The 48,725-nt window shown below is 67.1% G+C and carries 43 protein-coding genes, 1 tRNA gene and 1 pseudogene; 23 read left to right on the top strand and 22 right to left on the bottom strand.

The features are described 5' to 3' along the window. The 4 genes and pseudogenes from RM531_RS14765 to msrB form a co-directional block, all read right to left on the bottom strand. A partial coding sequence (locus tag RM531_RS14765; RefSeq protein WP_311660364.1) for an AAA family ATPase occupies positions 1-795 on the bottom strand: 795 nt, incomplete at its 3' end. Positions 796-1,289: 494 nt separating this feature from the next. Beyond that, positions 1,290-1,864, bottom strand: a pseudogene (locus RM531_RS14760) (cytochrome P450). Positions 1,865-1,933: 69 nt separating this feature from the next. Next, positions 1,934-2,482: an NADPH-dependent FMN reductase gene (locus RM531_RS14755; protein WP_311660362.1), complete on the bottom strand. Its 549-nt coding sequence runs from the start codon at positions 2,480-2,482 to the stop codon at positions 1,934-1,936. Positions 2,483-2,559: 77 nt separating this feature from the next. Continuing rightward, on the bottom strand, positions 2,560-3,072 hold the full coding sequence (gene msrB / locus RM531_RS14750; protein WP_311660360.1) for a peptide-methionine (R)-S-oxide reductase MsrB: 513 nt from the start codon (positions 3,070-3,072) through the stop codon (positions 2,560-2,562). Positions 3,073-3,216: 144 nt separating this feature from the next. Here msrB and RM531_RS14745 point away from each other — a divergent pair, with 144 nt between their 5' ends. The 5 genes from RM531_RS14745 (at position 3,217) to RM531_RS14725 (ending at position 6,626) form a co-directional block, all read left to right on the top strand. Further along, on the top strand, positions 3,217-3,825 hold the full coding sequence (locus tag RM531_RS14745; protein WP_311660358.1) for a TetR/AcrR family transcriptional regulator: 609 nt from the start codon (positions 3,217-3,219) through the stop codon (positions 3,823-3,825). 25 nt (positions 3,826-3,850) lie between these two features. Further along, positions 3,851-4,645, top strand: coding sequence for a phytanoyl-CoA dioxygenase family protein (locus RM531_RS14740; protein WP_311660357.1), 795 nt, complete (start codon positions 3,851-3,853; stop codon positions 4,643-4,645). Further along, positions 4,638-5,006 (top strand): DUF2237 family protein, encoded by a 369-nt coding sequence (locus RM531_RS14735; protein ID WP_311660356.1) that lies wholly within the window; start codon positions 4,638-4,640, stop codon positions 5,004-5,006. The genes RM531_RS14740 and RM531_RS14735 overlap by 8 nt, the downstream gene beginning before the upstream one ends. 4 nt (positions 5,007-5,010) lie before the next feature. Further along, positions 5,011-6,153: a 2-methylaconitate cis-trans isomerase PrpF family protein gene (locus RM531_RS14730; RefSeq protein WP_311660354.1), complete on the top strand. Its 1,143-nt coding sequence runs from the start codon at positions 5,011-5,013 to the stop codon at positions 6,151-6,153. 68 nt (positions 6,154-6,221) lie between these two features. Next, the gene (locus tag RM531_RS14725) at positions 6,222-6,626 is read left to right on the top strand and encodes a DUF5362 family protein (RefSeq protein WP_311660352.1); all 405 of its coding nucleotides are present in this window, start codon (positions 6,222-6,224) and stop codon (positions 6,624-6,626) included. Between the two features lie 55 nt (positions 6,627-6,681). On the opposite strand, the gene RM531_RS14720 is transcribed toward RM531_RS14725, so the two are convergent. Beyond that, complete coding sequence (locus tag RM531_RS14720) at positions 6,682-7,902, bottom strand: serine hydrolase domain-containing protein (protein WP_311660350.1); 1,221 nt, start codon at positions 7,900-7,902, stop codon at positions 6,682-6,684. A 120-nt stretch (positions 7,903-8,022) separates the two neighbouring features. On the opposite strand from RM531_RS14720, the gene RM531_RS14715 reads away from it, so the two are divergent. Both RM531_RS14715 and RM531_RS14710 read left to right on the top strand, forming a co-directional pair. Then, positions 8,023-9,897: an ATP-binding cassette domain-containing protein gene (locus tag RM531_RS14715; RefSeq protein ID WP_311660349.1), complete on the top strand. Its 1,875-nt coding sequence runs from the start codon at positions 8,023-8,025 to the stop codon at positions 9,895-9,897. 82 nt (positions 9,898-9,979) lie between these two features. Further along, entirely contained in the window at positions 9,980-10,561 is a 582-nt protein-coding gene (locus RM531_RS14710) for an exopolysaccharide biosynthesis protein (RefSeq protein ID WP_311660347.1), read from the top strand. Positions 10,562-10,618: 57 nt separating this feature from the next. Here the strand turns inward: RM531_RS14710 and RM531_RS14705 are convergent, their stop codons facing one another. From RM531_RS14705 to RM531_RS14690, 4 genes are read right to left on the bottom strand one after another with little or no spacing between them, the layout of a single operon-like run. Further along, positions 10,619-11,797, bottom strand: a complete 1,179-nt coding sequence (locus RM531_RS14705; RefSeq protein ID WP_311660346.1) for an MFS transporter — start codon at positions 11,795-11,797, stop codon at positions 10,619-10,621. An 18-nt stretch (positions 11,798-11,815) separates the two neighbouring features. Next, on the bottom strand, positions 11,816-12,997 hold the full coding sequence (locus RM531_RS14700) for a BaiN/RdsA family NAD(P)/FAD-dependent oxidoreductase (protein ID WP_311660344.1): 1,182 nt from the start codon (positions 12,995-12,997) through the stop codon (positions 11,816-11,818). Between the two features lie 8 nt (positions 12,998-13,005). Then, positions 13,006-14,283, bottom strand: coding sequence for a lytic murein transglycosylase (locus RM531_RS14695; RefSeq protein ID WP_311660343.1), 1,278 nt, complete (start codon positions 14,281-14,283; stop codon positions 13,006-13,008). 60 nt (positions 14,284-14,343) lie between these two features. Continuing rightward, positions 14,344-15,861: an OmpP1/FadL family transporter gene (locus RM531_RS14690; RefSeq protein ID WP_311660340.1), complete on the bottom strand. Its 1,518-nt coding sequence runs from the start codon at positions 15,859-15,861 to the stop codon at positions 14,344-14,346. A gap of 173 nt (positions 15,862-16,034) precedes the next feature. On the opposite strand from RM531_RS14690, the gene RM531_RS14685 reads away from it, so the two are divergent. The 4 genes from RM531_RS14685 to RM531_RS14670 all read left to right on the top strand — a co-directional run bounded on the left by RM531_RS14685 (position 16,035) and on the right by RM531_RS14670 (position 20,093). Further along, positions 16,035-16,607 (top strand): Tll0287-like domain-containing protein, encoded by a 573-nt coding sequence (locus RM531_RS14685; RefSeq protein ID WP_311660338.1) that lies wholly within the window; start codon positions 16,035-16,037, stop codon positions 16,605-16,607. 145 nt (positions 16,608-16,752) lie between these two features. Next, positions 16,753-18,531: a DEAD/DEAH box helicase gene (locus tag RM531_RS14680; protein WP_311660336.1), complete on the top strand. Its 1,779-nt coding sequence runs from the start codon at positions 16,753-16,755 to the stop codon at positions 18,529-18,531. A gap of 130 nt (positions 18,532-18,661) precedes the next feature. Then, complete coding sequence (locus RM531_RS14675) at positions 18,662-18,943, top strand: DUF1330 domain-containing protein (RefSeq protein WP_311660334.1); 282 nt, start codon at positions 18,662-18,664, stop codon at positions 18,941-18,943. 241 nt (positions 18,944-19,184) lie between these two features. Then, entirely contained in the window at positions 19,185-20,093 is a 909-nt protein-coding gene (locus RM531_RS14670; RefSeq protein WP_311660332.1) for a hypothetical protein, read from the top strand. 663 nt (positions 20,094-20,756) lie between these two features. Here the strand turns inward: RM531_RS14670 and RM531_RS14665 are convergent. The 4 genes from RM531_RS14665 to RM531_RS14650 form a co-directional block, all read right to left on the bottom strand. Next, positions 20,757-20,832: transfer RNA gene (locus RM531_RS14665), tRNA-Phe, on the bottom strand. A gap of 80 nt (positions 20,833-20,912) precedes the next feature. Further along, the gene (locus RM531_RS14660; RefSeq protein WP_311660331.1) at positions 20,913-21,203 is read right to left on the bottom strand and encodes an oxidative damage protection protein; all 291 of its coding nucleotides are present in this window, start codon (positions 21,201-21,203) and stop codon (positions 20,913-20,915) included. Further along, positions 21,200-22,303 carry an A/G-specific adenine glycosylase gene (mutY, locus tag RM531_RS14655; protein ID WP_311660330.1) on the bottom strand — a complete coding sequence of 368 codons (1,104 nt, stop codon included), beginning with the start codon at positions 22,301-22,303 and terminating at the stop codon, positions 21,200-21,202. The genes RM531_RS14660 and mutY overlap by 4 nt, the downstream gene beginning before the upstream one ends. Beyond that, positions 22,300-24,564: an AsmA family protein gene (locus RM531_RS14650; protein WP_311660328.1), complete on the bottom strand. Its 2,265-nt coding sequence runs from the start codon at positions 24,562-24,564 to the stop codon at positions 22,300-22,302. The genes mutY and RM531_RS14650 overlap by 4 nt, the downstream gene beginning before the upstream one ends. Positions 24,565-24,726: 162 nt before the next feature. Here RM531_RS14650 and thiS point away from each other — a divergent pair, with 162 nt between their 5' ends. The 9 genes from thiS (at position 24,727) to idi (ending at position 33,078) form a co-directional block, all read left to right on the top strand. Next, positions 24,727-24,927, top strand: coding sequence for a sulfur carrier protein ThiS (thiS, locus tag RM531_RS14645; RefSeq protein ID WP_311660327.1), 201 nt, complete (start codon positions 24,727-24,729; stop codon positions 24,925-24,927). 103 nt (positions 24,928-25,030) lie between these two features. Beyond that, positions 25,031-25,798, top strand: coding sequence for a thiazole synthase (locus RM531_RS14640; RefSeq protein WP_432280516.1), 768 nt, complete (start codon positions 25,031-25,033; stop codon positions 25,796-25,798). Positions 25,799-25,827: 29 nt separating this feature from the next. After that, entirely contained in the window at positions 25,828-26,532 is a 705-nt protein-coding gene (gene trmB, locus RM531_RS14635) for a tRNA (guanosine(46)-N7)-methyltransferase TrmB (protein WP_311660325.1), read from the top strand. A gap of 44 nt (positions 26,533-26,576) precedes the next feature. Then, positions 26,577-27,617, top strand: a complete 1,041-nt coding sequence (locus RM531_RS14630) for an NADP(H)-dependent aldo-keto reductase (RefSeq protein ID WP_311660323.1) — start codon at positions 26,577-26,579, stop codon at positions 27,615-27,617. 131 nt (positions 27,618-27,748) lie between these two features. Continuing rightward, the gene (locus RM531_RS14625) at positions 27,749-28,048 is read left to right on the top strand and encodes a DUF6763 family protein (RefSeq protein ID WP_311660321.1); all 300 of its coding nucleotides are present in this window, start codon (positions 27,749-27,751) and stop codon (positions 28,046-28,048) included. Positions 28,049-28,086: 38 nt separating this feature from the next. Next, positions 28,087-29,067 (top strand): diphosphomevalonate decarboxylase, encoded by a 981-nt coding sequence (gene mvaD / locus RM531_RS14620; RefSeq protein WP_311660320.1) that lies wholly within the window; start codon positions 28,087-28,089, stop codon positions 29,065-29,067. Further along, complete coding sequence (locus RM531_RS14615; RefSeq protein WP_311660318.1) at positions 29,058-30,080, top strand: mevalonate kinase family protein; 1,023 nt, start codon at positions 29,058-29,060, stop codon at positions 30,078-30,080. Before mvaD ends, RM531_RS14615 begins: the two co-directional genes overlap by 10 nt. A 67-nt stretch (positions 30,081-30,147) precedes the next feature. After that, a complete protein-coding gene (locus RM531_RS14610) occupies positions 30,148-32,421 on the top strand; it encodes a hydroxymethylglutaryl-CoA reductase, degradative (RefSeq protein ID WP_311660316.1) in 2,274 nt (757 codons plus the stop codon). A gap of 72 nt (positions 32,422-32,493) precedes the next feature. After that, complete coding sequence (idi, locus tag RM531_RS14605) at positions 32,494-33,078, top strand: isopentenyl-diphosphate Delta-isomerase (protein WP_311660314.1); 585 nt, start codon at positions 32,494-32,496, stop codon at positions 33,076-33,078. A 116-nt stretch (positions 33,079-33,194) separates the two neighbouring features. On the opposite strand, the gene RM531_RS14600 is transcribed toward idi, so the two are convergent. The 7 genes from RM531_RS14600 to RM531_RS14570 form a co-directional block, all read right to left on the bottom strand. Beyond that, on the bottom strand, positions 33,195-33,977 hold the full coding sequence (locus RM531_RS14600) for an inositol monophosphatase family protein (RefSeq protein ID WP_311660312.1): 783 nt from the start codon (positions 33,975-33,977) through the stop codon (positions 33,195-33,197). Between the two features lie 26 nt (positions 33,978-34,003). Then, positions 34,004-34,882: a regulatory signaling modulator protein AmpE gene (gene ampE, locus RM531_RS14595; protein WP_311660310.1), complete on the bottom strand. Its 879-nt coding sequence runs from the start codon at positions 34,880-34,882 to the stop codon at positions 34,004-34,006. Positions 34,883-34,894: 12 nt separating this feature from the next. After that, positions 34,895-35,461, bottom strand: a complete 567-nt coding sequence (ampD, locus tag RM531_RS14590) for a 1,6-anhydro-N-acetylmuramyl-L-alanine amidase AmpD (protein ID WP_311660308.1) — start codon at positions 35,459-35,461, stop codon at positions 34,895-34,897. A gap of 269 nt (positions 35,462-35,730) precedes the next feature. Beyond that, positions 35,731-37,611: an Lnb N-terminal periplasmic domain-containing protein gene (locus RM531_RS14585; RefSeq protein WP_311660306.1), complete on the bottom strand. Its 1,881-nt coding sequence runs from the start codon at positions 37,609-37,611 to the stop codon at positions 35,731-35,733. Positions 37,612-37,618: 7 nt separating this feature from the next. Continuing rightward, complete coding sequence (locus tag RM531_RS14580) at positions 37,619-39,475, bottom strand: Lnb N-terminal periplasmic domain-containing protein (protein WP_311660304.1); 1,857 nt, start codon at positions 39,473-39,475, stop codon at positions 37,619-37,621. Positions 39,476-39,583: 108 nt separating this feature from the next. Next, positions 39,584-40,066, bottom strand: coding sequence for a DUF3015 domain-containing protein (locus tag RM531_RS14575; protein WP_311660302.1), 483 nt, complete (start codon positions 40,064-40,066; stop codon positions 39,584-39,586). 97 nt (positions 40,067-40,163) lie between these two features. Further along, positions 40,164-41,999, bottom strand: coding sequence for an OPT family oligopeptide transporter (locus RM531_RS14570; RefSeq protein ID WP_311660300.1), 1,836 nt, complete (start codon positions 41,997-41,999; stop codon positions 40,164-40,166). 137 nt (positions 42,000-42,136) lie between these two features. Here RM531_RS14570 and RM531_RS14565 point away from each other — a divergent pair, with 137 nt between their 5' ends. Together RM531_RS14565 and RM531_RS14560 are read left to right on the top strand one after the other, a co-directional pair. After that, a complete protein-coding gene (locus RM531_RS14565; RefSeq protein ID WP_311660299.1) occupies positions 42,137-44,974 on the top strand; it encodes a M16 family metallopeptidase in 2,838 nt (945 codons plus the stop codon). Continuing rightward, positions 44,955-46,001, top strand: a complete 1,047-nt coding sequence (locus tag RM531_RS14560) for an OmpA family protein (RefSeq protein ID WP_311660297.1) — start codon at positions 44,955-44,957, stop codon at positions 45,999-46,001. The genes RM531_RS14565 and RM531_RS14560 overlap by 20 nt, the downstream gene beginning before the upstream one ends. 22 nt (positions 46,002-46,023) lie before the next feature. On the opposite strand, the gene RM531_RS14555 is transcribed toward RM531_RS14560, so the two are convergent. Together RM531_RS14555 and RM531_RS14550 are read right to left on the bottom strand one after the other, a co-directional pair. Beyond that, on the bottom strand, positions 46,024-47,646 hold the full coding sequence (locus RM531_RS14555) for a BCCT family transporter (protein WP_311660295.1): 1,623 nt from the start codon (positions 47,644-47,646) through the stop codon (positions 46,024-46,026). A 146-nt stretch (positions 47,647-47,792) separates the two neighbouring features. Continuing rightward, complete coding sequence (locus tag RM531_RS14550; protein ID WP_311660293.1) at positions 47,793-48,122, bottom strand: hypothetical protein; 330 nt, start codon at positions 48,120-48,122, stop codon at positions 47,793-47,795. 87 nt (positions 48,123-48,209) lie between these two features. Here RM531_RS14550 and RM531_RS14545 point away from each other — a divergent pair, with 87 nt between their 5' ends. Beyond that, positions 48,210-48,530 (top strand): putative signal transducing protein, encoded by a 321-nt coding sequence (locus tag RM531_RS14545; RefSeq protein WP_311660291.1) that lies wholly within the window; start codon positions 48,210-48,212, stop codon positions 48,528-48,530. Positions 48,531-48,725 lie beyond the last annotated feature (195 nt).

Genomic DNA, 48,725 nt, shown 5'->3' with positions numbered 1-48,725 from the left:
TAATATTTTATTGGCAAAATCCCATGGAGGTTCACCATGTTGAGCAATAAACTCGGTTTCGCTCAAATGCCTAGGACCTCCTTCTCTAGGCGGGTACTTTTCAAGCCTATCATTCTGATGAATTAGCTCTCTGTATGTGGAGAATAAACGCCCAAAAGCCTGTTGAAAGACATCGACTTTGCCCCACAAAAATCTTTCTTCATCAAAGAATTGCGATTCAGTCGGCTGGAGAAATAACTCGGGTTTCTCACTAGCAACAACTGGAGCAACTCTCTTCCAATCGTCATCTCCAATATGACGCTGCACCTGATTATAAACGGTTTTTCCGTGTGTTTTAATGGCTTTCTGAAGTTTCTCGGCCGCCCTCTCTCTATCCTGTTTGCTCTCGATGTATTGGCACAACACAGACTCATCAATTGCTAGTATTTTTCGAAAGCTTGAGTAATGCTCAGGTGGTAGCCCGATCCCAGAAACCGATTGGCGCAAGGCTGGCAGAACCTTGTCTTGCTCAGATCGAATCTTATTGAACCAATTTGACTTCTTAGTCTGATGCGCCCCCGGATTAAAAACGCCCGTATCATTTGGAACAATATTATTCCAGTCGAAAAGCAAAACATCAGTGTTCGTGTTATTGACAAGTGATGAACAAACAAACCCAGAATTTATTGCCTCTAAAAGATGTGTTTTTCCGGAACCATTTCGACCCGTTAAAACAACTAGCTCAGGCAACTTTGTATCAGGAAGTTTTGTGATTGACTTATATATCGATTTAAATTTGAGACTGCTTGCTGCCATAGTTTAGCTAGATAGTCTTCATGTTTCCGTAGATGCTACCCTAGTTATAAATAAAATGGGATGTCGCGCTTAGGTATAGCACATGCAGGCTCGATAACAACGCGATTCCCACCCGGTGCCGGAAAGACTTTTTCTTTCAATATAGAGCGTCGAGAACGACACGGTTGCCCGTTCATAATATCGTGATTCCCTCTTTTTTCTCAGCGCATTACTACCGCGTGTGGCTATCATCGATTCTGATGGCATTTGGGCTATTGGATTTGATGGAATCAAATTGCGCGGGGCACGGCAGCCGACACGGCAACCAAGAAAAACAGGATTGGTTTTCCACATGCCTTGTCCCCGTCCGGCAGTTGGCCCGTCGCCTCCCATAGTGCCGTTGTTAGCAGGCCGGAGCCTACCGGCTCAAATTCGCGAATAACGCGAGACAGCTTGCCCCCTGGCGATCAGCCACGGAACCGCATCTGCATCCGCAGCTTTTCCGGGCGCATGGTTTAGGCGAAGCGTTCCTCGACCGGGCGGGCGTCGGGCGGTGGCTGGAAGTCGAAGTGGCGTACGAGCATGGCGATCACCGAGCGGATTTCTAGCAGCGCGAGGTTCATGCCGGGGCAGGTTCGCTTGCCGCCGCCGAAGGGGTGCGGGGGCTTCTGGGTAAAGTGGGCGTCGCGGTCTCCCAGCCAGCGTTCGGGGCGGAATGCCTGCGCCTCGGGGTAAATCTCTTCGTTCAGGGACAGCGCCCGCATCGCCATCATGAAGTTGTTCTGGCCGGGAAGTGCCGGCCGCCGAGTTCCACGTCATGGTTCGCGGTCATGCCCTGGCTGGGGGCCACTGGGCGCAGGCGCAGGGTTTCCTGCATGACGGCGTCCAGGTACGGGAAGGCATCGCGCTGGTCCGGGTCGGTCCAGAGCGGATCGTCGCCAAGTGCGGGGTCGACTTCGGCGCGTAGCCGTTCGAGGTGCTCGGGTCTTCCGGCCAGTTCGTGGATCATCCGGCCCGCGCTGAGCGCGGCGGTGTCCTCGCCGGCCAGCAGCGCCGTCAGGGTATTGCCGAGGATGTCGCGAAGTGCCACAGGCGGCGGGGCCGCCGGCAAAGCGGACTATTGCTCCGCCGGGCGCGGCCGGCGGAGCGGGTCACCGGATCAGCCGCGCACGAAATCCACGAAGCCGGCCATGAACTCGGCAAGCTGCTTGGCGGTGGCGTCGTCGGTGAGCGCGCCGTCGTCGAACAGATTGCCGGCGCCGCCGACCTGCACGCGGCCGCCGAACCAGGGGCGCATCTGCAGCCCCCGCAGTACCGGCAGCCAGGCCGCCTGGGCCAGGCCAGTGCCGCTGCCGCCCGGGGTGGCGCCCATCAGGGCCACCGGGCGGCCGTGGAACACGCGGGGCTGATCCTCGGGCGGGCGGGACAGCCAGTCGATGGCGTTCTTGAACACGCCGGGCATGGCGCTGTTGTACTCGGGGGTGGCCAGCAGTAGCGCGTCGGCGGCCGCGATGCGGTCCTTCAGCGCGGCCACCGCATCCGGAATGCCGTGGGCGGCTTCCTCGTCGCCGTGGTAAAGCGGAATGCCCTCCAGCGTGGCCACATCCAGGGTGGCGTGCGAGGGCATGCACTCGGCGGCGGCGTAGAGCAGCGCCGTATTGAAGGAATCACGACGAAGGCTGCCGGACAGCCCGACGATGGTCAGCATGGGTTCGACCGAATGGATTGGATGACCGGCTCATGCTCGCCCATCTGCTGCGCCGCCGCAATCGCGGACTGGCCGGGTCAGGCGGGTTCGAACTTCAGGGCCACGCCGTTGTTGCAATAGCGCTTGCCGGTGGGCTCCGGGCCGTCGTCGAACACGTGACCCTGATGCCCGCCGCAGCGCGCGCAGTGGTACTCGGTGCGCGGCAGAATCATCTTGAAATCGCGCTTGAAGTCGAGATGACCGTCGATGTAGGACCAGAAGCTCGGCCAGCCGGTGCCGGATTCATACTTCCATTTCGACTCGAACAGCGGGAACTCGCAGCCGGCGCAGACGAACGTGCCCTCGCGCTTCTCCGCGTTCAGCGGGCTGCTGCCGGGGGATTCCGTGCCTTCCTTGCGCAGCACGTAGAACTGTTCCTCGGTGAGGATTTCCTTCCACTCCGCGCTGCTCTTTTCGATGGTGTCGATGTCGGTCATGGACTCGCTCTTGTCGTCGGCACTGCCCGTCCCGGTTTCCGCGATCGCCAGCCGCACAGCGGCCGCCGATGCGCCCAGACCGAGCAGCCCCAGAACCAGATGTCGTCGCCGCATGATTGTACTCCGTGGATACGTACCGATAGTGCCAATACGGACCGGGCATGTCCGGAGATGCTTGCAAAAAACATGACATGGGTGTCAACTATTGCGATTATTCGCCGCCCTCACACACCCGGCCAGCCACCGGCAACCCCCCTCATGACCGGAAAACGCGAGCAGAACAAGCAGGCCAACCGCGCCACCATCCTGGCCGCGGCGCGGGACTGCTTCATCGAACAATCCTTCGATGCCATCAGCGTGCGCGACATCATCCGCCGCACGCCGCTGGCCGCCGGCACCTTCTACAACTACTTCCCGGACAAGGACAGCGTCTACCGCGCCCTGCTCGACGACCGCATGCGCAGCCTCACCGAGCGCCTCACCGGCATCCGTCGCAACGCCCGCACCCTGCGGGAATTCGTGCACGGCGCCTACAGTGCCGCCTTCGAGACCATTGCCACCGACCCGCTGTTCTACGAAGGCATTCTGCGCAACATCGCGATGGTCCGCGACACCTTCGAGCAGAGCGTGCTGGGACTCTCAGTGCGGGCGCTGGAGAATGACATCCGTGACGCCATCGACCGCGGCCTGATTCCCGACACCGATGTGGAATACCTGGCCGCCGCCTTCTTCGGCGTGGGCTTCGAGATGGGCCGCAGCCTCGCCCGCCGCAAGGACCGCGACCCGGCCCGGGCCGCCGACATGGCCACCGCGATGTTCCTGGACGGTTTCAGCGCGCCGGCCCGGCCGCAGCATGCGGTGGCCTGACGCCGGTCTGCGTTAAAATACGCGCATGAGCGCACTGATCGCCGACACCCGATCGATCGACCACCACCGGGCCGAGTTCGCCCGCGACGGCTACACCATCGTCCGCGGCATGGCTGATCCGGAACGCGTGGCGGCAATGCGCGAGCTGGTGCTCGATCACCTGGCCCGCGCCGTTGACCCGGTCGAATACGAGGCCGACGTGGCCTACCCCGGCGCGCCGGCCAACCGGGACGCGCCCGGCGGGCAGACGGTGCGCCGCCTGTTGCAGGCCTACGACCGTCATCCGCGGCTTGCCGACTGGGCGCTCGATCCGTCGGTCACCGCCATGGTCGGTGCCCTGCTGGACAGCCGCGATCTGGCAATGACGCGCTGTCATCACAACTGCGTGATGACCAAGCAGCCGGCCTACTCCAGCGCCACCGGCTGGCATCAGGACCTGCGTTACTGGTCGTTCGAGCAGCCGGAACTGGTCAACGCCTGGCTGGCGCTGGGCCACGAGCATCCGGCCAACGGCGGCATGCAATTGCTGCCCGGCACGCACCGGATGGTGTTTTCCGCCGATCAGGTCGACGACGCCCGCTTCCTGCGCGAGGACCGGGCCGACAATCTGGCGCTGCTGGCCTCCGCCCGCACCGCCGAACTGGCGCCGGGCGACGTGCTGTTCTTCCACGCGGGGGTGTTCCACGCCGCCGGACGCAACACCACCGACGAACGCAAGCTCTCCGCGGTGTTCACCTATCACGACGCCGCCAACCAGCCGCTGCCGGGCTCGCGTTCGGCCCGGCTGCCGGGCATTAGCATCCGCGCCGACCGTGCCTGACGGCAGCCGCAACGTCCTGGGCGAGCCGCTGGAAGGCTGCTGCCTGCGGCTGGTTACCGGTTTCTACCGCAATGGTTACTGCGAGACCGGCCCGGAAGACATCGGCCGCCACGTGGTGTGCGCGGAAATGACCCGCAAATTCCTCGACTACACCGCCGGCCGCGGCAACGACCTGGCCAGCCCCGGCCCCGGCTTTCCGGGATTGAAGCCCGGCGACCGCTGGTGCCTGTGCGCCGCCCGCTGGGAAGAGGCCCGGGCCGCGGGCGCGGCGCCGCCGGTGGTGCTGGCCGCCACCCACGAGGCCGCGCTTGAGATCGTCGACCTGGACGCCCTCAAGGCCGTGGCGCTGGACCTGCAGTAGCCGCGTGAGCCAGCGCGCCATCCCCGCCGTCTGGATGCGCGGCGGCACCAGCAAGGGCCTGTTCTTCCACGCCCGGAACCTGCCGTCCGACCCCGCCGAACGCGACGCCCTGCTGCTGCGCGCCATCGGCAGCCCCGACCCCTTCGGCACCCAGATCGACGGCCTCGGCGGGGCGACCTCGTCCACCAGCAAGGTGGTTCTCGTCGACCGTAGCGCGCGTGACGACTGCGACGTGGACTACCGCTTCGGCCACGTCGCCATCGGCGAAGCGGTGATCGACTGGTCCGGCAACTGCGGCAACCTCACCGCCGCGGTCGGGCCATTTGCCATCGATAGCGGGCTGGTCCCGGCCACCGAACCGATGAGCCGCGTGGCCATCTGGCAGGCCAACCTGGGCAAGCGCATCGAGGCCGACGTGCCGGTGGCCGACGGGCTTGCCCGCGTGGACGGCGACTTCACCATGGACGGCGTCGCCTTTCCCGGCGCGGCCATCAATCTGCGCTTTGCCGACGCCGGGGGCGAGGACGGCGGCGGCGTGCTGCCCACAGGCCGGCCGGTGGACGTGCTGGAGGTCCCCGGCCTCGGCGAGATCGAGGTCACGCTGATTCACGCCGGCAATATCGCCGTGTTCGTGCGCGCGGCGGACCTCGGCCTGACCGCCACCGAAACCCCGGCCGAACTGGCCGCTGACGCCGACCGTCTGGCGCGCCTGAATCAACTGCGCGATCACGCCACCGTGGCCCTGGGCCTGGCTGACTCGCCCGAGGACGCCGCCCGCCGCCGGCCCGCCACGCCCAAGCTGCACCTGATCGGCCCGCCGGCCGGCCACCGGCTGCACACCGGCCGCGAACTGGCCGCCGGCGACATCGACCTGTGCGCCCGCGCGCTGTCCATGGGCCGGCCGCATCACGCCTATCCCGGCACCAGCGCGGTGGCCACGGCGGTGGCCGCGGCCCTGCCCGGCAGCGTGGTCCACGATCTGGCCACGGGCTCGCCGGCGGACCGACACATCGGCCATGCTGCCGGAATGCTGCGGGTGGGTGCCGAAGTCGTCTGCCGCAACGGCGTCTGGACCGCACCCGGGGTCAGCCTGCAGCGCAGTGCCCGATGCCTGATGGCAGGCGAGGTGTTCATTCCGGCCGGCTGAACCGCGCCGACTTGTGCTTGTTGCAGCCGGCGGGCAGGCTCGGCAAACGATCGAGCAAGGGGGACAACATGGATACCAACCCGACCATCGCCACACTCAGCCAGCCGCTGGCCCGCGGCCGGGGCTGGCTGACATTCCTGGGCATTCTGTCGCTGCTCTACGGCCTGCTGATGGCGCTGAGCATCATCGGCCTGCTGGTGGCCTGGATTCCGATCTGGCTGGGCATCCTGCTGATCCAGGCGGCCGGCGCCATCGGCCAGGCCGAAACCGGCTCGGACCCGGTGGCCCTGCAGCGATCGCTGGCCAAGCTCAAGACCTATTTCACCATCTGGGGCGTGCTGGCCATCATCATGATGGTGCTCACGCTGCTGCCGCTGATCCTGATGATTGCCACCGGCGGCGGCATGCTCGGTGGCGAGATGTTCCGCGAATTCCAGGAGATGTTCGGGGAGATGCAGCGGCGGGCGATTTAGGTTCCCCCTCTCCCCGGCCCCTCTCCCGGTGGGAGAGGAGTTTTCAGCGACCCGGCTACAGCAGTGCCTGATAGGCCGCCACCCGGAAATCCGGCGCCAGCAGGTGAATGCCGGGCGGCTGGAACTGGGCCATCTGGATGCCGATGAAATCCTCGGCCGGGTCGATCCAGAAATAGGTGCTGGCCGCGCCGCTCCAGCCGTACTCGCCGGGGCTGCCCGGCAGCATGGCCGCAGCCGGGTCCATCATCACCCGGAAACCCAGGCCGTAGCCGTAACCGGGCGTGACGATGCCGCCGATCTCGTAAGGCAGCAGTTCGCCGGGGATGTGGTTGGAGGTCATCAGGGCCAGCGTCTTGCGGCCCAGGTAGCGCCGGCCATCCAGGCTGCCGCCACCCGCGAGCATGCGGCAGAACTGCAGGTAATCGCGCACCGTGGACACCAGCCCATGACCGCCGCGGCCGGGCGGATCGGCCGCCAGTTCCCGGCTGTCATCGGACCCGGCCAGGCGGCGAATCTTCCCGGCCAGCGCATCGCCGAACCAGGCGGAGACGCTGACCTCCGGTTCCAGCACGTCGTGCGAGCCGTACATCGCGGCGAAGCGCTCGCGCTTGTCCGTCGGCACCCCGAAGCCGGTGTCGACCATGCCCAGCGGCTGGAAAAGCTCATCGCGCAGAAAATCACCGAAGGCCTGCCCGCTCATCACCTCCACCAGCCGCGCGACCACATCGTGGGAAAAACCGTAGCGCCAGCTTGTACCCGGATGAAAGGCCAGCGGCTGGCGGGCGATGTCGTCGACGAATTCCGCCAGCGGCTTGTCGCTGGCCACGCGCTGTTCGCGGTAGAGCGCCTCCACCGGGCCGTTTTCCAGGAAGTGATACGTGATGCCCGAGGTGTGCGTCAGCAGATCACGGATGGTCACCGGACGGGCCGGCGGGACGGGTCCCTCGTCGCTGTGCACCAGGACGTCGGCGAAGGCCGGCAGGAACTTCGCCAACGGTTCGGCCAGCTGAAAATGCCCGCGCTCGTAGAGCATCATCAGTGCCACGCAGGCCACGGGCTTGGTCATGGAATAGATGCGGAACAGCGCATCCTCGCGCATCGGCAGACCGGCCTCGCGATCCAGATAACCGACGCACTGGGTGTCCACCACGTCGCCATGCCGGGCCAGCAGCGTCACCGCGCCCGCCATGCCCTGCTCGTGCACGTGCTTTTCCAGCGCGGGGCGGATACGGGCCAGACGCTGCGGGCAGAGGCCGGCGCTGTGCGGATCGGTCATGTCAGGGCTCCTCGTGCGGATCAGCCGCGATTGTATGCCCCGGGGCCCGGCACTGGCGTATCCTGCGCGCCGGACTCACCCTTGCGGCCGCGCACCGGCCGGCCACGCCATGCCCCGCTCATGCTGATCAACCTTCGCGACATCCAGTTGCGCTACGGCACCAATGCCCTGCTCGACGGGGTGGAATTCCAGATCGCCGCCGGTGAACGGGTGGCCTTCGTGGGCCGCAACGGCTCCGGCAAGTCCACCCTGATGCGCATCATCGACGGCGAGATCCAGGCCGACGACGGCCAGATCGAGGCCCGCAGCGACCTGCGCATCGCGCGGCTGGAACAGGAAGTGCCCGCCGGTGTCGGCGGCAGCGTGTTCGAGGTGGTGGCCGGCGGGCTGGGCGATGTCGGCCGCCTGCTCGGCCGGTATCACGAACTGATCCACCGCATGGGTCAGGGCGAGGACGTGGGCGACGCGCTCGGCGAGGCCCAGTCGAAGCTCGACGCCGCCGATGCCTGGACCATGGACCAGCGGGTCGAGGCTACCCTCACGCGCCTGCGACTAACCGGGGAGGTGGATTTCGCCACCCTGTCCGGCGGCGCCAAGCGCCGGGTGCTGCTGGCCCGGGCACTGGTGCGCGATCCCGAACTGCTGCTGCTCGACGAGCCCACCAACCATCTGGATATCGAGGCCATCGACCAGCTCGAGCAGATGCTGCTGGACTGGCCCGGCGCGCTGCTGTTCATCACCCATGACCGCGCCTTCCTGCGGCGGCTGGCCACCCGCATCGTGGAGCTCGACCGTGGCCGGCTGACCTCCTGGCCGGGCGACTATGACAAGTATCTGGCGGGCAAGGCCAAGGCCCTGGAAGACGAGGCCAAGGCCAATGCGCTGTTCGACAAGCGCCTCGCGCAGGAAGAGGTCTGGATTCGCCAGGGCATCAAGGCGCGGCGCACCCGCAACGAAGGCCGCGTGCGCGCACTCAAGGCGATGCGCGAGGAACGCAAGGAGCGCCGCGAACGCACCGGCAGCGCGAAGATCGCCATGCAGGACCCCAGCCGTGCCGGCAAGCGGGTGCTGCTGGCGGAGAATCTGGCGTTCGCCCACGAGGGCAAGCCGATCATCCGCGACTTCTCCACCCTGATCCAGCGTGGCGACAAGGTCGGCATCGTCGGCCCCAACGGCAGCGGCAAGACCACCCTGATACGCCTTTTGCTCGGCGAGCTCGCCCCGCAGACCGGTACGGTGACGCCCGGCACCAATCTCGAGATCGCCCATTTCGACCAGCACCGGGCCGCGCTGGACGACAACGCCACGGTGGCCGAGAACATCGGCCAGGGCCGCAACGAAATCACCGTCAACGGCCAGCGCAAGCACGTGATGAGCTATCTGCAGGATTTCCTGTTCGCGCCGGATCGCGCCCGCTCGCCGGTACGGGTGCTGTCCGGCGGCGAACGCAATCGCGCGCTGCTGGCCAAGCTGTTCACACGCTCGGCCAACCTGCTGGTGATGGACGAGCCCACCAACGATCTGGATATCGAAACCCTGGAACTGCTCGAGGAACTGCTGGTGCAGTTCACCGGCACGCTGCTGCTGGTCTCGCATGACCGGGCGTTTCTCGACAACGTCGTCACCAGCACCCTGGTATTCGAGGGAGACGGCCACGTCGGCGAGTACGTCGGCGGCTACAGCGACTGGCTGCGTCAGCGCCCGGCGCCGGCAACCACGCGAGCTCCGGCGCGCAAGCCGGCGGCGCCGGCCCGGCCCGCGGCGCCGAAACCGGCGCTGTCCAGTCCGGAACGCAAGGAACTGCGCGACCTGCCCGCCCGCATCGAGAAACTCGAACAGCGCATCGACGAGCTGCAGACCCTGTTCGCCCGCCCCGACTACTACGACGGCGACCCGGCGGAAATCCGCGCCGCCGGCGAAAAGCTGGCCGCCGCCGAGCGCGACCTGGAGGCTGCCCTGGCCCGCTGGGAGGAACTGGAGCAACGCGCCGGCTGAGGTGACTAGTACCAGCAACGTAATCGTTGCACCATGGTCGCGGGGGACGACCGCGCCGGACCAGGATCACAGGGGCACAGGCATGAGCCACCGCGACGATCTCACCGGGCTGCTCTCCCGCATGCGGGACAACTTCGATGGTGACCACTTCACCATCCAGGAAATGATCGAGGCGATCGAGGATCGCGGCTTCGGCCCGCTGCTGCTGGCCCCCGCCCTGTTCGTGATGCCGCCCATCGGCGTGATTCCCGGCGTGCCCACCCTGATGGCGCTGGTCATCGTCCTGCTGGCCGGGCAACTGGCCCTGGGACAGCGTCATCCCTGGCTGCCGCGGCGGCTGCGCGAGATCACCATCGAGCGCAAGAAGTTCGACCTGGCCTACGACAGGATCGTGCCGGTCACCCGGCGCATCGACCGCTTCCTGCATCCCCGTCTGTCGCGGCTGACACAGCCACCGGCGCCGCGCCTGATTGCAGTGGCCTGCCTGCTGCTGGCGCTGTGCATGATTCCGCTGGAACTGGTGCCCTTCGCCGCCGTCGTTCCGGCCGCAGCCATCGCCTTGCTGGCCCTGGCCCTGTCGGTACGCGACGGCTGGCTGATCCTGCTGGCCGCGGCCATCGTCGCCGCCGGTGTTATCGCCGGCTTCGCCGTCAACGGCAGCTGACATGTTCCCCCTCTCCCGCCGGCGGGAGAGGGCCGGGGAGAGGGTGGATGCAAATATCTACAACAACCGCCGCATCGCCAGCAGCCCGATCACCGGTCCCGGCACCAGCACCCACAACATGTAGTCCGGCTGCACCACGTGGCGCAGCAGTTCCACCAGCTGCAGGCTGACGATGGTGATCGCGAAACCCATCGAATTGACGAAGGTCAGCGCGGTACCCACCGAGCGCCGCGGCGCACTGCCGGCCACCAGGGTGGAGAACTGCGGCGAATCCCCGGAAACCGTCATCCCCCAGAACAGCAGGAACGCCAGAAACACCGGCGTGGGTGCCTGCAGCAACCAGGGCGAGGCTACGCAGGCCGCGCCCGAACAGGCCAGTTGCACGAAGGCCACGCGGGCGCTGCCCAGCCGCCGCGAGAGCATCCCCCCGCCGATGCAGCCCACCGTCCCGGCGGCAATGGCGAAGAACGACCACAGCGATACACCGACGTCCGGTGCTCCGACCAGATCGATGTGCAGCGCCAGCAGTACCGGGAAGAAGGCCAGCACCGGGTATAGCTCCCACATGTGGCCGAAATAACCGAAGGCCGCGGCGCGCAGGTTGCGGTCGGCGAATGCGTCGGGGATGGCGCGCGGATCGAATGGCGACGGCCCCGGCAGATGGGGCCCGGCCGGCACGAACAGATAAACCGCTAGCCCGCCGGCAACTGCCAGCCCCGACACCGCCGCCATCACCCCGCGCCAGGGCAGATCACCACCCAGCGCCTCGATAAGATGGGGAAACGCCGTCCCGAGTACCAGCGCGCCGACCAGATAGCCGAGCGCCCCGCCCAGCCCCTCGGCGTACCAGGAGGCCGCGATCTTCATCCCCACCGGATAGATGCCGGCCAGGAAGAAACCGGTGGCAAAGCGCAGCACCAGCAGTGGCCACAACCCCTCCGGCACCACGAACACCCCGGCGTTGCAGGCGGCCCCGAGCAGCGCGCAGACCAGGAACACCGTGGACGGCGGAAAGCGGTCGGACAACGTCAGGAGCGCGAATATCAGCGTGCCGGCGACGAAGCCGAACTGCACCGCGGAGGTCACCAGCCCCACCGCGTTGGCCGGCAGGTCGAACACGGTCTGCAGATCGGGCAGCACCGCGTTGGCGGCAAACCACAACGAGGTAGCCGCGAACTGCGACAGGACGATCACCGGCAGAATCCAGGCCGGGCGCTGGCAGGCGGTCGCATTCATGACGCGACTCTAGCAGGCCTACACGACCTGCCCCGCCGCATGGCCGGAGGCCCAGGCCCACTGGAAGTTGTAACCGCCCAGGTGGCCGGTCACGTCCAGCACTTCGCCGATGAAGAACAGCCCCGGTACGCGCTTCGACTCGAAGCGGCTGGACGACACCTCGTCAACATTCACCCCGCCGAGCGTGACCTCAGCGGTGCGATAACCCTCGGTGCCCGCCGGCGAGAACGACCATGCGTGCAGACGTTCGGCCGTTGCCCGGATATCCGCCGGCTGCAACTGCCGCAATGGCCGGTCGGGCAAGCCCAGGTCGATTAGCTGCTGGGCAAGCCGCCGCGGCAGCGCCTCTGCCAGCACACCGCGCAGCCCGGCATCCGGGCGCGCGGCACGGCGTTCGGTCAGCCAGGCCTCGGCGTCGCGGTCGGGCAGCAGGTCCACCGTGGCCGTATCGCCCGGCTGCCAGTAGGACGACAACTGCAGAATCGCCGGCCCGCTGATGCCGCGGTGGGTAAACAGCAGGCCGGCGTCGAAGCGATGGCCGCCGGCCTCGGTGGCGGCGGGTAACGCCACGCCGGCGAGATCGGCGTAGCGGTCGCGTTCCGGCGGTTCGAAGGTCAGCGGCACCAGCCCGGCCCGCGTGGGCTGCAGGCGATGCCCGAATTGGCGGGCCAGCTCGTAGCCGAAACCGCTGGCGCCCATCTTCGGAATCGACAGACCGCCGGTGGCAACCACCAGGGATTCCGCCGTGAACGGCCCCAACGCCGTCGGCACGCGGAATCCCTCGTCTTCCAGGCGCGTAACCGAACCCACATCGGCACGCACTTCGATGCGCACCCCGGCCGCCTCGCACTCGGCCAGCAGCATCGCGACAATCTGCTTTGACGACTCGTCGCAGAAAAGCTGGCCGAGTTCCTTTTCGTGCCAGGCGATGCCGTGGCGCTCGACCAGCGCAATGAAATCCCACTGGGTGTAGCGGGCCAGCGCCGACTTGCAGAAGTGCGGGTTGGCGGAGAGGAAGTTCTCCGGCGTGACATCGAGATTGGTGAAGTTGCAGCGGCCGCCACCGGACATCAGGATCTTCTTGCCCGCCCGGTTGCTGCCTTCCAGCACCAGCACCCGGCGTCCGCGCCTGCCGGCCTCGATGGCACACATCAGCCCGGCGGCCCCGCCGCCGAGCACGATCACGTCCGGGTCCGTCACTGGCCGGGCTAGGACTCCGCGACGGTCTGGCGCAGCCGTTCCAGCAGAGCGAAGGTGGGAAAGCCGTCCGGGATCAGACCGATCGACGACTGGAACTGTCGCAGCGCGCCGCGCGTGTTCGGGCCCATGACCCCGTCGGGGGTGCCGGCATCGAAGCCGGCATCGTTGAGCAATCCCTGCATTTCCTCGATCTGATCGCGTGACATCGCCGCCAGCCCGCGCGGCCATTCGGCGACCAGCGGGCCGGCGCCGGCAATGCGATCGGCCAGCCGGCCCACGGCCAGCGCGTAGCTGGTGGCGTTGTTGTAACGCAGGATGCTGCGGAAGTTCGGCCCCACCAGAAATGCGGGACCACGGGCACCAGCCGGGGTGATGATGGCGGCGTCATCCAGTTGCGGCAACGACCCGCCGGACGCCGGACGCACGCCATCGGCGGCCCAGCCCGACGCCGACTGCCGGGTGCGCCCGTCGGCGCTGGCGTAGTCGAAGCCTTCCGGCAGCTGCACTTCCAGCCCCCAGGGGTCGCCGGTATCCCAGCCGGCCTCGGCCAGATAGTGGGCGGTGGAGGCCATCACGTCGGGGATGCTGCCCCATATATCGCGCTTGCCGTCGCCGTCGCCGTCCATAGCGTAGGCCTGGAAGCTGGTGGGGATGAACTGGGTATGGCCCATGGCCCCCGCCCAGGACCCGCGCATCCGGTCGGCGCTGATGTCGCCACTGTCCAGAATCTCCAGTGCCGCGAATAGCTGCTTGCGGGCGAAGTCGCGGCGGCGGCCCTCGTAGGCCAGCGTGGCCAGGCTATCCACCGTGCGGGTGTCGCCGAAGTTGCTGCCGTAGTTGCTTTCCAGCCCCCAGATCGCCACCAGAATCTCCGGCTGCAGACCGTACTGCTCGGCCGCGGCCTCGATGTCGTCACGGTGCTCGGCCAGCCTGTCGCGCCCGGTCTCCACCCGGGTATCCGACGCCGCGGTATCCAGGTAATCCCAGATCTGCCGGGTGAATTCCGGTTGCGACTGGTCCAGCTCGATTACCCGCGGCAGAAACTCGGCCTCGTCCAGCGCCGTGGCCAGGGTTGCATCCCCAATGCCGCGGTCGCGCGCCTCGCCGCGGAAGCCGTCTAGCCAGTCCCGGAACGACTCGCGCGCCGGCTCCGTCGCTTGCGCATCCGATGCGGCGGCCTCGGCGGACTTACCCGGGTTTGCCGCCTGCGCGGGCGCATTTGATGAAGGTGTGGCTGCGCATCCGGCAACCAGCAGGGCAGCGAGGACTGTGCCGGGGTATTTCATGGGATGTGACTCGGGCTTTCGGTGATCCCGAATCCTACAACGAAACGGCCGACCGGCCGATTACCGGAAATGCCAGTTCAGGCCGATGGTGGCTTCCAGGAAATAGAACTCGCCCTGGATATCCTGATCCCGCGGATCGATCCCGAAATTGTCGCCGCCGGCGACAATCGACGCCACGCCGCCCTCGATATGACTGAGCGGGTTCTTGCCCACCAGCCGGTTGACCGGGGAATAGGCCAGCGCCACGTCCAGGCCCCAGGACCGGCTGAAGCGCCAGCTCAGGCCGGCGGTGTAGTGATACTCGTTGACCGCGAACGCCAGCGTGCTGAGCAGAATGTCGGAACTGCGTACCGGCTGGGTGTTGTTGCTGAAGCCCAGGCGCCAGGTGGTGCTACCGCGCCGGTACTCGTAGCCGAACTTGTAGACGGTCACGTCGCGCCAGCCGAAGCCGGGGGCGTTGTCGCCGCCCAGACAGGTGTCGAAATCCACCGGCCCGCCCAGCAGCACCGGCCGCACGCAACCGTTGGCGAACCGGTTCGGCCGCAGCCGGTTGCCCAGCGCGGCGACGTTGCTGAAGTTGATGCGCTGGTAGTCGATCAGCAGGCGGTGGCGCGGTGCCGGGGTCAGCGCGATGCCGACGTTGAAACTGGAGGGCACGTCGAACGCGCCATCGCGGGCGAACAGGCCGCGGTACTTGTCGAATTCGGTGGCATGCGTGCGCGTCTGGTACGACGCCCCGAGCCGCAGCCAGGCCGTGGGCTCGTAGGCCATGCCCACCCGCACGCCGAGGCCGAACGAATAGTCCTTGCCGTTCTCGGTAACGCGGTCGGGATTCTGGGAAAACCGCGCGAAGGCCCCCAGCCCGGAGGCGTCGAACCGCTGCACCATGAACAGCGGCGCGACGCCGACCCGCAGCCGACCGAACCGTCGGGCGTAGGTGGTGGCCACGAATAGCTGGGTCAGGTTGACCAGCGTGGTGGAGGAACCGTTGCCGCACAGCCCCAGCACGCCGGGCTGGCCGATGTTGCCGCCGCCACCGAAGATGCCCTCGCAGCGTTCGGCCACCGGCAGCAGATTGGTGGCATCGCCCTGGGCGAAGCCGCCGCTGCCGCGGGTGAACTTCGGATTCAGGCCACCGTTGCCGTAGATGGCCACGCCCCAGGTGGAGCGCTCGTCGATGCGGCGGGCAAAGGCGACGCCGGGGATCGGGAAATACTTGTTCGCGCCCTCGTTGCCGCCGAACCGGCGCCCCGCCTCGTCCGTCGGATTCATCTGGAACAACCCGGCACCGGTGACCGGCTCCAGGTCCGGCTCGTTGACGACGTTGAGCGTGCCGATGGGCACTAACAGGCTCAGGTCCAGATCCAGCCGGTCGTCGATGTCCGCGAGCAGCGCGGGATTGATGGACCCGGCGAACGCATCGTCCGCGCCCGCGGTCCCGGCACCGGCCAGCGCCCGCTGCTGCGCGCTGTAGCCGTGCAGGAAATAGCCGTTGGCGGCATGCGCCGCGCCCCCGGCCAGCGCCAGCAATACCAGCAGCCCCGCGACAAGACAGCGGCCCGGCGTCTGCCTGTCCATGATTCCCCCTTGGCGCCGCGCAGCAGGCCGTACCGGCTGCCGATCTCATGATCCCTCGGCCTTCCCGGCTACCCTACCGGTGGAAAACACCGGGCGCGACCCGGATGCGCTGGCCGACCCGGCCTCCGCACCCGCATACTCGTACCCCTGTCCGTAAGCGAGGCCGGCCCGCCATGCGAATCCTGCTGTCCGCCGTGCTGATGATCATCTGCACCATCGCCAGTGCCGACGATAACGACGCGCTCGAACGCGAAGTCGAGCAGGTCGTCGCCACGATGCTCAAGGAGTTCAAGACGGCGCTGACTACCGCGATGAAGGAAGACGGCCCGGCCGCCGCCGTGGGCGTGTGCCGCGACGTGGCGCCGGGCATTTACCGCGATCTCGCGCTGGACCGGGGCTGGCGCGTCACCCGCGTGGGTACCCGGGTGCGCAACCCGCTGTTCGGCACCCCGGACGCCTGGGAGCAGGCGGGGCTGGCCGAATTCCGCCAGCGTCAGGCCGACGGCGAAACGCTGGAAAGCATGACGCGCAACGAGACGGCGCGCGAACCCGGTGGCCGCTACTACCGCCATCTGCGCGCACTGGGCACCCAACCCGTGTGCACGACCTGCCACGGCCCGCGCGACGAAATCGCCCCGGACATCCGCGCCATGCTGGACGAGCAGTATCCCCACGACCGCGCTGTTGGTTATGCGGCCGGCGATCTGCGGGGCGCAGTCAGCGTGAAGGTGCCACTGGCGGATTGAGGCCGATTCATCGTCGGCGCAGAACCCTCAGCCATTCTTCCGCCCCGCCGATACCGGCTTCGTATTAAACTATGCACCGCAGGCCGCCTTTCGTCGCGGCCATTCTCCGGGCGCCGATCGCGCGCCCCGCCGCTACAGGCCCGTCATGACTTCGCCCCCGAACAACCCCGATACCCCGGTCGCCTTCCGGGACCTTGGCCTGTCCGACGCCGTGATGCGCGCGCTGGATTCGGTCGGCTACGAAACCCCGACGCCGATCCAGGCCGCCACGATCCCGCCGCTGCTGGCCGGCCAGGACATCCTCGGCCAGGCCCAGACCGGCACTGGCAAGACTGCCGCCTTCGCGCTGCCCATCCTGTCGCGCCTGCCGGCCGGCGGCCGGGCACCGGGCGCGCTGGTACTGGCGCCGACCCGCGAGCTGGCCATCCAGGTAGCCGAGGCCTTCCAGCGCTATGCCGCCGCCATTCCCGGTTTCCACGTGCTGCCGATCTACGGCGGCCAGAGCTACCAGCCGCAGCTGGCGGCCCTGAAACGCGGCGTGGACGTGGTGGTGGGCACCCCGGGCCGGGTGGTGGACCACATCAAGCGCGGCACCCTCAAGCTGAACAACCTGAGCTGGGCGGTGCTGGACGAAGCCGACGAAATGCTGCGCATGGGCTTCATCGACGACGTGGAATGGATTCTGGGCAAGACCCCGCCGCAGCGCCAGGTGGCCCTGTTCTCCGCCACCATGCCGCCGGCCATCCGGCGCATCGCCCGCACCCATCTCAAGGACGCGCAGGAAGTCACCATCGCGTCGAAAACCAGTACCGCCACCAATATCCGGCAGCGCTACTGGATCGCGGTGGGCGCCAGCAAGCTGGAAGCCCTGACCCGTCTGCTGGACGCCGAACCCTTCGACGCCATGCTGGTGTTCGCCCGCACCAAGAAGGCCACCGACGACCTGGCCGAACGCCTGGCCGCCCGCGGCCATGCCTGTGCGGCCCTGAACGGCGACATCGCCCAGGCCCAGCGCGAGCGCACTGTCGCCCGACTCAAGAACAAGCAGCTGGACATCATCGTGGCCACCGACGTGGCCGCCCGCGGTCTGGACGTGGACCGCATCAGCCACGTGATCAACTTCGACATCCCGCACGACACCGAAGCCTACGTCCACCGGATCGGCCGCACCGGCCGGGCCGGACGCATGGGTGACGCCATCCTGTTCGTCACCCCACGCGAGAAGCACCTGTTCAAGGCCATCGAACGCGCCACGCGCCAGCCGATCGAGCCGATGGACCTGCCCGGGGTGGAGGAAGTCAACGAACAGCGCAAGCAACGGTTCGCCACTCGCATCACCGACTCCCTGGCCGGCGGCGGGCTGGACAACTACCGCGCCCTGATCGAGGACTACCTCGCCAGCGAGAACGCCGACCCGATCGACGTGGCCGCTGCCCTGGCCCGCATGGCCCAGGGCAGCGAGCCGTTGTTCATCAAACCCGGCAAGGTCGACCGGCCGCGCGACGAGCGCGCCCCCTCACCGGCCGCCGGCCCCAAACCGAAACCTCGCAAGGACGGCAAGCCCCGCCCGGTGGCCGAGGGCGTGGAGGTCTTCCGCATTGAAGTGGGCCGCGAGCACGGCGTGGAACCCCGCAACATCGTCGGCGCCATCGCCAGCGAAGCCGGCGTCGAGGCCCAGCACATCGGCCGCATCGACATCCGCGAGGATCACAGCCTGGTGGAACTGCCCCCCGGCATGCCGCGCGAGATATTCCGTCATCTCAAGACCGTGTGGGTAGCCAACCGGCAGCTGGCCATCTCCCGCGCCGACAGCCCCGCCCTGCAGCCGTCCGACAAGCCTCGGCGCAAACCCAAGCCCGCGGCCGGCAAACCCAAGAAGGCGAAAAAGGCGAAGAAGCCCAAGCCGCGCGGCCCGGCTGAATAGCGCGAACGAGACCGTGATCACCAGGGCATGACGTCCGGCCCGGCCGGGTAGGGTCAATCGCCCGTCGCTGTGTCAGCATCCCGGATCACATGTACCGCCGCCACCCAGGCGGCCCGACTCCGGAGCTCTCATGGTCTACGCCCTGCTGCAACTCAACGTCACCGACGCCGACGCCCTGGCTGCCTACCGCGAAAAGGCGGCGGAAGCCCTCGCCCGCCACGGCGGCAAGGTGGAAGCCGCCGCCCCGCAACCCACCATACTGGAGGGCGAGCGGGCCGCACCCGACATCGCCGGTGTCCTGAGCTTCCCGGACCGCGAATCCGCCCTCGCCTGGATCGACGACCCGGACCTGCAGGAGCTGCATGCGCTGCGACGGAAAGGGGCGGAGAGCAATATCGTCCTGGTCGGCTAATCTGCCGCGATCTGATCGAAGATCCGCATAAAATCTGGCGGCGGATACACCCGACAGCTACTTGCCACTCGTAACCGTTGCCCGACAGTCCGCGTTACCGGCGACTGCAGGGAGCAGTACGCCGGCAAGTTCCGGACCCAGCTGGTGCGCTGCCAATTCCGCCGCCTGATCACCCGAGTGTCTTGCAACAGGTTCTGATGTCGCGCAGCGCCGCTAATAGTGGCTATCCGGCGACGGCTTTATGCGCGAAAAGACGCGTGCAGCCTGCACGTTCATCGGCAAACGGCAACGTCTGATATTCCTCGCGAGGTATCCGCACGCCAGGCGCATGATCGAATGCCGGCACTATCAGTGCTCGATTATCGAAATTTCCTTCAGTTCCTGTAGCCTCCACCAAGTTGGATCAGATAAAGGAGCGAAGATGCCACATCGGTGCCTGAATTACATGAACAACGTGATTTTTGTCGTGATGACCCTCGCGCTTGGCGGTTTTGTAGTCGGTTGCGGTGGTGGCGGCGGCGGTGGCGGAAACAATACGGCGCCGCCGCCAGAAGGGCCGATCAACGTCTCCGGCCTCACCCGCCCCGCGACCGGCAGTTCACTCGAAGCCGAACTGACCGGCACGTTCTCGAGTGGCGGTCAGGCAGTGGACGCAAACGCAACCCTCGCCCTGTCGGTTGGCGACGAAACGACGTTCGAGAGCCAGACGGTTCTGCCAATCGATTCGATGATCACCATCCGCATTCCGTCAACCGGCGATAATGTCACCGGCGGCAGCACGGTCTTCACGACCGCCGGCGGATCACGGATCGGGGAGAACAAGGACGACGGCGTCACCTGCTCCGCCACATCATCGACGCCGCTCCCGCAGGAGGTCGAGGTCGGCGATTCCGGCGCGGTTGCCACCCTGAGTTGCTCGGACGGCTCAACCCAGAGCCAGACTTACCGGGTCGAAGCCGGGAACGGCACGCTCAACTTCGTATTCGTTACGGAAATTGACGATGGCACCTCGTCGCTGAGCGAACTGGTGACCTACCGCTTCACCGACGACAATGAAATCGCCTCAATTCGGGATGAGGGCTCCAGTCGTGATAATGGACAGGTTGTGTCATTCGACCTGGATGGCGAGGTGGTTGCTTCCAGCCTGTGATTTTTCCCGAGCTTAATGAACTGGTTGTGCCCGCTCGCATGACCAGCTCTGCTGCCAGATCACCGCCCAACGTAGATATCGGCCGCCAAGCCATACGCTGCGAACTGGAAGTGGCGACGGCCAAAGCCGCACACGAATTTTTCTGGAACAAATTCGGACGCGTTACAGGCGCGGCTCTTAGGGCGGCCTGCAGGAAAGCAGGCCGCTACCTCCAACACGTAGTGCCGGTGGTGAGAGGTCTCGGCTTGTCACCGAAGATCTCTAACAGTCGCAAAACCTGCAGGGGATACGTGGTGGCCGGGGGCGGAATCGACCGATTCGTCGGGAACGAATCGGGACCGCCGAAGGCGGGTCCTCGCTCAGCGAGGATGCGGCCCATGGAGGGGCCGCACAGCCTCCGACACATAGTGTAGGTGGTGAGAGGCCACGTTAGCACCGAGCGGCGATTAAGCCACTAGGGGCGAGAAGCGGGTAAACTGGTGGCCGGGGGCGGAATCGACCGATTTGTCGGGAACAAATCGGGACCGCCGAAGGCGGGTCCTCGCGTAGCGAGGATGCGGCCCATGGACGGGCCGCACAACCTCCGACACATGGTGTCGGTGGTGAGAGGTCCTGGCTCGACGCCGAAAGCCTCTAGCGGTCGTGACATGTGCAGGGGATATATGGTGGCCGGGGGCGGAATCGAACCACCGACACTGCGATTTTCAGTCGCATGCTCTACCAACTGAGCTACCCGGCCAGGGTATCCGGCGATGACCATCGCCGTTCAGAGCGCGGTATTAAACCGATCGGGCTCTGCCCCGTCAAGCAGACGGGCCGCTATTCGCTGTTGCCGCTCCCTTCTTCCGGCGGCACCCAGTGGGTCTCGGCGGTTTCGCCGCTGCCGAAGAAATACTCTTCCATCTGCTCGGTGAGGAATTCGCGCGCCTTCGGGTCGGCCAGGTGCAGGCCGTATTCGTTGATCAGACGGGTCTGCTCCGTCAGCCACTGCTGCCAGGCCTGGGCGGAGACGTTGTCGTAGATGCGCTGACCGATGTCGCCGGGCAGCGGCGGGCGGGGCAGGCCCTCGGCTTCCTGGCCGAGCTTGACGCATTGCACGGTGCGGCTCATGTCGATTCGTCTCCCGGGAGTTGGCGGATGAGTCTGGCCAGGGGCGCCGGCAGCGCCGGGGGGCGCGTGCGCGGATGCCAGGCCAGTTGCTGGTCATCATCCATGATACCGGCGCCGTCGCGCACTCGCAGGGCCAGCGGCCGGATATGTAGCTGGAAATGCGTGAAACCGTGTTGCACTTCCGTCAGCTCCTCGCCGGCGGACAGGGGTTCGACCCCCAGTTGCCGGCGACAGTAGTCGACGGGTTCGGCATCGTCGGGCAACTCCGGCAACGCCCACAGACCGCCCCAGATGCCGGCGGGCGGACGCCGATGCAGCAGCAACTGATCATCCGCGCGGCGCAGAACCAGCATGCGGGTGCAGCGGATCGGCCGCTGACGGCGCTTGCGCGGCGCCGGGATCTCGGCCTCGATCCCGGCGCGCCGGGCGGCGCACAGATCGGTTACCGGACAGCGGTCGCAGGCGGGCTGACCACGCCCGCAGACGGTGGCGCCGAGGTCCATGATGGCCTGGGTATAGTCTGCCAGGCGTTGGTATGGCGTGTGGTGCTCGGCGTGGGCCCACAGCCGCTTTTCCCAGGCGGATTCGCCCGGGGCGCCGCGTTCGGCGTGCAGCCGCGCCAGCACCCGCTTGGCGTTGCCGTCGAGCATGGCGGCGCGGCGGCCGAAGGCCTGTGCGGCGATAGCCCCCGCCGTGGAGCGCCCGATGCCGGGCAGCGCCTGCAGGGCGGCCGGATCGGCGGGCAGTTCGCCGCCGTGTTCGGCCACGATCTGCCGGGCGGCGGCGTGCAGATTGCGCGCCCGGGCGTAGTAGCCCAGTCCGGCCCAGTGCTGCATCACGGCATCGCTGTCGGCCGCGGCAAAGTCCGCCACGGTGGGGAAGCGCGCCATGAAGGCCTGGAAATAGGGAATGACCGTGGCGACCTGGGTCTGCTGCAGCATGACCTCGGAAACCCACACGCGGTAACCGCTGCGCGGATTCTGCCAAGGCAGGTCATGACGGCCGTGGTGGTCGAACCAGGCCAGCAGCCGGCGGGCGAACTCGGTGGGCGGGGACGATTGCCGGTCCCCGCCCGCGCCGGCAGGTCGCACCCGCGTCACTGCGCGGTTTCGCCCTCGGGCTGCGCGGCTTCCGCGTCCTCGGCCGGCTGCTCCTCAGCCTTCTGCTCTTCGGCCTTCTTCTTGCCGCCGCCGAACAGGCCGCCGAGCCCTTCCTGAAGCTCCTTCTGCAGCTTGTCGCCGAGCTTCTTCTTCTCTTCCTCGACTTCCTTGTTCACCTTCTCGCGCAGTTCGGCCTTCTCCTCGTCGACCTTCTGCTTGAGCTCGGCCTTTTCCTGATCCAGCTTCTGACGCGCCACGCCCTTGAGCGCGTTCTTCACGTCGATGGAGTAGCTGGGCGAGAACAGGTTGCCGGTGAGCTTGATGGGAATGTCGAAGCCGGCGATCTCCTTGAGCACCTTGTTGTCGGTCTCCTCGGAAACGTGGGCGTTGACGGTGTAGTCCAAATCGTTGGTGACCAGGTTGAAGCTGCCGTCGCCGCCGAGCTTGGCTACCGGGGTGTTCAGGTTGAGATCACCGCCCTTGAGCAGGCCGTCGGTCACCGAGAACGAGGCCGCGAAGCGCGAGAAGGCGGTAGTGCCGTCGGCGGCCGTCGCGCCGGCATCGCCGCCGAGGATCTTGTTCCGGGCCAGGGTCAGGATGCGGGACAGGTCGAACCCCGCGAACTGCCCGTCACGGAATTCGAACGCGATGGACCCGTCCAGCGAGCGCTTGATCTGCTCGACGGTGTTGCCGGTGGTGGTGAGATCAATATCCAGATTGGCCAGCGCGGCGATCTTTTCGTTGCCGATCAGGTCCTTGACCAGCGGCCCCAGTTGCAGACCGTTGAGCTTGCCCTTGATGGCGTAGCTGGGCTGCTCGCTCGCCGCGTTGACGGTGCTCTGCATGCGCAGGGTGCCGTTGTAGAGGTTGGCCCCCAGCGGCTGCACTTCAAGTACGCCGTCGCGGGCGGTAACCGCCAGCTCGGCGTCCTGGATTTTGAGTTTGGAGACGGTCAGGTCGCCGGCCGTGATCTTGCCGTCCAGCCGCAGATTCTTGATCGGATCGAGCTCGATCCGGGTACTGACCGCCTCGGCCGGTTCTTCCGGCTCGGCCGACTCCTCCGCTTCGCCCTCGGCCGCCGGCGGCAGATAGCGGTCCACATTCATCTTGTCCAGCGCCAGCTGGAAGCCGATATCGGGGTTGGCGAAGTCGGCCACGTTGGCGCCACCCTTGAGGCTGCTGTCGTCGATCTCGATCAGCAACTGGTCGAGCGTAGCGCTGTTCAGCCCGGCTTCGAAATGCGTATCCAGCCCGGCGCTGGTCAGCACGCTGTCGTCGCTGGTGGCGGGCGGGTCCATGCCCAGATTCTTCATCACGGTGCGCGGGTTGAATGACTGAACCGTCAACTGCCCGGTGAAGGCGGGCTTGCCCATGATGTCGCTGCCATCCACATTGGCGGCCACGCTCAGGCCGGCGCCCTCCAGGGCCACATCGCTGATCTTGAGGCGCCCGGTCGACAGATCGGCTTCGCCGTTGCCGGTCAGGGACAGCGCCTGCTTGCCGGCCGGCACCGCGTTGCCCTCGGCCTCGACATCCACCGCCAGGCCACTCAACCGATAGAACTGGTTTTCCACGTCCGGCAGCACGTCCGCGGACAGGCTGGTGCGGCTGTCGATGCCCAGTTCGTCGGAGGTAAAGCGAAAGCCGAGGTCGACCGGGAACGACTCACCCAGCACGACAGTGCCGGTGGACAGGCTTACATCCGCCAGCTGGTAGGTCTTGTCCCCGTCGCGGAAGGTCACCGCGGCGTCGGATACTTCCACCGCGCCGACTTCGAGCGACTCGATGGCGAATCCGCCATCTTCCTCTGGTTCCGCTTCCGGCTCGGGTTCCTCGTCGGTTTCCTCGCTGGCGAAGGCCTCGACCAGATCATCCCAGTTGGTGGTGCCGTCGGCGTTGCGGGCCAGCCGCAGACGCAGGCCGTTGAGCCCCACGGTGCCGACTTCGATGCGCTTGCTCAGCAGCGGCAGCAGCCGCACGCTGACTTCCGCCGTACCGATTTCCGCAAAGGGTTCCTCGCCGAAGCCTTCGGCGTTGGCCAGCCGCGATTCGCCGATCTCCACACCCAGCCACGGGAACACCGACAGCGAGATATCGCCCGCCATGGTGAATTCGCGGCCGGTCTTTTCCTCGACTGCCGCGCCGATCTGATCGCGGTAGTCGTTGGGATCGATCAGCAGAGGCAGCGCAATGGCCGCCGCCACAATCAGCGCGACCAGCACACCGATCACGATAAGCACAATCTTGATCACACGCTTCATGAGAGTCCGTTTCCCTGGAACAAGCGACTGAACCGGTGCGAGCCACACCTCCGAGAAAGCCTGCCGCGTGGCCGGGCTATCCGCAAGCCGGGGCGTGTTCACGCCGGCGCTGTTGAAGCGTTATTCTACGCCGCTCACTCGCTGCCGATGCCGGGCAACCCGATGCAGATTCAGCTCAATGGTGAACCCAGGACCGTGGAAGACGACGCGGATCTGGATCGGCTGATCGCCGATCTGGGGCTGGACGGCCGTCGACTGGCAGTGGAGGTCAACGGCGATATCGTCACCCGGGCCGCCCGCGCCGGTCATGCGCTGCAAGATGGTGACCGGATCGAGATCGTTCACGCTATTGGTGGTGGCTAGCCAGCCGGTCGAGCGATCCGCGCCGCAGCCACGGCAGCCAACGATTCAGGTAACCGACATGTCCGAACCCGCCCCGCAACACAATACCGGCAACGATCCGCTGATGATCGCCGGCCGCGCGTATCAATCGCGGCTGCTGGTGGGCACCGGCAAGTATCGCGATCTGACCCAGACCGGCGAGGCCATCGCCGCCTCGGGCGCGGAGATCGTCACGGTGGCAATCCGGCGCACCAACATCGGCCAGAACCCGGACGAGCCCAACCTGCTGGACGTGATCTCGCCGGACCGCTACACCCTGCTGCCCAACACCGCCGGCTGTTTCACCGCGGATGACGCGGTGCGCACCTGTCGCCTGGCGCGCGAACTGCTCGACGGCCACAAGCTGGTGAAACTGGAAGTGCTGGGCGACCCCACCACGCTGTACCCGGACATGGCCGCCACCTTCGACGCCGCCGAAACCCTGATCGCTGACGGCTTCGACGTGATGGTCTACTGCATCGACGATCCGATCGCCTGCCGCCGCCTGGAGGAAATGGGCTGCGTGGCGGTGATGCCGCTGGCCGCGCCCATCGGCTCCGGGCTGGGCATCCAGAACCGCTACAACATCCTGACCATCGTGGAAAACGCCAGCGTGCCGATTCTGGTGGACGCAGGCGTCGGCACCGCCTCCGACGCGGCCATCGCCATGGAGCTGGGCTGCGACGGCGTGCTCATGAACACCGCGATCGCCGAGGCGAAGGATCCGGTACTCATGGCCAGCGCCATGCGTCACGCCATCATCGGCGGCCGCCAGGCGCTCAAGGCCGGGCGCATGCCGCGGCGGCGCAACGCCTCTGCATCATCGCCTTCGGACGGGCTGCTGGATGCCTGACTCACCGGCGCGCATCTGATACACGAAACTTGAAACCCGAAACCCGCAACGACGATCCGGCCACGCCGGATCGCCGCATCCGCAGCTTCGTCAAGCGTGAGGGCCGTCTCACGCCGGGCCAGCAACGCAACCTCGAGGACCTGTGGCCCCGCTTCGGCCTCGACCCCGCCGACGGCGCCTTCGACTGGGCGGTCATTTTCGGCCGCGATGTCCCCCGCACCCTGGAAATCGGCTTCGGCGCCGGCGAGGTTCTGGCGACGCTGGCGGCGGCCCAACCGGACGAGGATTTCATCGGCATCGAGGTCTATCGCAGCGGCGTGGGCCGGCTGCTGGGCGAAGCCGCGCAGGGCCAGATGACCAATCTGCGGGCAATCTGCGCCGACGCCGTCGAGGTCATCGATCACGCCATCCCCACGGCATCGCTGGATACCGTACTGCTCTACTTCCCCGACCCCTGGCCGAAGAAGCGCCACCACAAGCGGCGGCTGGTGCAGACCGCCTTCGCCGATCGCGTTCACCGCATCCTCAAACCCGGCGGCGTGTGGCGCCTGGCCACCGACTGGGCCAACTACGCCGAGTGGATGCGCGAGGTGCTCGACGTGCATCCGGGGTTCGAGAACATCGGCGACGACAACGGCTGCGTCAGCCAGCCGCCCCGCCCGGCCACCCGCTTCGAGCAGCGGGGCCTGCGGCGCGGTCACGCCGTGGTGGACCTTGCCTATCGCCGCCGCTGACGCCACTGTAGGCGCCGATTTCACGCGCCACTAGGAGTTGTCTCATGGAAATGCGCCGCCTCGGTCGCACCGATCTCGACGTCAGCCTGATCTGCCTGGGCACCATGACCTGGGGTGAGCAGAACACCGAGGCCGACGCCCACGAACAGCTTGATTACGCGCTGGAACGCGGCATCAACTTCATTGACGCGGCCGAGATGTATCCGGTGCCGCCGAAGGCCGACACCGCCGGCCGCACCGAGCAGTACATCGGCACCTGGCTGGCCCGACGCGGCAGGCGTGATGACGTTGTGCTGGCCAGCAAGGTCACTGGCCGCAGCGAGATGAGCTGGCTGCGCGAGGGCGACGACACCACGCTGACCCCGGCGCAGGTCCGCCGCGCACTGGAAGCCAGCCTCAAGCGCCTGCAGACGGACTATCTCGATCTGTATCAGGTGCACTGGCCGGACCGGCGCACCAACACCTTCGGCCGACTAGGCTACGTCCACAAGCCGCTGCCCGACGAGGTCGCCATCGAGGACACCCTGGGTGAGCTGGGCCGCATGGTGGACGAGGGCAAGATCCGGCACGTGGGCATTTCCAACGAAACCCCCTGGGGCCTGATGCGCTATGTGGAGATCGCCGAGCGCACCGGCCTGCCGCGGGTGGTGTCGGTGCAGAATCCCTATTCCCTTCTCAATCGCACCTTCGAGATCGGCCTGGCGGAATGCGCCGAGCGCGAGGACGTGCGCCTGCTGGCCTATTCGCCGCTGGCCTTCGGCGTGCTTGCCGGCAAGTATCTCGACGGCGCGCGCCCGGACGGGGCCCGGCTGACCCTGTTCGAGCGGTTTTCCCGCTACACCAACCCGGCCGGCGAGGCCGCAACGGCCGAGTACGTGAAACTGGCGCGCGACCACGGGTTGGATCCCGCCCAGATGGCGCTGGCCTGGTGCAACTCGCGCAGCTTTCTGACCAGCACCATCATCGGCGCCACCAGCATGGAGCAGCTCAGGGCCGACATCGACAGCGCGGATCTGCAGCTGTCCGACGAGGTCTGCGCGGAAATCGAGGCCATTCACACCCGTCACCCCAATCCCTGCCCCTGATCCGGGCACAACTTCCCGGCGGATCAGTCGCTTCCGGCGCCCTCGCCCGGACGGGGTTTGCAAGCGCGGCCGAGCGGCGTATAGGTAGACATCGGGCACAGGCAACGTCACTCAAGACGAGGAGGTGCACGATGCCCCGTCGGCTATACGAGATCGAGATCGGCGACTGGTACCACAGCCCGTGGACAAGCGCCCGCTTCGAGGTAGTGGCCATGGACGAGGCCAGCCGCGCGGTGGAAATCCAGTACGAGGACGGCACGGTCGAGGAAATCGACTACGAGAGCTGGCCACAGCTGGAAGCCGAGGATGCCGGGCCGCCCGATGACGTGACCGGCGCGCTGGACACCGAGCCCGAGGACGACGACCGGACGGGCCTGAACCTGGACGGGCTGGACGATCCGTTCGAGGAGCTGGACTACCTGCTGCACTGATCGGGTCTGCCGGCGCGCGCTCCGCTACACTGCGCGCTATGCAAGCTGCCGCCCGCGCCCACGCCAACATTGCGCTGATCAAGTACTGGGGCAAGCGCGATAGTGCCCTGAATCTGCCGGCCACCGGCTCCATCTCGGTGACCCTGGAGGCACTGCATTCGGAAACCCGGGTGCGCTTCGACCCGAACCTGGTCACCGACGCGATCATGCTGGAAAGCGGCGGCGATGCCGAGCGGGTCAGCCGTTTCCTCGACCTGGTCCGGGCGCTGGCGGGCATGGAAATGCGCGCGGACGTGCGCTCCCGCAACAACTTCCCCACCGGCGCCGGTCTGGCATCGTCGGCCTCCGGCTTCGCCGCCCTGGCGCTGGCCGCGAGCCGGGCGGCCGGTATCGAGGCCTCGCCGTCCGAACTATCGGCGCTGGCCCGGCAGGGCTCCGGCTCGGCGGCCCGGTCCCTGTACGGTGGTTTCGTGGAGATGCAGCGCGGTCGCGACGACCGCACCGGCGCCGATGCCCACGCCGTGCCGCTGCTGGCCGCGCACGAGTGGCCGCTGGCGGTGGTGGTGGCGATCATCGACACCGGCACCAAGTCGGTCGGCTCCACCGATGGCATGACCCGGACGGCCGCGACATCGCCCTTCCATGACGCCTGGGTGGCCGGCGCCGATGCGGACCTGGCCGCCATGCGGACCGCAATCCGGGACCGGAACCTCGAACGCGTGGGCGAACTCACCGAACACAGCTGCCTGAAGATGCACGCCACCATGCTTGGCGCGCAGCCGGGGCTGATCTACTGGCAGCCGGCCACCCTGGCGGCCTGGCAGACGCTGGCAGACCTGCGGGCAGACGGGCTGGCTGCCTACGGCACCATCGATGCCGGCCCGCAGGTCAAGGCGCTTTGCCGCATCGCGGACGCCGACGCCGTGACTGCCGCCCTGGCACAGGTGCCGGGCGTGCGGGACGTGCGCATCAGCCACCTCGGGCCGGACGCCAGCCTGATCGCGGACCCGTGGGCGTAACCGCCACTGCCCCGGGCAAGCTGTTCCTACTGGGCGAATACGCCGTGCTGCACGGTGCTCCGGCCCTGCTGGCTGCCATGGACGCCCGCTGCCGGGTGTCGCTGGCACCGGCCGGTACCTGGCGGCTGACCGCCCGCCCGCTGGGTCTGGCCGATCTGGCGCTGGCCGATGACGGCGGCCCGCCAAAGAACGCGACCGACGATCTTCGGCGTGCGCTGGCCGTGTTCGACGCCGTGCGGCGCACGGTGACGCATGATCACGAGCTTCCGCCGCTGAGCGTCACCATCGACACCCGCGCCTTCTTCCGCGGTGATCACAAGCTGGGGCTGGGTGCCAGCGCCGCCGTCGCGGTGGCGCTGACTACCGCTATGCACCACCTGCTGGGTTATCCCGAGGACAAGGCTGCGATTGCCGACGCGGCCACCCGGGCCCACCGCATGGCCCAGGGCGGCGAAGGCAGCGGCGCCGATATCGCCACGGCCGTGTACGGCGGCATCGTCGAATTCGTGGCCGGACAGCCGGTCCAGCCGCGGAACTGGCCGGCCGGCCTGCACGCGCGGCCGGTGATAACCGGCGACGGCGCCGATACCCGTGAACTGGTGGCAGCAGTGCGCCACCTGGCAGTGATCGACCCTGCCGGGCACGACACGGCGATGTCGCGCCTGGCCGATATCGCCGACCGGGGACGGACGGCGATCGTGCGGTCGGATATCCCCGCGCTGCTCGACGCCTGCCGGGCCAGCCTGGACGCCCTGACCACACTCGGCACGGCCGCCGGGGCCGGGATCGTCACCGTGCGGCATCGGGCGCTGGCCGACGCCGTGGCCGGCACCGGCGCGGTGTTCAAGACCACCGGGGCGGGCGGCGGCGACCTGGGTCTGATTCTGGCGCCCTCGCGGGCCGCGCTCGACGCGGCAACCCGTGCCGCGGAAAGCCTCGGTCACGTGTGTCCGGCAATGGCCTTCGGGGCGCCCGGGGTGGCTGTCACCGACGTGTCGGAAGCGGTCAGGTAAAATACCGTCATGCCGGCCAGCCGGCCGCAACGCCGCCTTCGGTGAAATCCAACCACCGCACCCTGCGATGAGCCGTTCCCGCATCCCCGAGTTCTACAAATTCTCCGTGGCCAACCGGCTGCGGGTGCTTTACGAGCGTGAGGTCCTCAGCGAGGCCGAGTACCACATGCTCATGGACGGCAAGCACCTGCTGGACGCCGCCAAGGCGGACCGGCTGGTGGAGAACGTGATCGGCGCGTTCTCGCTACCGATGGGACTGGGGCTGAATTTCCTGGTCAACGGCAAGGATTACCTGGTGCCGATGGTAGTGGAGGAACCCTCCATCATTGCCGCGGTGTCGTCAGCGGCCAAGGTGATGCGCAGTGCCGGGGGCATCCGCGTGGACGCCGACGAGCCCATGCTGATCGGCCAGATCCAGGTCATGGATGTGGGCCACCCCGCTCGCGCGCGCCAGGCCCTGCTGGCCCGCAGCGAGGAAATCCTGAATCTGGCCAACAGCCTGCACCCGAAGATGGTCAGCCGCGGCGGCGGCGCCCGCGATGTGGAGGTCCATCTGCACAGCGCCCAGGGCGCGCGCGGCGACATGCTGGTGGTGCATCTGATCGTGGACACCCGCGACGCCATGGGCGCCAACCTGGTCAACACCATGTGCGAGGGTGTGGCCCCGCTGGTGGAGAAGATCACCAACGGCAAGGTGTTCCTGCGCATCCTGTCCAACCTGACCGACCGGGCGATGGTGCGGGCCCGGGTGGAAGTGCCGGTGGCGCAGCTCGGCAACGGGGCATTCTCGGGCGAACAGGTGCGCGACGGCATCGCCCTGGCCACGGATTTCGCCGCCGCCGACCCCTATCGGGCGGCCACCCACAACAAGGGCATCATGAACGGCATCGATGCCGTGGCCATCGCCACCGGCAACGACTGGCGGGCGATCGAGGCCGCCGCCCACGCCTACGCCGCCCGCGACGGGCACTACACCTCGCTGACCAAGTGGTACGCCAACGAGGCCGGCAATCTGGTGGGCGAACTGGACCTGCCGCTGAAGGTGGGCACGGTGGGCGGTCAGGTGCAGTCCAACCAGGCGGTGATGATCGCCCACCGGCTGCTGGGGGTGGAAAGCGCGCGCGAACTTGCCGGGGTGATGGCCGCGGTGGGACTGGCCCAGAACTATGCCGCGCTACGGGCCCTGTCCACCGACGGCATCCAGCGCGGTCACATGACCCTGCATGCGCGCAGCGTGGCGATCGCCGCCGGGGCCGAGGAAAGCCAGTTCGACGCGGTGGTGGAAAAGCTGATCGCCTCCGGGGACATCAAGGTCTGGAAGGCGCGGGAAATTCTCGACGGCATGGGCGAGACTGCAACCGCCGGCGATGACGGTCCAGCCACCGCCGCGTTCACCGCCGACAACGTGGAAGCCGGCGCCGGCTACGCCAAGATCATCCTGCTGGGTGAACATTCCGTGGTCTATGGCAAGCACGCCATCGCCGCCCCCATCCCGCTGACCATCCGCGCCGATGTCCAGCGCCAGGAATCCGGCACCACCCTGTTCATCCCGCGCTGGGGGGTGGAAACCGAACTGCACCCGCCCACAACCGCGGACAACGCTCTGCACAAGTCGATGGACCTGATCCTGCAGCGGCTGGGGGTGCGCGACGAGCCCATGCGCGTGGAGGTCTATCCGCATGTGCCGCGGGCGGTCGGCCTGGGCGCCTCCGCCGCGCTGGCGGTGGCCGTCATCCGCGGCGTGGCCGAGGCCTTCGACATCGAACTCGACGACGCCCGGGTCAACGAACTGGCCTACGAGTGCGAACAGATCGCCCACGGCACCCCCAGCGGCATCGACAATACCCTGGCCACCTACGGCCGGCCGATCCTGTTCCGCAAGGGCGAATTGCCGAGCAGCGCGCCTGCCATCCGTGAAGTGCATCCGGCCCGGCCGATCCCGGTGGTGATCGGCCTGTCCGGCGTACGCACCCTCACCGCCCAGACCGTGGGCCGCGTGCGCGCCGCCTGGCAGGCGCATCCGGAACGCTACGAGCCGATCTTTGACCAGATCGACCAGCTGGCCCTGGCCGGTGTCGACGCGCTGGAACAGGGCGATATCGCCACCCTGGGCGAACTGATGAATATCGATCAGGGGCTGCTCAACGCCCTGCAGGTTTCCTGCTGGGAGGTGGAGGAACTGGTGCAGATTGCCCGCGAGAACGGCGCCCTGGGGGCCAAGCTCACCGGCGGCGGCGGGGGCGGCGCAGTGATTGCCGTGGCCGAGGCCGACCGCACCGAGGGCATTGCCATCGCCATGCGGCGGGCCGGCTACGACACCTTCATCACCGAGATCCGGTAGCGCAGACCCCTTCCAGTGGCACTTCCCGGCACGAACATACCTTTGCGGCTAGCGCCTGGATGACCTGAGTCCATGCAGACCACCACGCCAGCCAACCACGCGGTTGTCTCCTTCGACGACGAACCGCTAATCCGGGTCGACAGCCAGGACAACCTGCTGGGCTTCGAGTCCAAGGAGGCCTGCCACGACGGCGACGGCCTGCTGCACCGGGCGTTTTCCATCTTCCTGTTCGACCGGTCAGGCCGGCTGCTGCTGCAACAGCGAAGCGAACAGAAGCGGCTATGGCCGGGCTACTGGGCCAATAGCTGCTGCAGCCACCCGCGCCGGGGCGAGTCCGACGCCGAGGCCGCCGCCCGCCGCATCCGCGAAGAACTGGGCGTGAGCCCGCCGCTGACGTTTCTCTACCGCTTCGAGTACCACGCCCGCTATGGCGAGCTGGGCTCGGAGCACGAGCTGTGCTCGGTCTACACCGCGGTGGACGACAATCCGGTACGGATCAATATCAACGAGATCGACGATATCCGGTGGATCGAACCGGATGTACTGGATGTCGAACTGGCGAAGCACCCCGAGCGCTACGCGCCCTGGCTGAAGCTGGAATGGCCGCAACTTCGGGAGCAACACTGGGACCGCGTCCTGACCGGACAGGCGCCATGAATGGCGCCCTACGCAAGACCGGCCAACCTGCGCGTTGCAGGGCCGCATTCATGCGCCCGGGTATTAGGGGTCGACTTGCGATCAGCAGATAGGGCCGGTCGCCGTGAAAGCTTCGTTCAGCCCGGCAGCCCGAGAATCCGCCTGGCAGCTTCGCCGACCCGCCCGTTGCTCGCGAACACGCTGGTTGTTTCCAGCCCGATCTGATCACCGTCGAGCTGGCTGATTTCGCCGCCGGCTTCACGCAGGATCACGGTCAGGGCGGCGATATCGAGGATGTTGAGGTCGGACTCGACAATCAGGTCGATGCGGCCGGCCGCCAGCAGGTGGTAATGATAGAAATCGCCATAGCCCCGATGCCGATGGACGGCCCGCAGCAGTTCCCCCACGCTCGACCAGCGATCGGAACCGGCCAGCGTGCCGATGTTGCCCAGTGACAGGGTGGCCCGGTCCAGCCGGTCGACCTCGCTGACCCGGATCGGCTCGCCGTTGAGCGTGGCACCCTCGCCTCGGGCGGCCGCTGCCATTTCGCCGCCGTTGAACATCGGCGCGTTGGACACGCCAACAACCAGTTCGCCACGGTGCATCAGCGCGATCTGGGTGGAAAAGAAGGGATAGCCGCGCACGAAACTCTTGGTGCCGTCGATGGGGTCGATCAGCCACACGTAGTCCGCATCGGCGGACTCGCGGCCGAGTTCCTCGCCGTAGAAACCATGCTCGGGAAAGGCCGCGGCCAGCACCGACTTGATTGCCCGCTCGCTTTCCACGTCCGCCACGGTGACCGGACTGTCGTCAGCCTTGTCCGATACCTCGAACTCGCCGTGATAGTAGTGGCGGATGACGTCCTCGGCGGCGCGCGCCGCGTCGACGGCCCGGGCCAGAAACTGCTGTGTCGAGGCCAATGGTCCCTCCCGTGGTCGATTGAGTATCAGGTGATCCAGCCGCCGATGGTAAACGCGGACAGCACCGCCAGCAGGATGATCAGGCTACGCGAGACGATACCGATGGCCTGACGCAGACGTTCGTCGATGTCCGGCGGCGGGGCCTGCTCCTCGTCGATCAGCAACGCGCCGCAACCGATTGCGACCAGCCGTTGCCAGCCCTGCTGGACCCAGTTGTCGGCGTCGCCCGCATCGCGCTGACGCCAGGCGGTCAGGGCCCCGTCGGTGCTGCCGGCCAGGCCGTAGAGCAGCATGGCCAGATGTTGCGGCACCCAGGCCAGAATACCGTGCAGACGCAGTGCGGCGTCCTGTAGCGGTTCGCCGGCATCCAGGCGCCGGAAATGCCCGGGGGAATCCGCCACCAGCCGATAGGCCGCGGCCCCCAGCGGCCCGAGCACGAAAAACCACAGCAGCACGCCGAACACCCGCTCGTGCCCCTGCAGGAAGATGGCACTGATCACGGTCCGCGGATCCGCGTGCTCTCCGGTCTGTTCGCTGTCGCCGGCCAGGTCGGCGGCAATCGAGTCGGCGGCTTCGCGGCGGTCTTCCTGCAGAGCGGCGCGGTAGGCGCGCACTTCTTCCCACAGGTCACGCGGGCCCAGGGCAAATACGAGCACCAGCACGGAGAACAGCAGTCCAAGCAAACTGAAAATACCACCCTCGAGCAGGGCCTGAATCGCCCCGATCAGCAGCAGCGGCGGCACGATCAGCAGCAGGCCCCAGGCCGAGCGCCACAGCCCGTCGAACAGGGTCGACGACTGCAGCTGGCCCAGGTAGCGCCCGTACCAGTCGTACTCGCGCCAGCGGCGCAGATGACTGAGCAGTCGTTCCGCAATCAACGCGGCGAAGATCACGATGAGGGTCATGCCGGTCGCCTGTCAGTTGCCTTCGGGGTGGTCCAGCAGGGACCGGAAGCGCGGCCAGTCGAACGCCGGGCCGGGGTCGGTCTTTCGCTGCGGTGCAATATCACTGTGGCCCACTATACGGTCCGCGGCAATCCCCGGAAAGCGGGCCATGAGCAGCCGCGCGGTGGCGGCCAGCCGCTGGTACTGAATCGCCTCGTAAGGGCAGTCGTCGGTGCCTTCCAGTTCGATGCCCACGGCAAAGTCGTTGCACCGGGTACGGCCGCGAAAGGTCGATTCGCCCGCGTGCCAGGCCCGCTCCTCGAAGCGCACGAACTGTTGCAACCGGCCGTCGCGGCGGATCAGCAGGTGGGCAGACACCCGCAGGCCGGCGATGGCGGCGAAATAGGGATGGTCGTCAGGATCGAGCCGGTTACAGAACAGCGCTTCGATGGCGTCGCCACCGAACTCGCCCGGCGGCAGGCTGATGCCATGGACCACCAGCAGGTCTACTGCCATGCCCGCGGGCCGGGCATCGCAATTGGGCGACGGGCAGCGGGTGGCCGCCGATAGCCAGCCATTGGTGATTCGCCAGTCGATCATCTAGGGCCTGTTAACGCTACCGAGATCGCCGCGCCGCGGGCCATTTTTCCGCAAGACAAGGCGGAGCGAGTGCGGTGTAGTGGCACTACATAAGCGAGCGACAACGCCGGATTGCGGAAAAATGGCCCGCGTCCCTCCGGGTTGCGCCCAAAATGCGCCGATGCGGCGTTGCTCGTCGTTCATTTGGTTGACCAAACTTCTCTCCTCGCGCCTTGCCTCGCCGCATTTTGGGACAGCAACGCGACGATCGGCGGTAGCGTTAACAGGCCCTAGAAGTATGCCAGCAGGGTCAGACGGGCGCGGACCAGATCGTGCCGGGCCGTGTCCTCCGCGGTTACCCGGGCCCGCAGCCCGAGACCGTCGGCCAGCGACCACTGCTGGGTCAGCGACGCCCAGTGCCGGTGGCCGGAATTACCGGCCACATGGTCGAGCGCACCGATTTCCGCGCGCAGCCGCCAGCCGTTGCGCAGCGTCGCCAGCACCCCGGCACTGGCGCCGGCGCCCAGGGCATAGTCAGCTGTGTAGCCATGGTTGCCATCCAGGCTGCCCAGACCGAAGACGTAGCCGGTAATACTGTCGGTCAATAACCAGGCCAGGCCCGGCCCACCTTCCACGAATGCGCCCAGATGCCCGTCCGGATCAGCCGGCGCGCTGACCGGGCGCTGTCGCAAGCCGGCCGCAAGCTGCCAGGACCAGGGGTCGAACAGCGCATCGCGCGGACGAAGCGAGACAATATCCAGTAGCCCGAGACGGTCGATCTCGATCCGATCGCCGCGGGTATCCAGCCGAAGATCCAGCGACAGGAACGCCAGCTGGGTGCCCTCGCTGTAGCCGCCGGGCGGGTCCAGCAAATCGTGGTAGGCCACCCGGCCGTGCAACCCCAGCGACCAGTCCCCGTCCTCGTTGACCACCGATACACCGGCACGCCGGCTCGCGTGGCCGGCGTGTGGCGCCACAGCGGGCGTCGCAGGCTCGGCCCGCCCGATGTCGGCCTGTACCCGGCTGCGGGCGAGCAGGATGGCCTGCAGGCGGGCATCACCCGCGGCGGGCGGCAGCCGCCCGACCAGAATCCGGTAGTAGACATGATCGTGCGCCAGTTCCAGTACCCGCGCACGGGCGGACGGCGAAAGTGCGGCGATGGCCGCGGCATCCGGGGCGCGTTCCCCGCGAGACACCGCCAGCGCCAGCCGCCGGTTCGCCGGGGTCATCCGGCCGGCAGCCACCTGCAGCCGATGGCCCAGGGCCGGGCGGAACGACGGCCGGCCCAGCAGACCGGGCACCGAATCCACGGCGCGGATGGTGTCGGCGGGTATGGCGTACCAGTCGAAGTCACGGCTCAGATCGAGCGATGGCCGAACCGCCTCCAGCAGGGTCAGCAACTGGAAGGCGCAGTTGCGATTGAGAAAGAAATACTCGAATTTCGCCCCGCGCAGTTCCCACAGGTGCGCCACCAGGCGGTGGCGCTCGGCGGCGCTCAGGTCGAGCGGGTACGACCAGATGTCGCGGTTCTCGATCCACGCGTAGTCCCGCACCTTCTCGTAGTAGGCGAATACCCCGAACTGCCCCGTATAGCCGCCGGTCAGGCCGCGCCAGGCAAAGCCCAGCCCGGCATCCTCGCCGGTAATGGCGGCGAAATTCACGGCATGGGCCAGCAATTCGCCGTCCCGCTCGACATCCAGGCGCAGCAGGGTGTGCCCGAACAGCGACGCCGCGCTACCGGTGTACGCGGTGGGAAACACCAGACTCACACCATCCGGGTCGAGCCGCGCCTGCCAGCGCTGTAGTTCGGCGCACGCCGAGGCATCCGGCGGTGTCAGATCGAGCTGGTCGACCAGCCATACCGTGCGGGCCGGAAACAGACAGTGCGCCGGACGGTCACGACCGGGCAGGCGGCCGCCATCCGCCAGCGCGCGGCGCAAGGCGTCGAGTTCGGCTGCGGGATCGGTGCGACCCCCGGACGTGAGGAAGAAATCGTCGCTGACCACGGCGCTGACCGCCTCGCCACCGGCAGTCGGGCGATAGTGCAGCAGTGCCCGCCACGCGCGGGACTCGGCCAGATCGCCGGTGGCAACATTCTCTGCCGCCGGCACCGGTCCGGACAATGCGGTCAGCAGCAACGCCAGCGGGCCGACCAGCAGACGGTCGCGCATCCGGGCGTCAGTCAAAGAAATGGCGCAGCGCCACACGGCAACCCACCTCGTCGCCGCCGGACCAGTCGCGGTAGTCACAGCCCAGCCGGACGGCGTCCTGGGCCGTGACCGGCAGGTTCAGCGTCAGTTCGCTGCGGTGGCGCGCGAACCCGGCCTCGTACCAGCGGCTGGTCTGCATCAGGCCCAGCTGCCAGTCCGGGCGCTGGTACAGCGCGCCGAATTCGGGGCCGGCACCAAGCCGTACGGCAGGTTCGGCCCCGGACACCTGCTCGGCCCGGGCGGTGGCCAGCCCGTAGACCAGCCAGTTGCCCAACTGCCAGGTGGCGCCGGGCCCGCCCTGCAGGAACAACGCCTGCCGCCGGTCGTCGGTATCACCGTCCGCGTCGGCACGTACCCGCTCGAGCCCCCCGTGCACGAACCAGGACGTCGGCTTGACGAAGGCCCCGCGCGGGGCCAGCGAGCGGATGTTGACCAGATCCAGGCTTTCCAGCACCAGACCCTCGGCCTCGTCCAGACGCAGATTGATGTCCATCCCCTCGATTCCCGCGCCGCGCAGGAAGCCGGTCACCGGGTCGAGCACGTCGTGATAGGTCAGCCGGTAGCCGGCCTCGACGAACGAACTGCCGCCGCGCGAGCCCAGTCCGAATCGCGCCATTTCAGTGCCGTGGCCGGTCTCCGGGGCCGCCGGCTCGGGCGGCTCGGGCGCCGGCGGTGCCGGATTGCGCTGCACCACCCGCAGCAGGGCCAGGCTGTGGCGCGCCACGTCATCGGTGCGGGCCTGGTCGCGCGACTCCAGCCGAAGCGCCTGATAGGCCACCCGGGCGATACGGTGGCGGCGATCCGGCGAATGGCTCTGAAAGGCGGGCGTCTCGGCCGCGGCAGGATCGTCAACCAGCTGCCGGGCCAGTGCCAGTTCCGGGTCGCTCAGGTTGGCGGCGGCGAATTCCAGTTCGTTGGCCTTGGATGGCCGGTAGCGGCGTTCGGTGACCAGACCGGCGCGATAGAGCGTACGCACGGTGTTGACCGGCAGTTCGGCGAAACGGAAATCCTCGATCAGCGGCGCCCGCGGCCGGGCCACCTTGATCAGTTCCAGCAGCCGAAACGAGCAGTTCTCGTCGAAGAAGAAGTAGTCGAAATTGATGTTGCGCAGTTCCCACAGATGGCTCACCAGCCAGTCCAGCTCGTCGGCGTCGAGATTCAGCGCGTATTCCCAGATGTCCCGGTTTTCCAGATGCGCATAGTCGCGGATCTTCTCCACGTAGGCGGTCAGCGAGAAGTGGCCGGGATAGCCGCCGCCCAGCCCCCGCCAGATGTAGAACAGGGAGTTCTCGTTCGGGTTCACCCGGGCGCCGAAGTTGATCGCGCGTGACAGCCAGGTGGAGTCGGGATCAGGTTCCGGGTCCAGCCGCAGCAGCGTGTGCCCGAACATGGAGGACGGGCTGTTCAGATAGGCGGCCGGAAACGCCAGCACCAACTGACCAGTGGGCATCTTTTCCCGCCATTCGGGGTATTCCTCGCAGTGATCGAATGCCGCGTCGCGCGGCCAGTCCAGGCGCTCGGCGAGAAACCGGTAACGGGCCGGAAAACGGCAGATGGCATCACTATCCGCCTGACGCAGGGCGGCGTGGCTGGCCACCAGTTCCGCACGCGGATCACGCTTGCCCGACTCGGCCAGGAAGAAATCCGGGTCGTCGACATAGCTGGCGCCCACGTCCCGCAGGGTGGCGCCGGGATTCATGTGCATCAGCGCCTGCCAGCGGTTTGACGCCGCCCAGGCCGTGAAATCGGCGTCCGTGGGCGCCGCATGCGAATGCGCGATGGCGGCTGCGGTGGACAGGCAGAGGATAAGGGCGGCGCGAATCAAACCGTGGGGTCAAGTCCGGGCCGCGAGGCGGCAGGTGGTGCGCCCGCAGGCGCGAAGCTCAGAAAGGTGCCCCGCCACCGGGGCGGGGCACCTCGAATGACGTCTTGATCAGGACACGTAGCCCGACAGACGTGCGTCGGTGCGCATGACATCGACGATATTGGTCATCACGTCGCGCGCGTTGACATCCTCGGCCGGGAACACGGCGGTGAAGTTGTCGTGCATCACGGCATTGAAGTGGTCACGGTCGGCGACGTCGATGCCCATGGACACCGACAGCGCGGTCAGGGCTTCGCCCTGGCCGGTGGCCATGTCCTGCGCCACTTCCTCGAGTACGCCGTTCTGCGACAGCAGGCTTTCGCCGCCGTAGGTCAGCGCCCCGTTGGTGCTACAGCCGTTGGTACCACTGGTCATGCCGAAGGTGGCATTACCCGAGGTGCCATTGACGATGGTCGCCAGAAGGTGAACGGGCAGGCCGCTCTTTCCCTCGAATACCAGGTTGCCCCAGCCACAACCCGGGCCGCCCGGCGCCACCGCACTCGCGGCCATGCTCGAGCCCAGCAGCGCACTTGCCAGCAGAATCTTTTTCATCGTGAATCTCCCAGAATCCGGTTTGGATTAGCTTGTTGTTCCAGTTCCGGCCCGAACGGGCCGGAGTCCCACTATAGGGCAGCGAGCGGATAACGCACTACCCCTTTTCGGGCGACACGCCCGGTCGAATCCGCGCCAGCCAGATGCAAAGCCCGAGCATGATCGCCAGACCGGGCCAGGGTCCCAGCGACACGCCGGCTACGGCGAGCACATCCCGGTCGCCGCTGACCACGATGGGCACCGCCAGGCCGATGCCCATCAGTGCTTCCCCGGTGATCAGGCCGGCCGCTGCCAGCAAGCCCGTCCCGCTGACCGGCCGCTGCCTCGCCAGCAGTGCCATCAGACCGCCCAGGGCAATCGGCACGGACAGCGACAGTGGCAGGTAGATGCCCACCGCTACCGCCAGCACCGGCAGCCGGAATTCCGATCCGGCACGGCGCAGCATTTCGTCGGCAACGATCAGTGCCACCGCCACCAGCGCCCCCAGCCCGACCATCGGCCAGGGCAGGTCGCCGCCGAAAACGCCGCCGGCGACCGCCGCCATCAGGCTGGCCTGGGGCGCCGGGAGCGGATCGGGGTGGGCCTCGGTAGGCACGCCGATGCCGTAGGCGTTGAGCAGCAACGACAGCACCGGCGCCAGCACGCACACGCTGCTGACCACGCCCAGCATCTGCGCCAGCTGCTGCTGCCAGGGGGCCGCGCCCAGAATCGCGCCGGCCTTGAGGTCCTGCATGTTGTCGCCGCCGATGGCCGCAGCGCAGCAGACCACCGCCCCCACCAGGATGGCGGCCACCGGTCCCAGGGTGGCATCGCCGAACAGCACCAGTAGCAGCAGCGCGGTGATCAGGATGGTGGCGATGGTCACGCCCGATACCGGGTTGTTGGACGAGCCCACCAGCCCGGCCATGTAGGCCGCCACGGCCGAGAACAGCCCCGCGGCCACCAGCATCATCACGGTGAGCGGCAAAGCGGCAACGGGCGAATCCAGCAGTCCGGCGTAGAACACGAACATGGGCACGACCAGAACCACCGCCAGCCCACCGAGCAGCCAGCGCGGCAGATCCCCCTCGCCGCCGACCACGCTGGTCCCACCAATGCGCTGCAGCCCGGAAACCAGCGAGCTTCGCATGGACCACAGCGCCCACAGGCCGCCGACCAGCATCGCGCCGACGCCCATGTAGCGAATCTGCTCGCTCCACAGCGACCAGGCGGCGTCGAGCGGCGTGTCCGCCGGCGGCAGGCCGTACACCAGCGCGTACAGCGGCACCACCACGGCCCAGGCGAACAGGCCGCCCGCGAACACCAGCACCGCGATATTGAAGCCCACGATGTAACCCACCGCCAGCAGCGCCGGCGAGAGGTTGGCGCCGGCGTAGAACACCGTCTGGCCCACCTGGGCCGCCAGCTCGCCGGTGGCCTGCCACAGCCGCAGACCGCTTTCCGCCAGCTTGGTAGCCCCGCCGACCGCCACGCCGATCAGCAGCATGCCCATGCCGGCTCCGGCCTGGCCATGGCCGGCCCGCAGCACCTCGGCGGTGGCGCGGCCCTCGGGGAACGGCAGATCCATGTCGTGGATCAGGGCGTGGCGCAGCGGCACCGTGATCAACACGCCCAGCAGGCCGCCAATGCCGGCGATGAACACCACCCACCAGTAGGGGAAGCTGTCCCAGTAACCCAGCAGCACCAGCGCCGGCAGAGTGAAGATCACCCCGGCGGCGATAGACTCCCCGGCGCTGGCCGCGGTCTGGACGATGTTGTTTTCCAGGATGCTGCCCCGGGCCAGGGCCCGCAGTATCGCCATCGATACCACCGCGGCGGGAATCGAGGCGGACACCGTCAGACCGGCGAACAGAGCCAGATAGGCATTGGCCCCGGCCAGGATCATGGCCAGGACAATGCCGAGCAGGGCGGCACGCAGGGTTAGCTGGGACATGACGAGAAAAGTCGGCAATCCGGTGATCGCAGTCTACCGCGTCCAGCGCCGGCCGGAACGCTTGCGGCCGCGGGCGGTCAACAGCAGCGGTTGTCGCCTGATAAGCTCCGGGCGATCCGCGATCGAGGAGACAGACCATGCCCAGCCGCCACGCCGGCTCGCACGCCGCCTATGCCCTGTTGATCGGCCTTGCCACCGCCGGCTGCCAGCCTGCCGAACAGGCCCAGGCCGCCGAAACCCCGAGGCCCGAGCCCGCTCAGGCCGCCGAGGACGCCGCCGACAATGCAGGTGGCGGCGGGGACATTCCCGATGTCGACATCGCATTCACCCGCTTCACGCTGGACAACGGGCTGGACGTGGTGGTGCACCAGGACCACAAGGCCCCGATCGTGTCGGTCAACATCTGGTACCACGTCGGTTCCAAGGACGAAGGCCCGGCCCAGACCGGCTTCGCCCACCTGTTCGAACACCTGATGTTCCAGGGCAGCGAGAACTGGGACGGCGAGTACTTCGAGCCCTTCGAGCGGGCCGGCGCCACCTCGATGAACGGCACCACCAACACCGACCGCACCAACTACTTCGCCAACGTGCCGGTGCCGGCGCTGGACATGGCGTTGTGGATGGAATCCGACCGCATGGGGCATTTCCTGGGCGCGGTCGACCAGGCCCGCCTGGACGAACAGCGCGGCGTGGTGATCAACGAGAAAAAGCAGCGGGCCAGCCAGCCCTACGGTGAAGTCTGGGAAAAGCTGCCGCCCAACACCTATCCCGACGGCCATCCCTATTCCTGGTCCACCATCGGCTCGATCGAAGACCTAAACGCCGCGTCCCTGGAAGACGTCAAGGCCTGGTTCAAGCGCTACTACGGCCCCTCCAACGCCACCCTGGTGATTGCCGGCGACATCGACCCCGACACCGTGCGCGACAAGGTCGAACGCTACTTCGGCAGCATTCCGGCCGGCCCGCCGCTGGAGCACCAGAAGGAGTGGGTGGCGCCAATGACCGGCGAACACCGCCACGTGATGCAGGATCGCGTACCCCAGGCTCGCGTCTACAAGACCTGGAACGTGGCCGCCGATGGCACCCCGGACGAAACGCGGCTGCAGATCGCGGCCAACCTGCTGGCCGGCTCCAAGACCAGCCGGCTGTACAAGCGGCTGGTGTACGACGAGCAGATCGCCACCGATGTCTCCGCCGACCTGTGGAGCAAGGAAATCGGCTCGCAGTTCATCATCAGTGCAACCGCCCGCCCCGGCGTGGACCTGGCCGAGGTGGAAGCGGCGCTGGACGAGGAACTCGAGCGTTTCATCGACGAGGGCGTCGGCGCCGAGGAGCTCGACCGCAGTCGCACCAGCCTGGCGGCTTCGTTCTTGCGCGGGGCCGAACGCATCGGCGGATTCGGTGGCAAGGCCGACATCCTGGCTCGCGGCGCGGTCTATCACGACGACCCGGGCCACTTCCGGAAGTATCTGGACACGCTGCGCACCGTGCAGCCGGATGTCCTGCAGGCCACCGCCGAGCGCTGGCTGTCCGATGGCGTCTACGTCCTGTCCGTATTGCCCTTCGGCGACCACAGCCAGACGGACAGCGACGTCGACCGCTCGCAGCTGCCGGACATCGGCGACGCCCCCGACCTCACCCTGCCCGACCTGCAGCATGCCGAACTCGATAACGGCCTGAAAGTCTGGCTGGCCGAGCGTGACGCCGCCCCGGTAGTGCAGATGCGCATGATGCTGGACGCCGGCTATGCCGCCGATCCCAGGGGCGCGCCGGGTACCGCCAGCCTGGCCCTGGGGATGCTCGACGAGGGCACGGAAACGCGGGATGGCCTGGAAATCAGCGCCGAACTCGACCGCCTTGGCGCCAGCCTGTCCACCAGCTCATCGCTGGACGCGTCCAGCATCAGCATGTCGGCCATCAGCAGCAAGCTGGACGCCTCGATGGACCTCTATGCCGACGTGATCCGCCGGCCGTCGTTCCCGGAAGATCAGTTCCAGCGGTTGTCGAAACAGCGCCTGGCCGGCATCGCCCAGGAGAAGTCCAATCCCACCAGCCTGGCGCTGCGCACCATCGGCCCGCTGCTCTATGGCGATGAACACGCCTACGGCGTCCCCCTGACGGGCAGCGGTACCACCGATGCCATCCAGGACCTGACCGTCGCCGACATGCAGGCCTTCCACCGGCGCTGGGTGCGCCCGGATAACGCCACCCTGATCGTGGTGGGCGACACCGACATGGCCACCCTCAAGCCCTTGCTGGAGAAAGCCTTCGGCGACTGGCAGGCCGGCGATGACGCCCCGCCGCTAAAGAACCTGCCCGACCGGCCGATGCCGGAACAGCAGCGCATCTATCTGATCGACAAGCCGGGCAGCAGCCAGGCCACGGTCATTGCCGGCAGCCTGGCGCCGCCCAAGTCGCATCCGCAGGACATCGCCATGAGCACCGTCAACGCCATCCTCGGCGGCATGTTCAACTCGCGCATCAATCTCAACCTGCGCGAGGAGAAGAACTGGTCCTACGGTGCCCGCAGCCTGTTGATGGACGCCCGCGCCCAGCAGCCCTTCTTCACCTACGCCTCGGTGCAGATCGACAAGACCGCCCCGGCGATGAAGGAAATGCGAAGCGAGATCACCGGCATCCTGGGCGAAGAACCTCCCACCGACGAGGAGCTGACCTCGGCGCAGGCCAACCTCACCCGCACGCTGCCAGGCGATAACGAAACCAGCAGCGAGCTGGCCGGCACCTTCGCCAACCTTGCGGTCTTCGGGCTGCCCGAGGATTACTACGAGACCTACGTCACCCGGGTCCAGGCGCTGGACATCCCGGCTCTGAACGAGGCCGCGACAACGCTGCTTTCTCCCGATCACCTGACCTGGGTGATCGTGGGTGACCTCGACAAGGTCGAACAACCCATTCGTGACCTCGACTGGGCCGAGGTGGAAGTCCTGCCGGTGGATGATGTCGCGGCGCCCTGACCGGCGGGCAAGCGTCGCCGCGTTGCTGGCACTGATCGCTGCCAGCGCTGCGGCGGACGTCTCGCGCGAGGAAATCTTCGTGCTCAATACCGACGGCGAAAGCTACACGGTGTACAAGACCCTGCGCTCGGAGCTGCCGGGCCGGGCCCTGTTCCTGGCCGAGGGCGAGAGCGTGGACGACTACGTCTACATCCATCCGGCTGATTTTCAGCAGGAAACCACGGACGACGGCACCCGGCTGGTATTCGACAGTGGCGACTACGCGCTGATGCGCGCCGACCGTTTTCGCGACTGGCAGCTCAGCGACAATCCCGACGGCAGCACCACCTTCCATAGCTGGGACGGCCGCGAGCTGGACAACGGCCATTACGGCAAGTGGAACAGTCCCGATCCCTTCGCCCACTTCTCGTACGTGTGGATCCTGCCCGAGAACATCGAGGTACTGGACGCCCAGAGCAACCGCGACGGTGACTGGCGACAGCAGGGCCGCACGCTGGCCTGGCGGGGGGAACAGGTCAATGATCTGACCTTTCGCATCCGCTTCCAGCGGCAGGCGCCGGAAACCCCCACGTTTCGCGCCGTCCCCGACGACGCGGAACTACCCGATGCCGAACGCATCACGCTGGACTCCGCGGTGCTGTTTGCCTCCGGCCGGCACCGGCTGACCAGCGCAGGGGAGCAGTTGCTGGTGGAACTCGCCGACCGCCTGAAGACCCGTGGCCCGACCCGGGTGATCGTGGCCGGCCACACCGACAATCAACCGCTCAAGCCCTACCTGCAGGAGCGTTATCCGAGCAACTGGGAGCTATCCGCCGCGCGCGCCACCGGGGTGGTGCGCTTCCTGGCTGAACAGGGCGTGGACGCCGGCGTGCTCGAAGCCCGGGCGTTCGGCGCCGAACAACCGGTGGCCGACAACGACACCACCGAGGGGCGCGCCCGCAATCGGCGCATCGAGATCACCATCGCCGGGGCAACCGCTGCCAGTCAGGCCGACACGGCGGCCACCGGCAACAACGAAAACCGGTAGCCGCCCTTCAGCCGACGCCGCGCTATGCCCGGGCGGCGGCTTTGGCGCTCTTTTCCTCGAAGCGCAGGAGCTGAAGCTCGTGGTTGAGCCCCTTCAGCAGGGCTACACACATGAGCAGCAGGACCAACGTGAACGGCAGGCCGGTGGTGACCGCGGCCGCCTGCAGCGCGGACAGGGCCTCGGCCCCGCCGACCACCAGCAGCGCCGCGGCAATCATGCCCTCGGCGACACACCAGAACACCCGCTGGGGCACCGGCGCCTCGGTCTTGCCGCCGGCGGTAATGGTGTCGATCACCAGCGAGCCGGAGTCCGACGAGGTAATGAAGAACACCAGCACCAGCGTGATGGCCAGGAACGACGTGACGCCGGCCAGAGGCAGATTCTCCAGCATGTGGAACAGTGACAGCGACGAGTCGGTGATGCCGTTGGCCAGCGACCCCACGCCGTTGACCGCCTGATCCAGCCCGTTGCCGCCGAACGCGCTCATCCAGATGGCGGTAACCACCATCGGCACGATCAGCACGGCGGTCAGGAATTCGCGCACCGTGCGCCCGCGCGACACCCGGGCGATGAACATGCCCACGAACGGCGACCAGGAAATCCACCAGGCCCAGTAGAAGATGGTCCACGAGTGGTAAAAGGTATCGTCCTCGCGCCCGATCGGGTTGCTCAGCGGCAGCAGATACTCGGCATATCCGGCTGCCGTGGTGCCCAGACTGGCGAAAAAGCCCGTCACTGACCCGGTCACGATGACGAACAGCAGTAGCAGCCCCGCCAGCATGATGTTGAGGTTGCTCAGCAATTTCACGCCGCCGTCGATGCCCCGCACCACCGAGACCAGCGCCACCGCGGTCACGCCGGTGATGATCAGGATTTCCACCATCAGGCTGTCGGCGATGCCGAACAGGAACTGCATGCCGCCCGCGGCCTGCTGGGCACCGAACCCCAGGGACGTGGCCAGGCCGAAAATGGTCGCCACCACCGCCAGGGTATCGATCACGTTGCCCAGCGTGCCCCAGACGCGGTCCCCGAACAGTGGATAGAACACCGAACGGATCGCCAGCGGCAGGCCCTTGTTATAGGCAAAGAAGGCCAGCGCCAGCGCCACCACGCCGTAAATCGCCCAGGGGTGCAGCGCCCAGTGATACATCACCGCGCCCATGGCGGCAGTCCGGGCGGCATCGGTGCCGCCGGCCACGTTCAGCGGCGAACCCGCCCATTCGGTGAAGTAACCGACCGGCTCGGCCACCGACCAGAACATCAGACCGATACCCATGCCGGCCGCGAACAGCATCGCGAACCAGGACATGCGGGAAAATTCCGGCTCGGCATCCTGCCCGCCCAGCCGAATGCGACCGAACGGCAGGACGATCAGCGCCAGGCAGAACAGCACGAAGAAGTTGCCGGCACTCAGGAACAGCCAGTCGAAGGTGTTGATCACCCAGTCGCGCGCGCTGGTCAGACTGGTCTTGGAAACATCGGGGAACAGCATGGACCCGATCACGAAGACCGCGATCAGGATGGCGCTCCATAGAAAGACCGGATTGTGCAGATCCAGCCCGAACGGGTGGATATTGTCTTCGCCGATCTCGTAATCGGTGTCGTAGCGTTCTTCAAGTTCCGCGATTTCAGCGTCCTGGCTCATGGCTCCCCATCTCCCGATGTTTCCGTGAAACAGCGCAAGACCCTAGCACAGCCTTGGAAAAGCGATCGGAGAGCGGGCGCGGCGGCGTTCGGGAAGAAATCAGGCGCCGACCGTGGTCGGCCGGGGGAAACGCCGGCTAAACGACGTCAGCGCAGGGCGGCGGGGCCGCCGAAATCACCGAGCGGGCGCAGGAACGTGTACTTGGCCGGCGCGCCGACCAGCTGCCCAGCGGCCTCGTCGGTATTCCGCCCCAGGGCGGAAAACGGCAGCGACACCACGAACAGGCCCGTGCCGGCCACCGTGGCCACCAGGCTCAGCGGGCGGATGACCAGTACATCGACACCCATGGCCGCCGCTGACGGCGCATGCCCCGTATTCACATCGGCCGCGTGGGCCGGCTGGAATCCAACCACCGCAACCGCCAGCAGCACTGTGGCCAGTGCCGCCCTGATTCGCGTGACTGTCGACTGGTACATGAACTTGTCCGGAGCGGGGCCGATCGCCGAACATTAGGCAGCCGCCGGGCCACTGTCAATCGCAATCGTCGGGTAATCCGTCACCGCATGAGCCAACACCAGATCTACACCGCCTCCGACCCCGCCAATGCCCATATCGTGCGCGACTACCTTGCCGGGCACGGCATCGACGCCCACATCCGCGGCCAGTTCCTCTGGGGCGGCATGGGGGAACTGCCCGCCAACGCTTACCCGACCCTGTGGGTGACCGACCCGGACCAGGTCGACCCGGCACGCGCGCTGATCCGGCGCTTCGAGGCCGACGACACCGCCACTCGCCAGGCCTGGCGCTGCCGCAGTTGCGGCGAAGACCTGGCCGGGCAATTCGATGCCTGTTGGCGGTGCGGGCGGGGGCGGCCGGGTGATTAGCGCCGGCTTGACAATAAAATTTGAGTTGAAGAATTTCGCCCTGAAGGGCGAGTTCCTTTTCTTGCGCGCCCAAGAAAAGTAACGAAAAGAAGGGCGCCCGGGTACGGTTCAAAAACAAGGGTGACAGGATAATTCAGATACATCGGTTACAGGCTGACGCTCCAATAGGGTGTGGTCAGGCCGTTGCCCTGGGGC

Source organism: Spectribacter acetivorans, assembly GCF_031846305.1.
Taxonomy (GTDB): domain Bacteria; phylum Pseudomonadota; class Gammaproteobacteria; order Nevskiales; family Salinisphaeraceae; genus Spectribacter; species Spectribacter acetivorans.
Note: the sequence above shows the minus strand (reverse complement) of the source record. Positions and strands in the feature narration are given on the sequence as shown.

Bases quoted from the DNA above. Each gene is read 5' to 3' on its own strand.
- RM531_RS14720 (WP_311660350.1), bottom strand. From the start codon at position 7,902: ATGACCGATCCGCACAGCGCCGGCCTCTGCCCGCAGCGTCTGGCCCGT.
- RM531_RS14710 (WP_311660347.1), top strand. From the start codon at position 9,980: ATGAGCCACCGCGACGATCTCACCGGGCTGCTCTCCCGCATGCGGGAC.
- RM531_RS14670 (WP_311660332.1), top strand. From the start codon at position 19,185: ATGCGCGAAAAGACGCGTGCAGCCTGCACGTTCATCGGCAAACGGCAA.
- RM531_RS14675 (WP_311660334.1), top strand. From the start codon at position 18,662: ATGGTCTACGCCCTGCTGCAACTCAACGTCACCGACGCCGACGCCCTG.
- RM531_RS14630 (WP_311660323.1), top strand. From the start codon at position 26,577: ATGGAAATGCGCCGCCTCGGTCGCACCGATCTCGACGTCAGCCTGATC.
- RM531_RS14755 (WP_311660362.1), bottom strand. From the start codon at position 2,482: ATGCTGACCATCGTCGGGCTGTCCGGCAGCCTTCGTCGTGATTCCTTC.
- RM531_RS14740 (WP_311660357.1), top strand. From the start codon at position 3,851: ATGAGCGCACTGATCGCCGACACCCGATCGATCGACCACCACCGGGCC.
- thiS (WP_311660327.1), top strand. From the start codon at position 24,727: ATGCAGATTCAGCTCAATGGTGAACCCAGGACCGTGGAAGACGACGCG.
- RM531_RS14545 (WP_311660291.1), top strand. From the start codon at position 48,210: ATGAGCCAACACCAGATCTACACCGCCTCCGACCCCGCCAATGCCCAT.
- RM531_RS14610 (WP_311660316.1), top strand. From the start codon at position 30,148: ATGAGCCGTTCCCGCATCCCCGAGTTCTACAAATTCTCCGTGGCCAAC.
- idi (WP_311660314.1), top strand. From the start codon at position 32,494: ATGCAGACCACCACGCCAGCCAACCACGCGGTTGTCTCCTTCGACGAC.
- RM531_RS14555 (WP_311660295.1), bottom strand. From the start codon at position 47,646: ATGAGCCAGGACGCTGAAATCGCGGAACTTGAAGAACGCTACGACACC.
- RM531_RS14705 (WP_311660346.1), bottom strand. From the start codon at position 11,797: ATGAATGCGACCGCCTGCCAGCGCCCGGCCTGGATTCTGCCGGTGATC.
- RM531_RS14640 (WP_432280516.1), top strand. From the start codon at position 25,031: ATGATCGCCGGCCGCGCGTATCAATCGCGGCTGCTGGTGGGCACCGGC.
- RM531_RS14575 (WP_311660302.1), bottom strand. From the start codon at position 40,066: ATGAAAAAGATTCTGCTGGCAAGTGCGCTGCTGGGCTCGAGCATGGCC.
- RM531_RS14625 (WP_311660321.1), top strand. From the start codon at position 27,749: ATGCCCCGTCGGCTATACGAGATCGAGATCGGCGACTGGTACCACAGC.
- RM531_RS14560 (WP_311660297.1), top strand. From the start codon at position 44,955: ATGATGTCGCGGCGCCCTGACCGGCGGGCAAGCGTCGCCGCGTTGCTG.
- RM531_RS14680 (WP_311660336.1), top strand. From the start codon at position 16,753: ATGACTTCGCCCCCGAACAACCCCGATACCCCGGTCGCCTTCCGGGAC.
- RM531_RS14550 (WP_311660293.1), bottom strand. From the start codon at position 48,122: ATGTACCAGTCGACAGTCACGCGAATCAGGGCGGCACTGGCCACAGTG.
- ampE (WP_311660310.1), bottom strand. From the start codon at position 34,882: ATGACCCTCATCGTGATCTTCGCCGCGTTGATTGCGGAACGACTGCTC.
- RM531_RS14650 (WP_311660328.1), bottom strand. From the start codon at position 24,564: ATGAAGCGTGTGATCAAGATTGTGCTTATCGTGATCGGTGTGCTGGTC.
- mvaD (WP_311660320.1), top strand. From the start codon at position 28,087: ATGCAAGCTGCCGCCCGCGCCCACGCCAACATTGCGCTGATCAAGTAC.
- RM531_RS14585 (WP_311660306.1), bottom strand. From the start codon at position 37,611: ATGCGCGACCGTCTGCTGGTCGGCCCGCTGGCGTTGCTGCTGACCGCA.
- RM531_RS14690 (WP_311660340.1), bottom strand. From the start codon at position 15,861: ATGGACAGGCAGACGCCGGGCCGCTGTCTTGTCGCGGGGCTGCTGGTA.
- RM531_RS14715 (WP_311660349.1), top strand. From the start codon at position 8,023: ATGCTGATCAACCTTCGCGACATCCAGTTGCGCTACGGCACCAATGCC.
- msrB (WP_311660360.1), bottom strand. From the start codon at position 3,072: ATGCGGCGACGACATCTGGTTCTGGGGCTGCTCGGTCTGGGCGCATCG.
- RM531_RS14685 (WP_311660338.1), top strand. From the start codon at position 16,035: ATGCGAATCCTGCTGTCCGCCGTGCTGATGATCATCTGCACCATCGCC.
- RM531_RS14725 (WP_311660352.1), top strand. From the start codon at position 6,222: ATGGATACCAACCCGACCATCGCCACACTCAGCCAGCCGCTGGCCCGC.
- RM531_RS14660 (WP_311660331.1), bottom strand. From the start codon at position 21,203: ATGAGCCGCACCGTGCAATGCGTCAAGCTCGGCCAGGAAGCCGAGGGC.
- RM531_RS14570 (WP_311660300.1), bottom strand. From the start codon at position 41,999: ATGTCCCAGCTAACCCTGCGTGCCGCCCTGCTCGGCATTGTCCTGGCC.
- ampD (WP_311660308.1), bottom strand. From the start codon at position 35,461: ATGATCGACTGGCGAATCACCAATGGCTGGCTATCGGCGGCCACCCGC.
- RM531_RS14695 (WP_311660343.1), bottom strand. From the start codon at position 14,283: ATGAAATACCCCGGCACAGTCCTCGCTGCCCTGCTGGTTGCCGGATGC.
- RM531_RS14745 (WP_311660358.1), top strand. From the start codon at position 3,217: ATGACCGGAAAACGCGAGCAGAACAAGCAGGCCAACCGCGCCACCATC.
- RM531_RS14565 (WP_311660299.1), top strand. From the start codon at position 42,137: ATGCCCAGCCGCCACGCCGGCTCGCACGCCGCCTATGCCCTGTTGATC.